The sequence below is a fragment of the Streptomyces olivoverticillatus genome (assembly GCF_014203555.1).
In the GTDB taxonomy this organism is placed as follows: Bacteria; Actinomycetota; Actinomycetes; order Streptomycetales; family Streptomycetaceae; genus Streptomyces; species Streptomyces olivoverticillatus.
In genome coordinates this window covers 544,013-600,964 of record NZ_JACHJH010000001.1, presented here as the reverse complement: position 1 = coordinate 600,964, position 56,952 = coordinate 544,013, and the positions used below count along the sequence as shown (strand labels likewise).

Genomic DNA, 56,952 nt, shown 5'->3' with positions numbered 1-56,952 from the left:
GGCGCCCAGGATGCGTGCTCTGCCGTACCCGTCGTCTCCGCTGTCTCCGCTGCCATGCGCAGATCTTAGGTGCCCGTGCCAAGGATGCGCCGTGACGTGCGCCGCAAAGGTACGGGCCAAGGTACGGTCCAAGGCGCGGGCGGAGGGGGCCGCGCAGCCTGCTTAAGGGCGGGTCATGCGCAGCACGTCGAGCGCCTCGTCGAGCTGCTCGCGGGTGAGCAGTCCGCTCTCGACGTAGCCCGATTCCAGGACCACCTCGCGGATCGTCTTCTGTTCGGCAAGGGACTTCTTGGCCACCTTCGCCGCCTCCTCGTAGCCGAGGTAGCGGTTGAGGGGCGTGACCACGGACGGGGAGGACTCCGCGTACCGGCGGGCGCGCTCGACGTTGGCGGTGATCCCGTCGATGGTGCGGTCGGCGAGCAGCCGTGAGGCGTTGGCGAGCAGGCGCACGGACTCCAGGAGGTTCTTCGCCATCACCGGGAGCATCACGTTGAGCTCGAAGTTCCCGGCGGCACCGGCCGTGGCGACGGTGAGGTCGTTGCCGGTGACCTGGGCGGCGACCATCAGGAGGGCCTCGGGGACGACGGGGTTGACCTTGCCCGGCATGATCGAGGAGCCCGGCTGGAGGTCGGGCAGGACGATCTCGGCGAGGCCGGTGCGGGGGCCGGAGCCCATCCAGCGCAGATCGTTGGCGATCTTGGTGAGGCCGACCGCGACGGTGCGCAGCTGGCCGCTGGTCTCCACCAGCCCGTCGCGGGCGCCCTGGGCCTCGAAGTGGTTGCGGGCCTCGGTCAGCGGCAGTCCGGTGGTGCGGGCGATCTCGGCGATCACGGCGCCGGCGAAGCCGGGCGGGGTGTTGATGCCGGTGCCCACGGCCGTGCCGCCCAGCGGGAGTTCGGCGAGGCGGGGCAGCGCGGCGCGCAGCCGTTCCACGCCGTAACGGACCTGGGCGGCGTAGCCGCCGAACTCCTGGCCGAGGGTGACGGGCGTGGCGTCCATCAGGTGGGTGCGGCCCGACTTGACGACGTCGGCGAACTCCTCGGCCTTGCGCTCCAGCGCCTCGGCGAGGTGCTCCAGGGCCGGCATCAGATCGCGGGTGACCGCGGCGGTGGCCGCGATGTGGATGGAGGAGGGGAAGACGTCGTTGGAGGACTGGCTTGCGTTGACGTCGTCGTTGGGGTGCACGGCGCGGCCCAGGCGCTCGCTCGCCAGGGTGGCGATGACCTCGTTGGCGTTCATGTTGGACGAGGTGCCGGAGCCGGTCTGGAAGACGTCGATGGGGAAGTGCTCGTCCCACCGCCCCTCGACGACCTCGGCCGCGGCCGCCGCGATCGCCTCGGCAACATCGCGGTCGAGCACGCCCAGCTCGGCGTTGGCCTTCGCCGCGGCGCCCTTGATCCGGGCCAGCGCCTCGATGTGCGCGCGCTCCAGACGCTGGCCGCTGACGGGGAAGTTCTCCACGGCCCGCTGGGTCTGGGCCCGCCACTTGGCGTGCGCGGGGACGCGCACCTCACCCATGGAGTCGTGCTCGATCCGGTACTGCCCGTTCTCGGTCATCGCTCTCTACCTCCTGACAAACAAAGCGTTTGTCTTGTTCACCGTGTTCCCAAACGGCACTACCGACTAGTAAATACCGCGGGTAACAACTGAAATCGGGGAGGCTTCATGACACGCAGACCCACCCTGCGATGTACGTTCGCCGGCTTCGCAGCCTTCGCCGCCGCGCTCGGCGGGATGGCCGTCACCGGACCGGCGGCCCAGGCGCAGTCCCGCGCCGCCACCGCCTCGACCCCCCTTGCGCCCGAGCTGGAGAAGGTCCGGGCCGCGGAGTCCCTCAAGCTCTACGGCGACGCCGCCGAGCGCCCGCTCGAAGCGCGCAAGACCTCACTGGTCTCACTGGGCGACAGCGAGATCTCCGGCGAGGGCGTCGGCACCTACGAGCCGGGCACCGCCGGCCCGTCCAACTGGTGCCACCGCTCGCCCGACGCCGCCATCCACCGCACGGGGATACCCGCCGACGCCACCTACAACCTGGCCTGCTCCGGCGCCTCGACGGTCAACATCCGCATCGGCGGCAGCAAGCAGTACGCCGACGAGCTCGTCCAGAGCGACAACCTCGCCGTCAAGGCCCGCAACACCCGCGTCAAGATGGTGCTGCTCGTCGCGGGAGCCAACGACGACCTGCAGTTCGGCCCGGTGATGACCGACTGCGTCACCCGCTACGTGCTGCTGCAGGGCCCCTGCGAGCAGAAGTACGCGCCCGGCTGGCAGGGGCGCATCGACTCCCTGGTGCCCAAGGTCGAGCAGACCGTACGCGACCTGCGGAAGGTCATGACGGACGCGGGCTACGCGAGCGGCGACTACAAGCTCGTCGTGATGGGCTACCCGAGCCCCATCGGCCCCGACATCGAGGACAACCCCGACTACCCCGGCAAGATCCCCGGCGGCTGCCTCGGCTACACCTCGGACGCGGCGTGGGGCCGCAACTACGCAGTGCCCGCGTTCGAGCGCGGCATGCACCGGATCGCCCGGGACACGGGCGCGGTCTACCTCGACAACTCCCGTCTCTTCCACGGGCACGAGGTGTGCATGGACAACACGTGGGCGCGCGGGCTCTACATCGACCTGACCAACCCCTTCCCGCCCGACTCCAACTCCGTCCGGCAGTCCTTCCACCCCAACTTCCGCGGGCACGGGGCGTTCGCGTCCTGCCTGACGCAGCTGTATGCGTCGAACTATCAGGAAGCGGGCTGCGCGGACCCGGCGAGCACGGGGACCCCGGTGCTCACCAAGGGAGCGTGGGACGACGCCTTCCGCCCGCTGAAGAGCGAGGCGTCGGGGACGTGCGTGGACGCCTACGGAGCGGCCTCCGCCAACGGCACGGAGGTCGGCGGCTGGGACTGCTCGGGCTCGCGCAACCAGCAGTGGTGGTACGACGCGGGGCAGAAGTCCCTGCACACGGCGCTGACGCACGACCGGTGCGTGGACGTGCCGGAGGGCAAGTACGCGGCCGGGGCGGCCGTGGTGCTGTGGGACTGTCACGGCGGGACGAACCAGCGGTTCGAGCGCAACGGCGGCACGTACCGGCCCGCGGCGGCGCAGGATCTGTGCCTGGCCCTGGCCGGGGCAAAGGACGCGGTGCGGCTTGCGAAGTGTGACGGGTCGGCGTCGCAGCGCTTCGCGTGACGTTCCCCGGGGCTCCGCCCCGGACCCCGGTCCTCAAACGCCGGACGGGCTGATTTCAGCCCGTCCGGCGAACGGCTCGCGTCAGTTGCCGCCGCGCACCGGGATCGAGGTGAAGGTCGGCGCCGGCGCCGGGTCGACGAAGAAGTCGTTGCCCTTGTCGTCCACGACGATGAACGCCGGGAAGTCCTCGACCTCGATCTTCCAGACCGCCTCCATGCCCAGCTCCTCGTACTCGAGGACCTCGACCTTCTTGATGCAGTCCTGCGCCAGGCGCGCCGCCGGGCCGCCGATCGAGCCGAGGTAGAAGCCGCCGTGCGTGCTGCACGCGTCCGTGACCTGCTTGCTGCGGTTGCCCTTGGCGAGCATCACCTTGGAGCCGCCCGCGGCCTGGAACTGCTCGACATAGGAGTCCATCCGGCCGGCCGTGGTGGGGCCGAAGGAGCCGGAGGCGAAGCCCTCGGGCGTCTTGGCCGGGCCCGCGTAGTAGACCGGGTGGTCCTTGAGGTACTGCGGCATCTCCTCGCCCGCGTCCAGCCGCTCCTTGATCTTCGCGTGTGCGATGTCACGGGCGACGACCAGCGGGCCGGTCAGCGAGAGCCGCGTCTTGACCGGGAACTTGGTCAGCTCGGCGAGGATCTCGTCCATGGGGCGGTTGAGGTCGATGCGCACCACGTCGCCGTCCGCCTCGAGGCCCGCGGCGGAGCCGCTGTTGAGTTCGGCGTCCGTCGTGTCGGGCAGGAAGCGCGCCGGGTCGGTCTCCAGCTGCTCCAGGAAGACGCCCTCCGGCGTGATCTTCGCCAGCGCCTGGCGGTCGGCGGAGCAGGAGACGGCGATGGCCACCGGGCAGGACGCGCCGTGGCGCGGCAGGCGCACCACGCGCACGTCGTGGCAGAAGTACTTGCCGCCGAACTGCGCGCCGATGCCGATCTTCTGCGTCAGCTCGAAGACCTTCTCCTCCAGCTCCTTGTCGCGGAAGCCGTGGCCCAGCGCGGAGCCCTCCTCGGGCAGCTCGTCGAGGTAGTGCGCGGAGGCGTACTTGGCCGTCTTCAGCGCGTACTCGGCGGAGGTGCCGCCGACGACGATCGCCAGGTGGTACGGCGGGCAGGCGGCTGTGCCCAGCGAGCGGATCTTCTCCTCCAGGAACTTCATCATGGAGGCCTCGTTGAGGACCGCCTTCGTCTCCTGGTAGAGGAAGGACTTGTTGGCCGAGCCGCCGCCCTTGGCCATGAAGAGGAACTTGTACGCGCCGCCGTCGGTCGCGTACAGCTCGATCTGCGCGGGCAGGTTCGAGCCGGTGTTCTTCTCGTCCCACATGGTCAGCGGGGCCATCTGCGAGTAGCGCAGGTTGAGCTGGGTGTACGCGTCGAAGATGCCGCGGGAGAGGGCCTCCTCGTCGCCGCCCTCGGTGAGCACGTTCTGGCCGCGCTTGCCCATGACGATCGCGGTGCCGGTGTCCTGGCACATCGGCAGCACGCCCGCGGCGGCGATGTTGGCGTTCTTCAGCAGGTCGAGGGCGACGAAGCGGTCGTTGGCCGAGGCCTCGGGGTCGTCGAGGATGCGGCGCAGCTGGGCGAGGTGGGCCGGGCGCAGGTAGTGCGAGATGTCGTGCATGGCCTCGGCGGCCAGCTTGCGCAGCGCCTCGGGCTCGACCTTGAGGAAGGTGCGGCCGTCGGCCTCGAAGGTGGCCACGCCCTCGGCGGTGACCAGCCGGTACGGCGTGTTGTCCTCGCCCAGGGGCAGGAGGTCGGTATAGGCAAACTCGGGCCGAGACATCGCGGCGATTCCCTCACTCTGCGGATGATGGTGCTGGCTTCCTCGACAGCGCCTTCCAGGTTAGGGGGCGCGGCGGGTGGTGGGTTTGTGAGGTAAGGCTCACTCCGTCACTACCAGGGACAAAACCGGGGGCAGAACTCCGCCCCGTCGCGGCACTATCGCGATCTATCGCGTTTGGCTACTCTGGTTGGCGTGGACGAGCCATCTCTGGAAAAGCAGCCGGAGCCCGGACAGCGGGCCGACCTCGTAAAGCGCCCCGCGCCGCCCGCGACGGAGCTGCGCGCCTCCGACGCCGACCGCGACCGGATCGCGGACATCCTGCGCGAGGCGCTGGCCGAGGGCCGGCTCACCGCGGAGGAGCACGCCGAGCGGGTGGGCGGGGTGTACACGGCGAAGACGGTCGGCGAGCTGGAGCCGCTGATCAGCGATCTCCCGGTGGACCGGCGAGCAGCGGACGCGACCGCCCCCGCGCGCCCGTACGACGCTTCCGTGCGCCCCGGGGTGGCGGAGGCCGAGAATCTGGTCGCCGTCTTCGGCGGCTCGACGCGCAAGGGCCGCTGGCGGGTGCGGTCGCGGACGAACGCGTTCGCGCTCTTCGGCGGTGTGGAGATCGATCTGACCGAGGCGGTCTTCGAGCAGCGGGAGATCGTCATCAATGCCGCCGCGGTGTTCGGCGGGATCGACATCAAGGTTCCGGAAAATGTCTCCGTGCGTTCGACGGGCACGGGCATCTTCGGCGGATTCGACGTCACGACGCGCGAGGCGACGGACCCGGATGCTCCGGTCGTCGTGGTCACGGGCTTCGCGGTGTTCGGCGGAGTGGAGGCGAAGGCGAAGCGGGGCAAGCGGCTGAAGAACCTCCGGGCGGGCTCCTGACGGCAGCGCACGGCATTCCGGTCATGGCAACGGTGTGAATAAGCTCGCGCACAGCGGGTAAAGCTTGGTGCATCGTCTCTCGTACGGCTGCGGGTGCGAATGGCCGTGCGCGTCGAGGCGGGCAAAGGTGACTCAATCGGCCCAGCAAAGCCGTCGTCAGGAGTAGACCGTGCTGCTACCGCATCAGCCCCTGCAGGAAGCCGCCGTACCGTCCCAGCGGATTTCCGCTCGGGAACAGGCCGGCCCCTGGCATTCGGAGGCGGTGTGCCGCCGGGATGAAGCCGGGCTGTTCTTCGCACCATCAAAGGAGCCCACGGCCGCCCGCCTTTCGCGCGAGGAGGCCGCCAAGCGCGTCTGCGCCCGTTGCCCGGTCATGGTCGAGTGCCGCGAGCACGCCCTGCTCCAGCCGGAGCCCTACGGGGTGTGGGGCGGGCTGACCGCCGCCGAGCGCCGGGTGGTGCTGGCCCGCCGCCGGCGGCGCGAGGCGGAGCTGCAGCGCGCCACGCGCATCGCAGCGGCGGGCTGACCGCCGCACACGGATATCCAACGGGCCGGGCCCCGCCGATCATCGGCGGGGCCCGGCCCGTTGGCGGCTGAATTCACACCCGGTGTCAGCTGGGGCGCTCGAAGTCGATGGCGCTGTAGGCGCGCAGCTTCGACAGCCGGTGCTCGGAGTCGATCTGGCGGATCGTGCCCGACTTGGAGCGCATGACGAGCGACTGCGTCGTCGCCGTCTCGCCGCGGTAGCGGACGCCGCGCAGCAGCTCGCCGTCGGTGATGCCGGTGGCGACGAAGAACACGTTCTCGCCGCTGACCAGGTCGTCGGTGTGCAGGACCCGGCCCAGGTCGTGGCCGGCGGCCAGGGCGCGCTCGCGCTCCTCGTCGTCCTTGGGCCACAGCTTCGCCTGGATGGTGCCGCCCAGGCACTTCATCGCGCAGGCCGCGATGATGCCCTCCGGCGTGCCGCCGATGCCCAGCAGCAGGTCCACGCCGGTGCCCTCGCGCGCGGCCATGATGGCGCCGGCCACGTCGCCGTCGGTGATGAACTTGATCCGGGCCCCGGCCTCGCGGATCTCCTTGACCAGCCCGTCGTGGCGGGGGCGGTCGAGGACGACGACCGTGACGTCCTCGACGGAGGAACGCTTCGCCTTGGCGATGCGGCGGATGTTGACGGCGACGGGCGCGTCGATGTCGACGAAGTCGGCCGCCTCCGGGCCGGTGACCAGCTTGTCCATGTAGAAGACGGCGGACGGGTCGAACATCGTGCCGCGCTCGGCGACGGCCAGCACGGAGACGGCGTTCGCCATGCCCTTGGCGGTCAGCGTGGTGCCGTCCACCGGGTCCACGGCGACATCGCACTCCGCGCCGGTCCCGTCGCCCACGCGCTCGCCGTTGTAGAGCATGGGGGCGTTGTCCTTCTCCCCCTCGCCGATGACCACGACACCGTTCATCGAGACGGTGTGGATCAGCGCGCGCATCGCGCGTACGGCCGCGCCGTCGGCGCCGTTCTTGTCGCCGCGGCCGACCCAGCGGCCCGAGGCCATGGCGCCCGCCTCGGTGACCCGGACGAGCTCCAGGGCGAGGTTGCGGTCGGGTGCCTCGGGGCTGACCTCGAGCTGGGACGGCAGATGGTGATCGGTCATCGGGCGGACCTTTCTGTACGGCGGCGGCCGTGGTGAGGGTGCTGATGACTTTATCGGTTCATTGCGAGAGTGAGCAGGGCACCCCACGCATGAGCGGCGTCAAGGTCCGGCCACGTCACCACGGGCCCCACCTGCGTCAAGATCGGTGCGGGCATGGGGGACCATGGGGGACGTGGCAGGTAGGAACGGTAAGACGCAGACGATTCGGAACATGCTGCTGTCGTTGGCAGTGGTGATTCCGGTGGCCGGGCTGAGCTATCTCTTCATCCCGCACGACGAGTCCAGGGATCCGGTCAAGACGGTGGACTACCGGGTGGAGCTGGACACCGTCCGGCGGACGGCGCCGTACGCGGTGGCCGCACCCGAGGGGCTGGGCGAGGGCTGGCGCGCCACCTCGGTCTCGTACGAGCCGCGTGGCAAGGACGGCTCGGTGTGGCACCTGGGCTTCCTCGACCCGACGCGGCAGTACGTCGCGGTCGAGCAGAGCGACGGCCCGGCGCGCTCGTTCATCGACAGCGCGAGCCAGAGCGCGGAGAAGACGGGCGGCACGCAGAAGGTGGGCGATGCCACCTGGCAGCGCTACGAGGGCCCCAAGTACAACGCCCTGGTGCGCGAGGAGCACGGCGTGACCACGGTGGTCACCGGCACCGCCTCCAACGAGCGGCTGACGCAAATGGCCGCCGCGCTCAAGGCCGAGAAGGCGAAGTCCTCGGGCTGAGCACGGCGGCCGGCGGCCCCGTCCGGCGGGGGGAGCCGAGCGGGGCTGGTCCGACGGGGCCGGTCAGACGGTGGTGACGGCCTGGTCGAAGGACAGGCGCGGGGAGCGCGGGTGGAAGGCGTCCGCGCCCGGCTTGCCGATGTTGACGACCATCAGCGGGGTGTGGTCGTCGTCCAGGAACTCCTTCTGCACGCCCGCGAAGTCGAAGCCGGTCATCGGGCCCGCGGCCAGGCCGGCGGCGCGGATGCCGAGGATGAAGTAGCCCGCCTGAAGGGTGGCGTTGGCGGCGGCGGCCTGCTCACGGGCGGCGCGCTCGCTGAAGAAGACGTCCTTGGCCTGCGGGAAGTGCGGGAACAGCGTGGGCAGTTCCTCGTGGAACTCGTTGTCCGCGGCGAGGATGGCGACCAGCGGCGCGGCGGCCGTCTTGGCGCGGTTGCCCTCGGCCATGTGGGAGACCAGGCGCTCGCGGGCCTCCGCGGAGCGGACCAGCACGATGCGCAGCGGCGACTGGTTGAAGGCCGTGGGGGCGAGCTTGATCAGGTCGTAGACGGCCTGGATCTGCTCCTCGGAGACGGGCTCGTCGGTGAAGGCGTTGGCCGTGTGGGCCTCGCGGAAGAGCAGGTCCTGGGCGGCGGTGTCGAGCGCGAGAGTCATGGGGGCACCTCGTAAAGCGGGATTTCCAAGCTGGCAACAGCCAATCTACGAGGAAATAGATTAACTTTCAACTAAAACGAGGGCGCGTGAGACCCACCTCACAACGTGCTTGCTGATGGCTCAGCCCCCAGGGGGCTGCTTTAGCCCTCGGGTTCCGCTTCGGCTTCCGCTTGGTCTTCCTCTGCCAGCGCCGCGTCCAGCCGCGCCCGCGCGCCCTCCAGCCAGCGGCGGCACACCTTGGCCAGCGCCTCGCCCCGCTCCCACAGGGCCAGCGACTCCTCCAGCGAGGTGCCGCCCGCCTCCAGGCGGCGCACCACGTCGATCAGCTCGTCCCGCGCCTGCTCGTAGCCCAGGGCGTCGAGATCCTCCACTGCCCCGCCTGTCGTCGTCGCCATGCGCTCCAGCCTATTCGGTAGGTGTGACAAGGGCCCGCACCGCGAACTCGCCCTCCGCGACCCGCGCCCGCAGCTCCTCCTCGGCCGCCACCTCCGCCGCCGCCCGCACCACCGAGCCGTCGGCGTGCTGCAGCACCGCATAGCCGCGGCGCAGGGTCGCCGCGGGGGAGAGGGCGACCACCCGGGCGTGGGTGTGGGTGAGCTCGGACTCCGCACGGTCCAGCAGATGCCCGAGCGTGCGGCGGGCCCGGCCCTCGAGCGCGGCGATCTGCTCCTCGCGCTCCTCCACCATCCGCTGCGGCCGCTCCATGCACGGCCGCGCCCGCGCCGCCGCGAGGCCGCGCTCCTCCCGGTCCAGGTGCGCGGTGACACAGCGCAGCGCGCGCTCGCGCAACTGCCGCACCCGCGCCAGCTCCTCGCCCACGTCCGGCACGACCCGCTTCGCCGCGTCCGTCGGCGTCGAGGCGCGCAGGTCGGCGACCAGATCGAGGAGCGGGGTGTCCGGCTCGTGCCCGATCGCCGACACCACGGGCGTACGGCAGGCGGACACCGCCCGGACGAGCTGCTCGTCGGAGAACGGCAGCAGGTCCTCCACGCTGCCGCCGCCGCGGGCCACGATGATCACGTCCACCTCGGGGGCGGCGTCCAGCTCCTTGACCGCCTCCATGACGCTCGGCACCGCGTGGACCCCCTGCACGGGGACGTTGCGCACCTCGAAGCGGACGGCGGGCCAGCGGTGCCGGGCGTTCTCCAGCACATCGCGCTCGGCGGCCGAGGCACGGCCGCACACCAGCCCGATCAGCTGCGGCAGGAACGGCAGCGGCCGCTTGCGCTCGGCGGCGAACAGCCCCTCCGCGGCCAGCGCCTTCTTCAACTGCTCGAGCCGGGCCAGCAGCTCGCCGACGCCCACCGGCCTGATCTCGGTCGCCCGCAGCGACAGCTGGCCGCGCGGCGCGTACCACTCGGGCTTGGCGAGCACGACGACCCGCGCGCCCTCCGAGACGACGTCGGCGACCCGGTCGAAGACCGCGCGGTAGCACGTCACGGACAGCGAGACGTCGTGCGAGGGGTCACGCAACGTCAGGAACACGACGCCGGCACCGGGGCGCCGGGAGAGCTGGGTGATCTGCCCCTCGACCCAGACGGCCCCGAGGCGGTCGATCCAGCCGCCGATCATGCGGGAGACCTGTCCTACGGGCAGCGGCGCATCCGGCGAGGTGTTGACAGCCATGCGCCGAGCCTAGCGGCGGCCACCGACAGCCCGGGGCGGTACGAACAGGCGCAGGCACGGCCTCGCTCAGCCTGTCGTCCGCCGCACCGCCTGTGCCCCCAGCACCCCCAGCCCCGCCGCCAGCCACAGGGCGCCCACTGCCTGGGCCGCCCCCGCGGCCGTCGCGATGACCGCGGCCACCACTGCCAGTCCGGCCAGCGGCACCATCACGTGGACCACCGGGCGCAGCGCCCCGCGCTGTCGGCGGAACCAGCCGATCACCGACAGGTGCAGCAGGGCGAAGGCCGTCAGGGCACCCACGTCCACCACCGACACCAGCCGGTCCAGGCCGTCGTCGCGCCGGGCCGCCCACACCGCCGCCACCAGCGTCACCGCCGCCGCGCCCAGGAGTGCGGCCCGCGGAGCGCCCGAACCCCGGTCCACCTTCGCCAGCAGCCCCGGCAGCCGGCGGTCGCGCGCCATCGCGAACAGCAGCCGCCCGGCCGCCGCCTGGCCCGCCAGCGCCGCGAAGGCCGCCCCGACCGCCTTGCTCGCCGCCACCACGTGGTGCAGCCAGAGCCCCGACGCGGCGTCCACCGTGTCGTAGAACGCCGCACCCTGCCTGCCCGGCGCGGCCGCGAGCTCGGCCGCGGACATCGGGGCGAGCAGCGCCACCAGATACGTCTGCACCACGAACAGCACACCGGCCGCCACCAGACACGTGACCACCGCCCGCGCCACCCGCTCCGAGCCCCCCGCGGACTCCTCCGCGAACGCGGCGATCGCATCGAAGCCCAGGAACGACAGCACCGCCACCGACACGCCCCCCAGCACCGCCGCCGCCGAGAACCCGCCCTCCCCGGCCAGCGGTGTGAGCCACCCCCGCCGCGCGCCGTCGTGCGCCAGCGCGACCACCGCCGCCACCACGAAGACGGCCAGCACCGCCAGCTCCAGCACCAGCACCCAGAACCCGGCCAGCGCCGCGGTCCGCACCCCCGCCAGGTTGAGGGCGGTCGTCACCACCACCGCGGCCGCTGTCCACACCCACTGCGCCACCGCCGGCACCAGCGCGTGCAGGGCGATGCCCGAGAAGAGGTAGGCGACCGCCGGGATCAGCAGGTAGTCGAGCATCGCCATCCACCCGGCGACGAACCCCGCAGCCTCGCCGAGCCCCACGCGCGCGTAGGTGTAGACCGAGCCCGCCCGCGGCGCGACCCGCACCATCTGCGCGTACGAACAGGCGGTGAAGGCCATGGCGCAGGTCGCCACCGCGTAGACGGGCGCGACCGCCCCGTGCGACCTGGCGTCCAGCGTGCCGAAGACGCCCACCGGTGCCATGGGCGCGATGAAGAGCAGACCGTAGACGACCAGATCGCGGAAGGAGAGCGCGCGGCGGAGCGAGCCGTCGCCCGCGGCGGGCGGTGCGGATGCGGACACGGGCTGCCCTCCTCGACCGGCCGGCCGCCCCGGCCGTCGCCAGTATTCGGCGTCGGCACGCCCCGGACGGGCGGGCCACGCCGGTGAAACGGGCCCCGTACGATGGTGGGCATGACTGCTAAGACCTCCCGCAAGGTCCTGCTCGCCGCCCCGCGTGGTTACTGCGCGGGCGTCGACCGTGCCGTGATTGCCGTCGAGAAGGCTCTGGAGCAGTACGGCGCGCCCGTCTACGTGCGTCACGAGATCGTGCACAACAAGTACGTGGTCAAGACGCTGGAGAAGAAGGGCGCCATCTTCGTCGAGGAGACGGCCGAGGTGCCCGAGGGCAACATCGTCATCTTCTCCGCGCACGGCGTCGCCCCGGTCGTCCACGAGGAGGCCGCGCGCGGCAAGCTCGCCACCATCGACGCGACCTGCCCGCTGGTCACCAAGGTCCACAAGGAAGCCGTCCGCTTCGCCAAGGACGACTACGACATCCTCCTCATCGGCCACGAGGGCCACGAAGAGGTCATCGGCACCAGCGGCGAGGCCCCCGAGCACATCACGCTCGTCGACGGCCCCGGCGCTGTGGCGAACGTGGAGGTCCGCGACCCCGACAAGGTCGTCTGGCTCTCCCAGACCACCCTGTCCGTCGACGAGACGATGGAGACGGTCGACGCCCTCAAGGGCCGCTTCCCCAACCTCCTCTCGCCGCCCAGCGACGACATCTGCTACGCCACGCAGAACCGGCAGACGGCCGTCAAGCAGATGGGCGCCGAGGCCGACCTCGTCATCGTCGTCGGCTCCAAGAACTCCTCGAACTCCGTCCGCCTGGTCGAGGTCGCCCTCGGCGCCGGCGCGCGCGACGCCCACCTGGTGGACTACGCCGAGGAGATCGACGAGGCCTGGCTGGAGGGTGTGAGCACGGTCGGCGTCACCTCCGGCGCCTCCGTCCCGGAGATCCTCGTCCAGGGCGTCCTGGAGTGGCTGGCCCACCGCGGCTTCGAGGACGTGGAGGTCGTCACGGCCGCCAAGGAGTCCATCACCTTCTCCCTCCCCAAGGAGCTGCGCCGGGACCTGCGGTCCGAGGCCGCGGAGCTGGCGTCCCCGTCCGAGGGGTAATCACGCACGTCGGCCCTTAGCGTGGTCGGCATGAACGTATTCGGCGTGGACATCGGCGGATCGGGCATCAAGGGCGCCCCGGTGGACGTGACGGCGGGCGAGCTCGCCGAGGAGCGCTTCAAGGTCCTCACCCCCCACCCGGCCACCCCGGACGCCGTCGCCGACGGCGTCCGGCAGGTGGTGGACCACTTCGGCTGGCAGGGCCCGGTGGGGGTGACCTTCCCCGGGGTGGTCGTCGGCGGTGTCACCCGGACGGCCGCCAACGTCTCCAAGAAGTGGATCGGGCAGGACGTCGCCGGGCTGCTCGGCGAGCGGCTGGAGGCGCCCGTCACCGTGCTCAACGACGCCGACGCCGCGGGGCTCGCCGAGATGGCCTTCGGCGCCGGGCGGGGTCGCGGCGGCACGGTCGTCGTGCTGACCTTCGGCACGGGCATCGGCAGCGCCGTCTTCATCGACGGCCGCCTCGTGCCCAACACCGAGCTCGGCCACCTGGAGCTCCAGGGCCACGACGCCGAGACGCGCGCCTCCACCCGGGTCAAGGAGGAGGAGGGCCTGACCTGGAGCCGCTGGGCCAAGCGGGTCGGGCGCTACCTCGCCCACGTGGAGATGCTGCTCTCGCCCGCGCTCTTCGTGATCGGCGGCGGGGTCAGCCGCAAGGCGGAGAAGTTCCTGCCGCTGATCGAGGGCGTCAGCGCCGGTATCGTGCCCGCTCGTCTGGAGAACAACGCGGGGATCGTGGGGGCTGCGATGGCCGCTTCCGCGGCCGGACCCGCCGTCGCGTCCTGATCAGCACGATCCTGCGGACGAGCGCGATCACCGCGGCCAGCAGCGTGCCGGAGTACAGCCACCCGGCATGCAGCGACAACAGGGTGACCAGGTTCATCAGCCGGCCCGCGAATCCCCCGCCGCCTCCGCTGATCGGCACCGCCCCGACCGCGAACGCGATGGGCGCGCTGACCGGCGCCGTCATCAGGTCCGCCGGCCGCACCCACAGCGCACAGGCCGCGCTGCCCAGCAGGAAGAACAGCCCGTAGACGTGCGGCGAGGAGTGCGCCCACCGTGCGTCCAGCACGCCGATGCCCAGCATCGCCAGCGCCGTGAGCAGCCCGCTGCCGAGCCCGGTCAGCCGGGCCGCGGGCAGCGGGGCGGGGCCCCGCCCGGCGCGGGCCGCGGCCGTGTTTCCGCGCTCGCCGACGGGAGCGGCCGGCCGCGGCACGGGGGACCCCCGGCGGACCTTGCGCTGATTGCGCTGGGGACTGCGTGTGCTGGGTTGCTCCACGCGACCAAACTAGGTCGCGGCACCGGAGGTTTCCGGCGTTGGACACGCCGTTTGGGCCCCCTTGGCCGTACGTTCGACGAATCGCCCGTCCGGGGCGGGTGTGGGGCGCGGACCCGTAGACTGGTTGACCGGCCCCGCCGGGGGGCGCTCTCACGGGAACTACGGGAAGACGTCACGTGTCGCTCACGATCGGAATCGTCGGTCTGCCGAATGTCGGCAAGTCGACCCTGTTCAACGCCCTGACCAAGAACGACGTGCTGGCGGCCAACTACCCGTTCGCCACCATCGAGCCCAACGTGGGCGTCGTCGGCGTCCCCGACCCGCGCCTGGACAAGCTCGCCGAGATCTTCGGCTCGCAGCGCAAGCTCCCGGCCACGGTGGACTTCGTCGACATCGCGGGCATCGTGCGCGGCGCCTCCGAGGGCGAGGGCCTGGGCAACAAGTTCCTGGCGAACATCCGTGAGTCGGATGCGATCTGCCAGGTCATCCGCGCCTTCAAGGACGAGAACGTCGTCCACGTCGACGGCAAGGTCTCGCCCAAGGACGACATCGAGACGATCAACACCGAGCTGATCCTCGCCGACCTGCAGTCGGTCGAGAAGGCCGTCCCGCGCCTGACCAAGGAGTCCCGCCTCCAGAAGGAGAAGGTCGCGGTCCTGGCCGCCGTCGAGGCCGCCAAGGAGATCCTGGAGTCCGGCCAGACGCTGTTCTCCGCGGGCATCACCAAGGGCACCGAGAAGGGCGCCCTCCTGCACGAGCTGCACCTGCTGACGACCAAGCCGTTCCTCTACGTCTTCAACGTCGACGAGGACGAGCTGGTCGACGAGGACTTCAAGAACGAGCAGCGCGCCCTGGTCGCCCCGGCCGAGGCCATCTTCCTCAACGCCAAGATCGAGTCCGAGCTGATCGAGCTGGACGACGACGAGGCGCTGGAGCTGCTGCAGTCCATGGGCCAGGAGGAGCCGGGCCTGGCCACGCTCGCCCGGGTCGGCTTCGAGACCCTGGGCCTGCAGACCTACCTGACGGCCGGTCCCAAGGAGTCCCGCGCCTGGACCATCAAGAAGGGCGCCACGGCCCCCGAGGCGGCCGGTGTGATCCACACCGACTTCCAGAAGGGCTTCATCAAGGCCGAGGTCATCTCCTTCGACGACCTGGTGGCCACCGGCTCCGTCGCCGAGGCCCGCGCGGCCGGAAAGGCGCGCATGGAGGGCAAGGAGTACGTGATGGCGGACGGTGACGTCGTCGAGTTCCGCTTCAACGTCTGAGAACGCCTGAGAACATCCGAGAACGTTCGGAAGGGCCGCTCCACCTGCGCAGACGCAGGCGGGGCGGCCCTTTTGCGTGCGAGGGGGAAGTGCCTGCGGAGAGTGCTCGCCGCATGTGCCCGCGAACTGCGGATACACGCCTCTGAACTGCAATTCACCACATCTGGTGATTCCTTGGCCTAGAGTTGCGGATCACAACCGACGGTTGCCAAGCTGTTGCGGACTGTCAACCCCTTGGGAGTGGACGTGGCCTTCGGTGACCAGCCCGCATACCTTCGCGTCGCCGGCGATCTCCGGCAGAAAATCGTCGCAGGCGAGCTGCCGCCGCACACCCGGCTCCCTTCCCAGGCCCGGATCCGTGAGCAGTACGGCGTCTCCGACACCGTCGCCCTGGAGGCCCGCAAGGTCCTGATGGCCGAGGGCCTGGTCGAAGGGCGCTCCGGCTCGGGCACCTACGTCCGCGAGCAGCCCGTGCCGCGCTCCGTGGTGCGCACGGGATATCGCGCCATCGGCGAGTCCAGCCCCTTCCGCCAGGAGCAGGCCGACGACCGGGTGAAGGGCACCTGGGAGTCGCGCAGCGAGCAGACCGTGGCCGATGCGGCCGTCGCCCGGCGGCTGCACATCACCGCGGGCGACCGCGTGATGCGCACGGACTACCTCTTCCGCTCCGGCGGCGAGCCCGCGATGCTCTCCATCTCCTGGGAGCCCCTGGCGGTCACCGGGCGCACGCCCGTGATGCTGCCCGAGGAGGGGCCGCTGGCCGGGCGCGGGGTGGTCGAGCGGATGGCCGCCATCGACCTGATCGTGGACAACGTCACCGAGGAGGTCGGGGCGCGCCCCGGGCTCGCCGAGGAGACGCTGGCGCTGGGCGGGGTGCCCGGCCACTGCGTCCTGGTCGTCTCGCGCACGTACTTCGCGGGCGGCTGCCCGGTGGAGACGGCGGATGTGATCATGCTCGCCGAGCGGTTCCGGGTGGCATACCACCTGCCGGTGAAGTAGCCGTGACGCGCATGTGAACGCCTCCGCGGCGCCCTTCGGCTTACTCCGGAGTCAGTTTCGCAACGTCTGGAATGCCTGCCCGTTGGTCCGTACCAGCGGGTAGGAAGTGATGCCTTTGCCCCGGTTCGGGTGGGTACGGAGGTGCGGGTTCCGTTGTTGCAAAACTCACATAGGGCCAGGTCAGGGCCCTTTGGCGGAATCAACTCGGCCAAATCGCTCGTACGATGGCGCGGTTTGTGTCCTGCCGTGGGGGAGTACGAAAGAAAAGGAGAGCCGGGGCGTTGAGTACCGAACAGGGTTCCCACTCCAATTACCGCCGGACCCTTGGTCCGGTGGCGCTGACGGCCGTGGGCCTCGGGTCGATCATCGGCTCCGGCTGGCTCTTCGGGGCCCAGCGGGCGGCCGGCATCGCTGGTCCCGCCGCGATCTGCGCCTGGGTCATCGGCGCAGCCGTCGCACTGACGATCGCGCTCACCTACAGCGAGCTCGGCGCGATGTTCCCGAAGGCCGGCGGCATGGTCCGCTACGGCCAGTACTCGCACGGCTCCCTGGCGGGCTATCTCGCCGCGTGGGCCAACTGGCTCGCGATCGTCTCCGTCATACCCGGCGAGGCGACCGCTTCCGTGCAGTACATGAGCTCCTGGAAGTGGGACTGGGCCAAGGGCCTGTACGACGGCAAGGAGCTGACGGGCAGCGGTGTCGCCCTCGCCAGCGTCCTGCTGGTCTTCTACTTCTTCCTCAACTGGTTCGCGATCAGCCTGTTCGCGAAGACCAACAACGCGATCACGGTCTTCAAGATCGTCGTCCCGGCCCTGACCGCCGGCGCCCTGATGTACGCGCACTTCGACACGCACAACATCCAGACGGCGGGCGGCTTCACGCCGAACGGCTGGAGCTCGGTCTTCACGGCCGTCGCCACCTCCGGCATCGTCTGGGCCTACAACGGCTTCCAGTCCCCGCTGAACATGGCCGGCGAGGCCCGTAACCCGGGCAAGTCGCTGCCCAAGGCCGTCATCGGCTCGATCCTCATCGCGCTGGTCATCTACATCGCGCTCCAGGTCGCCTTCCTGATGGCCGTCCCGTCCGCCGACCTGGCCTCCGGCTGGAAGGCCCTCACCTTCAAGTCGCCGCTCGCCGACCTGGCCATCGCCTGGGGTCTGAACTGGCTGGCGATCATCCTCTACGCGGACGCCTTCATCTCCCCTTCCGGCACCGGCATGATCTACGCGGCCACCACCTCGCGCATGATCCACGGCGTTCAGGAGAACGGCCACCTGCCGGGCGTCTTCGGCAAGGTCGACAAGAAGACGGGCGTTCCGCGCCCGGCCCTGCTGCTCAACCTCGTCGTGGCCTTCCTGTTCCTCGCCGTGTTCCGCGGCTGGGGCTCGCTCGCCGAGATCGTCTCGGTCGCGACCGTCATCTCCTACATCACCGGCCCCGTCGCCGTGATGTCGCTGCGCCGGATCGCCCCGGACATCAAGCGCCCGGTCATGCTCAAGGCCATGCCCGTCATCGCGCCGGTCGCGATGGTCTTCGGCTCGCTCGTCCTGTACTGGGCCAAGTGGCCGCTGACCGGCAAGGTCATCCTGCTCATGGCGGTCGGTCTGCCGATCTGGGCCTGGTACGAGCTGCGCAAGCCGTGGGCCGTGCTCAAGCCGCACCTGAAGGCCGGCGCCTGGATGGTCGGCTACCTCTTCGTGATGGCGGCCGTCTCCTGGGCCGGCAGCACCAAGTTCAACGGCCAGGGGTACCTCCCCGAAGGCTGGGACATGCTGCTGGTCGCGCTGATCGCGCTCGGCTTCTACGTGTGGGGCGTGCGCAGCTCGTGGCGCAACCCCACCCTTGTTCAGGCCGAGAAGGAACTGGCGGCCGAAGCCGTGGCCGAGGAGAGCGCCGAGGCGGAGCTCGCCGAGGTCAAGTGACCCGCGCACATGGCCGAATGCATACCTCTTCGTGAAAACCCGTATCCGCTGTGTAAAGGTCGGGCGTACGCTCGGGCATATGCGGACTGCGGTTTCTTCGGAAGGTATGCCGAAGGGCGTGCGCCGGTGCGCGCGGCGGCGGGAGGGCAGGAGCGATGACTGACACCGGACCGGTCCTGCCCTGGCTGGTCATCCGCCAGGATGAAAACGGCAACCGCTACCGCGTCGGGCGCTACGCCACGAGAACCGAGGCCGAGCGCGTGGTCGACCGGCTGGACGCCCGCGGGCACCAGCAGCTCTACATAGTCGAGCGGGTCGGCCGCACGGTCTCGTAAAGGCCCCTGCGGCCCGTCTGCGGCGCGGGGAGGTGCGCACTGACCCTGGCGGTGCGCCCCGCTCCCCCGTGCCGCAGACGGCGCCGTAAGCTCGGCCCCCATGACGACGGTGCGCGTGGTGGTGGGCGGAGCGGTTTTCGACCGGGGGCGGCTGCTCGCCGCGCGGCGCAGCGCCCCGCCCGAGCTGGCCGGCCGCTGGGAGCTGCCCGGCGGCAAGCTGGAGCCCGGCGAGACGCCCCGTGAGGCGCTCGTACGGGAGCTGCGCGAGGAGCTCGGCATCGAGGTCGAGCCGCTGGAGCGCATCGCCGGAGAATGGCCCCTGCGCCCCCCGTACGTCCTCCAGGTGTGGACGGCACGGCTGCTGGCGGGTGAGCCCCGCCCCCTTGAGGACCACGACGAGCTGCGCTGGCTCACCCCGGACCGGATCGGCGAGGTCGACTGGCTCGAGCAGGACCGCCCCGCGGTTGCGGAGGCCGCCCGGATGCTCGCCGCGCAGACCGGAGCGCAGACCGGAGCAGAACCCCGCTGACCCTCCGTCCGCCTTCGTGGCCGGGGACAGTCCGGCTACGCCGAATGTGTCACTCGGCGCCGACGGAGATCGCCGAAGAAGATAGTCGGGCCCCTATCCCGGGTATGTGCTGATTATTATCCCTAAAGCCGGGCATTCCGGCCGGGGGTCGCAAGCGGTACGGCAAGCGGTCTGGGAAGTGGTCGGCGTGAGCGATGGCGCAGGGACCCTGGCATCGACGCCCGGCTTCGCCGAGTGGAGCTTTCCCGCCGAGGCGGGTGCCGTACGGACCGCCCGCACGCTCGTGCGCGACACCCTGCGCGAATGGGGCCTGGAAGGCGTCATCGACGTGACCGTGCTGCTGGTCAGCGAACTGGTCACCAACTCCCTGCGCTACGCGAGCGGGCCCATCGGCGTACGGATGTACTCCCACGCCGGCCCCACCCTGCTGGTGGAGGTCTCCGATCCGCTGCCCGACCCGCCGCGCGAGCGGGCGGCCGATCCCGACGACGAGGGGGGCCGCGGACTGCAATTGGTGGCCTTGGCTTCACGCCGCTGGGGAACCCGCCCAGGTGCCACCGGCAAGACCGTGTGGTTCGAACTGAGCTTGTCCGGTTGACAACGCGGGCAGGAGACATAGCGGGTTGAGACCGTGCTGTGATCGTGAAGTCCGTGTTCCGAAGGGCCCCTGTGCTGGATACTCGGCCTTCTGATGCCGGTGCGAGCACATGAGCCGGAGGGGACGGGCACGTGAGCGAAAAGCCAGCGGGTACGGCGGGCAGGCCTGAGGAATCGGCTGCCGCATCGGCGATGATGTGGCAGAACAGCCCGCCCGGCTCCCTTTACGACCACATCCGCGTGGCGTCGTTCTCCCTCGGTACCGACGGCCGGATCGAGCAGTGGAGCACCCGGGCGGCCGAGCTCTTCGGAATAACGGCCCGGCAGGCCGTCGGCCGGGACCCCCAGGAGGTCTTCGCCCCCCTCGACGCGCGCCGCGCCCGGCACCGGGCCGAAGCCCCCTTCCTGGGCGAGGGCGGCCCCGACGGCCGCGCCTGGACGGGCCTGGTGCCCTACCAGCGCGACGGACGCCAACAGGGCCTGGCCGAGATCTACGTGATGCCCAGTGAGGACGGCAAGGGCGGCCGCGCCGCGCTCTGCGTCGCCGTGGACGTCCGGGCGCTGCGCGGAATAGAGACGGACATCGCCGCTTCGGAAGCCGTTTTCGGCCAATCTCCGCTCGGCTTCTTCTTCTTCGGCACGGACCTGACGCTGCTACGGGTCAATGAGAGTTTCGCCCAGACTTTCGGCTGCCCGGCCGAGTGGCACCGGGGGCGCACACCGCACGACTTCCTGCCCCGCCCGGAGGCCGAGCGGCTGACCGCGGCGCTGCGCCAAGTGCTCGACACCGGCAAGCCGGTGTCGGACATTCAGCTCGTCGGTCCGGTGCCCGGGCGCAGCGAGCGGCGCCGCTGGTCGGTGTCGCTCTACCGGCTGCACAGCGGCAGCGGGCGGCCGATCGGGGTGGCCGCGATCGCCACGGACGTCACCGGACGGCGCCGCGCCGAGCGGGAGGCGGCCGGGGTCCGCCGCAATCTGGCCCTGCTCAACGAGGCCGGGGCCCGGATCGGCAATTCGCTGGACCTGGAGACCACGGCCCGCGAGCTGCTGGCCGTTGCCGTCCCGCAGTTCTGCGACCTGGCCTCCGTCGACCTCTACCAAGGCCTGCTCGTCGGCGACGAGGCGCCGCCGGGGCTCGCCGACGGCAGCGCGGAGCTGCGGCGCGTGGCGTACTCCAGCGCGGTGACCGGAGCGCCGGTCGACGCCGACTACAAGCCGATCCAGGTCGGCGAGGTGCACCGCTACCCTTTCCACTCGCCGTGCGCCCAGGCGCTGCGCACCGCACACGTCCAGGTGGTGCCGGGCCGGGAGGGCGAGGACGGCGCCGAGCTCGGCGCCGTGGTGCACTCCACGCTGGCCGTGCCGATGGTGGCCCGGGACACGGTGGTGGGGCTGGCGCAGTTCTCCCGTACGAAGGGCAGCGAGCCGTTCGGCGAGCGGGACACCGCGCTGGCCGTCGAGCTCGCCGCCCGCGCCGCGGTCTGCATCGACAACGCGCGGCTCTACCGGCGCGAGCACGAGCGGGCGCTGATCCTGCAGCGCAGCATGCTGCCGCCCGGCGACCCGGAGGCCGCCGGGATCGACATCGCCTGCCGCTATCTGCCGGGCAACGCGGCGACCGAGGTCGGCGGCGACTGGTTCGACGTCATCGAGCTGCCCGGGCACCGCACGGCGCTGGTCGTCGGCGATGTGATGGGCCGCGGCCTGCGGGCCGCCGTCGCCATGGGCGAACTCCGCACGGCCGTCCGCACCCTGGCCATGCTCGACCTGGAGCCGGCCGAGGTGCTCTCCGCGCTGGACGAGATCGCGCACGGCCTGGGACGGCCCGGCGGCAAGCAGTCCGCCTCCCGCGGGGTGCGCGGCAGCGTACGGCCCGCGGATCTGTCCGAGGTGTATCTGGCCACCTGCGTCTACGCGGTGTACGACCCGGTCACCCGGCGGTGCACGGTCGCCAACGCCGGGCACCTGCCGCCGGTGCTGGTCGAGGCGGGCGAGCCCGCGATGCTGCTCGAAGTGCCGCCGGGGATGCCGCTGGGCGTGGGCGGCGAGCCCTTCGAGGAGACGGAGATCGAGCTGCCGGACGGGGCGCTGCTCGCCCTCTACACCGACGGCCTGGTCGAATCCCGCGACCACCCCCTGGACGAGGGCCTGCAGGCCTTCCGGCAGGCCCTTACGGACCCCGGGCGCCCCCTGGAGGACGTCTGCGACCACGTCCTGACCGCCTTGGACACCCACCACGGCGAGGACGACATCGCGCTGCTGATGGCCCGGCTGCGCGGCCTCAAGCCCGGCTGCGTCGGCGACTGGACGCTGCCGCCCGAGCCCCGCTCGGTGGCGCAGGCCCGCGAGCTGGCCCGCGAGCAGCTGGAGACGTGGGGCCTGACCGACCTGGTCGACACGACGGAGCTGCTGGTCAGCGAGCTGGTCACCAATGCCCTGCGGTACGGCGAGGGGGAGATCCGGCTGCGTCTGCTGCTGGACCGCACCCTGGTCTGCGAGGTGTGGGACGGCGGTCTGGTCCAGCCCCGCCGCCGCCGCGCCCGCGACACGGACGAGGGCGGCCGCGGCCTGCAGCTGGTGGGCCTGCTCAGCGCCGCCTGGGGCAGCCGCCGCACCCCGCACGGCAAGACGGTCTGGTTCGAGCTCTCCCTGCCCGACGCCGACTCCCCGGCCCCGGACGCGGTGGAGGCACTGCTGAGCCTGTACTGAGCCGCCTCACCCCGCCAGCCGCCCCCGCGTCTCCCCGCCGCCGAACGTCGCCGGGAGCAGGCCCGCCAGGATGATGCCGCCCAGCAGCGCGCCGCCCAGGGCGCGGGCCGGGTGCGTGGCGCACGGGTCGTCGAAGGGGGTGTCGTAGGCATCGACGTCCTGCTCGGCCAGGGCGCGGGCCTGGCGGGCCAGGGAGTCGGCGCGGGCCGAGGCGCGCTCCGCCCCCTCGGGGTCGGCCTCGGCCCGCGCGAGGTGCCGCTCCGCCTCGGCGAGCCGGGTGCGGGCCGGGGCGCCGACGGCCCCCCGGTGCGTGGCGAGGAAGTCCCGCGCCGCCGACACCTCGCCGCGCGCCGCGAGCACCGCCCGCGCCGGGCGGCCGCCGGGACCGTGGCCGAGCCCGGCGGCCGCCGCGTCGACGCGGCGCAGCAGGGACCGCGGGTCGTGGCGGCCGGCGGCCGTTGCGCGGCGCGTCTCGGCCAGCACCTCGGTGACGGCCCGGGCGGCGTGGTCCTCGGGGGCCGTTTGCAGCGCCGCCTCCGCCTCGGCGACGGCATCGCGAAGCCGCGCCGTCGCGCCTGTCAGCTCGTGGCTGTGGCGCAGGACGGCGTCGGCGAGGGTGCGGGCCTGGGACAGCGCGGCCTCCGCGGCGCGCAGGGATATCGCGGCCCGGTTGCCGTCCCGCTCGGCCAGCGCCGTGCGCGCCTCGGCGAGGGCCGCGCCCGCGAACGCCAGCCGGTCGCGGGCCTTGGCGGGGTGTTCGCCGACGGGCGCGAGCGCCGCGGCCGAGCGGCACTGCGCGAGGGCGGCCAGCGCGGCCTCCGCCGTGCCGATGCGGGGCTCCAGCACCCGGGCCGTGGCCTCGGCGTGGGCGAGGATCGCCTTCGCGTGGGCCCTCAGGCCCCGCAGCCGGTCGAAGGCGGAGGACTCCGCGTCCAGCCGCCGGTTGGCGCTGGTGCAGCGGGAGCAGATCTCGTCCAGGGCGTGCCGCCGGATGTCCTCGTCCTCGTGCGGCGCCTCGTCCAGCTGCTGCCGCAGCCGGAAGGCCTGGGCGAGCTCGCCCCTGGCGTAGGCGACGGCCTCCGCGAACGGGCGGGTGGCCCGCTCGCCCAACTGGGCGGTGGCGAAGAAGAGTTCCTCGGCGCTGGTGTGCACCGCGTCGTCGGTCCCGACGAGGTTCCGCGCCGCCTCCGCGTCCAGCTCCGGCAGCGGCGTGAGCGGCTGGGCCATGCGGGCGAGCCCCGGCGGTGTGGTCGCGGACAGCACCGCCCGGCGTGCCGCCCGGCGCCGCGCGGCACGCCGGGCGCCCAGGTGGAGCAGGATCAGGGCGAGCCCGGCGGAGCAGGCGATCGGCACCCACACCCGCCGGTCGCCGGGGACGAGCCCGTCTGCGCCCGGGTTGCTGTCGCCCGGCCGGATGCGGGGCGCCTTGACCGGCTTGCCCTCCAGCACCGCCCGGTAGCCGTCGGCGGCGCCGATGGCGGCCCCGGCCCAGTCGTGCTGCTCCAGGGCGGGGGCGATGGCGACGGCGGCCACACGGTCGAGCTGGTCCTGCCGGAAGCCGGAGTCCTTGTCGGCCGAGACGGCGTACTGGTGCCCGAAGGTGGCGATGGCCAGCAGCACGTCCCGCGGCCCCAGGCCGTTGCGGTCGGCGGTGGAGTCCGCCCAGGTGCGGCCCGCACGGCCGGAGAAGTTGCGTACGTAGGTCACGTACACCTGCACGTGGTGCGCCGTGTGCAGCCGGTCCAGCGCGGCCTCCACCTGGGCGCGCCGCCGCCCCAGGGCGCCGACGGTGTCGGTGATCCGCCCCGAGGAGTCCAGGTCCAGCGGCGTGTCGGCGCGCGCTCCGGTCACCGGGACCGGCAGCAGCAGGGCGCACAGCGCGAGCAGGACGCCGGCTATCGCCCAGCCCGGCGCCCTGGGCCCGTACCGCCTGGAAAGCCGCGTCACATTTGGAGCGTATGGCCGTATTGACGGTTACGCTACCGAGAGCGTCCTCTCAGTGACGCTCCGTGTCCCCACGCCGTCGGCGGATCTTGTCGCCCAGCCAGACCAGCGGGTCGTACGACCGGTCGACCACCCGCTCCTTGAGGGGGATCAGCGCGTTGTCGGTGATTTTGATGTGCTCCGGGCAGACCTCGGTGCAGCACTTGGTGATGTTGCAGTAGCCCAGCCCGTGCTGTTCCTGCGCCGCCCGCTTGCGGTCGATGCCCGCCTCGGCCGCCGCGTCCAGCGGGTGCATGTCCAGCTCGGCGACGCGCATCAGGAAGCGCGGCCCCGCGAAGACCGCCTTGTTCTCCTCGTGATCGCGGACCACATGGCAGGTGTTCTGGCACAGGAAGCACTCGATGCACTTCCTGAACTCCTGCACACGGTCGACGTCCTCCTGCCGCATCCGGTACTCCGACGGCTTGAGGCCCGGGGGCGGCACGAAGGCCGGGATGGCGCGCGCCGTCGCGTAGTTGTACGACACGTCCGTCACCAGGTCCCGCACCACCGGGAACGCCCGCATCGGCGTGACCGTGACGATCTCGGCCTGATCGAAGACCGACATCCGCGTCATGCACATCAGCCGCGGCCGCCCGTTGACCTCCGCGCTGCACGAACCGCACTTGCCCGCCTTGCAGTTCCAGCGCACGGCGAGGTCGGGCGCGGCGGTGGCCTGGAGCCGGTGGATGATGTCGAGGACGACCTCGCCCTCGTTGACCTCCACCTCGTAGTCGACGAGACGGCCGCCGTCCTTGTCACCCCGCCACACCTTGAAGTGGGCCTGGTAGGTCATGAGGTGAGCTCCTCGTCCGTCAGGTACTTCGCCAGCTCTTCCTTCTCGAAGAGCGCCAGCAGATCGGCCCGGAGCGGCGGCGTCTCCCGCCGCTCCAGCCGGACGAGGCCGAGCGCGGAGTCCGTCACGGCCGGCTCCGCGCTCTCGTCCGCCAGCCGGCACACGAGGTTGACGCGCCGCCACTGCCGGTCCATCGCCGGATGGTCGTCGCGCGTGTGCCCGCCCCGGCTCTCCGTGCGCTCCAGCGCCGCCCGCGCCACGCACTCGCTGACCAGCAGCATGTTGCGCAGGTCGAGTGCCAGGTGCCAGCCCGGGTTGAACTGCCGGTGCCCCTCGACCCCGGCCCGCCGGGCCCGCGCCCGCAGCCCCGCGAGGCCCCGCAGCGCCTGCTGCATCTCCCCTTCCTTGCGGATGATGCCGACCAGATCGCTCATGGACTGCTGGAGCTCCTGGTGGAGGGTGTACGGATTCTCGGCCGCGCCCCGGCTCTCGGCGCCGCCCTCCGCGCCGAACGGGCGCAGCGCCTCCGCCTCCGCCAGCTCGATGTCCGCGGGCGAGGCCGCGGGCCGGGCGGCGGCCTCCAGCGCGGCCGCGTACCGGGCTGCGTACAGCCCCGCCCGGCGGCCGAAGACCAGCAGGTCGGAGAGGGAGTTGCCGCCCAGCCGGTTGGAGCCGTGCATGCCGCCGGCCACCTCTCCGGCCGCGAACAGGCCGGGCACCCCGGCCGCGGCGGCGGTGTCCGGGTCGACCTCGACGCCGCCCATCACGTAGTGGCAGGTGGGGCCCACCTCCATGGGCTCGGCGGTGATGTCGACGTCCGCGAGCTCCTTGAACTGGTGGTGCATCGAGGGCAGCTTGCGCCGGATCTCCTCGGCGGGCATCCGGGTGGAGACGTCCAGGAACACCCCGCCGTGCGGGGAGCCGCGCCCGGCCTTGACCTCGGCGTTGATGGCGCGGGCCACCTCGTCGCGCGGGAGCAGCTCGGGCGGGCGGCGGTTGTGGTCGGGGTCGGTGTACCAGCGGTCGCCCTCGTCCTCGGACTCGGCGTACTTCTCCCGGAAGACGTCCGGGATGTAGTCGAACATGAACCGCTTGCCCTCGCTGTTGCGCAGCACCCCGCCGTCGCCGCGCACGGACTCGGTGACCAGGATGCCCTTGACGGACGGCGGCCAGACCATGCCCGTGGGGTGGAACTGCACGAACTCCATGTTGACCAGGCGCGCCCCGGCGAGCAGCGCCAGCGCGTGCCCGTCGCCGGTGTACTCCCAGGAGTTCGAGGTGACCTTGAAGGACTTGCCGATGCCGCCGGTGGCCAGCACCACGGCCGGCGCCTCGATGACGAAGAAGCGGCCGGACTCGCGCTCGTAGCCGAAGACGCCCGCGACGCGGTCGCCCGCGGTCTTGAGCACCCGGGTCACCGTGCACTCCTGGAAGACCTTCAGCCGCGCCTCGTGGTCCCCGTACTCCTCCTCGTCCTCCTGCTGGAGGGAGACGATCTTCTGCTGGAGGGTGCGGATCAGCTCCAGGCCCGTACGGTCGCCGACGTGCGCCAGGCGCGGGTACTCGTGGCCGCCGAAGTTGCGCTGGGAGATCAGGCCGGAGGCGGTGCGGTCGAAGACCGCCCCCCAGGCCTCCAGCTCCCAGACCCGGTCGGGGGCCTCCTGGGCGTGCAGCTCGGCCATCCGCCAGTTGTTGAGGAACTTGCCGCCCCGCATGGTGTCGCGGAAGTGGACCTGCCAGTTGTCGCGCTGGTTGACGTTGCCCATGGAGGCGGCGATACCGCCCTCCGCCATGACCGTGTGGGCCTTGCCGAACAGCGACTTGCAGATCACCGCGCAGCGCATCCCCTGCTCGCGCGCCTCGATGGCGGCCCGCAGCCCGGCGCCACCGGCGCCCACCACGACCACGTCCCAGGACTGGGTGTCGACCTGTGGCATTGGAATAGAGGACCTCTCCTAGAAGAAGCGCGGATCGTCGAAGGCGCCGCTGGCGACCAGATACACGTAGAAGTCGGCCACCGCCACGCTCACCAGCGACGCCCAGGCGAGCTGCATGTGCCGGGCGTTGAGCACGCTGACCCAGCCCCACAGGCGGTAGCGCACCGGGTGCTTGGAGAAGGTGCGCAGCCGCCCGCCGACGATGTGCCGGCAGGAGTGGCAGGAGAGGGTGTAGGCCCAGATGAGCACGATGTTGGCGAGGAGGACGAGCGTGCCCAGACCCATGTGGCCCCAGGCCCCCGTCCCGTCCCGGAAGCCCAGCACGGCGTCGTAGGTGAGGATGCCCGCGACGAGCACCGCGAAGTAGAAGAAGTAGCGGTGGACGTTCTGCAGGATCAGCGGGAAGCGGCTCTCCCCGGTGTACTTCGCGTGCGGCTCGGGCACGGCGCAGGCCGGGGGCGAGGCCCAGAACCCGCGGTAGTAGGCCTTGCGGTAGTAGTAGCAGGTCAGCCGGAAGCCCAGCGGGAAGATCAGCACCAGCAGCGCGGGCGACAGGCCCCACCACGGGCCGATCCAGTCCCAGTCCGCTCCGCCCCCCATCGGCACGCAGTTGTGCGCGATGCAGGGGGAGTAGAAGGGCGAGACGTAGGGCGCGGCGTAGTAGTCGCTGTTGGCGAAGGCGCGCCAGGTGGAGTAGACGACGAATGCCAGCAGCCCGGCGGCCGTCCCCGCGGGCGCCAGCCACCAGCGGTCACGGCGCAGGTGGCGGGCGGGGATCGCGGCGCGCGAGGGGGTGTCGACGCCGCCGCGCGCGGTGCGGGCGCCCGCGTCGGCGGTGGTTTCGGGGTCGGTGCCAGTGGCCAAGGGGGACTCCGGAAGGAGTGGGGTCGGTTTGCCGGACGCGCTTCTTCGGGCCCGCTCAGGGCGCGCGCCGGTCGCAGGCCCCCAGCCCCTCGTCCTCGGCGCCCGCCCATAGCGCGGCGTCGTACGGGGTATCGGGGACCGGCACCATCGCCGGTCGCGGCCGGTCCTGGGGGAGGGCCTCGCGCAGCAGGGCGATGCTCTCGCGCAGGTGGCCCGCGTCGGTGCGCACGCGCCGCAGCTCCAGGCCCTCGCCGGCCGGCCGCCGCTCCAGGCGGTCGAGCGAGCGCAGCAGGCCGTCCAGGCTCTGTTGAACGGCCGTCAATTCATCGTTCAAGGTCATGACTTGCCCTCACCTCCGCGGTCGGCGGTTGCGGGTGGCGACGATGATGCGACTGAGAGTGTCGCGCGTCACACCCCCCGGAGGGAAGAGAGCCGCGCGAGCGCGCCTTCGCGCGGGTGTATTCGCCAAATCGTTCGGCCAGGCGGGTGGCGTGCACCCCGGCGGCGCCGTGTCGGCACGTCTTCGCCGGGGGCGTCGCCTTCAGTGGGCGGCAGTACACGCGACCGGTGGCGCAGTGGCCGCCGTGAACGATCCCGGCCCAGTCCGGCGGAGGTAGCACCGATGTCCATCCGCACGCGGTCCCGTACGCACCGCTCCGCCGTTCTGCTCACCGCGGGAGTGCTCGCGCTGCCCGCCCTGGCCGGCTGCTCGGCCGGCGGCGACGACACCGAGGCGGCGGCCGTCCCGCAGGACATCGCGGTGGCCCCCCGGGCCAAGGTCGCCGACAAGGGCACCCTGACCTGGGCCGTGGACGCGCTGCCCACCACCTTCAACACCTTCCAGGCCGACGCGGACGCCAGTGCGCAGCGCGTCGCCGAGGCGGTGCTGCCCACCCTGTTCACCCCCGACGCGCAAGGCCGTCCGCAGCGCGACGCGGACTACCTGCTGTCCGCCGAGGTGATCCAGCGCGAGCCCCGCCAGGTCGTGCGCTACAAGCTCAACCCCGGCGCCGTCTGGAGCGACGGCAGCGCGATCACTGCCACCGACTTCGAGGCCCAGTGGAAGGCGCTGCGCGGCCAGGACAGCTCGTACTGGACGGCCCGCAACGCGGGCTACGAGCGCATCGACCGGGTCGAGCGCGGCGCGGACGCCCACGAGGTCAAGGTCACGTTCGCAAAGGCGTACGCGGACTGGACCTCGCTCTTCACCCCGCTCTACCCCCAGGCGGTCATGGGCAGCGGCAGCGCCTTCAACGACTCCGCGCGCAAGGAGCTGAAGCTGTCCGCCGGGCCGTTCAAGGTCGGGGCGCGCGACGACTCGGAGCACACGCTGACGCTGGTGCGCAATCCGCGCTGGTGGGGCGACCGGGCCAAGCTGGACAAGCTCGTGCTGAGCGCGGTGCCGCGCGAGCGGCGCCTCGACGCCCTGGCGGCCGGCAAGGCCGACCTGGGCGAGATCACGGCGGCCGCGGCCGAGCGCATCGACCGTGCGGGCCGGCCGCAGAAGGAGAAGGGCGACAAGGGCGGCGCGGCCCGGCGGCGGGCCGCCGCGGCGGCGGACGCGGCCCTGCGCGGCCTGGTCGTCCGCAAGTCCCTGGAGCCCGCCTACACCCAGCTGGCGCTCAACGGCGCCTCCGGCCCGCTCACCGACGAGCGCGTGCGGCGCGCGATCGCCCGCGCCGTCGACCGCAAGGACCTGGCCGGCTACGTCCTCAAGCCGCTCGGCCTGCCCGCCGACCCGATGGGCAGCCATGTGCTGGTGGCGGGCCAGCAGGGCTACGAGGACAACAGCGACGCCATCGGCTCCCTGGACCCCCACGCCGCCCAGGCCCTGCTCGCCGACGCGGGCTGGAAGGAGGGGCGCGGCGCGGCCCCGCAGAAGAAGGCGGAGGCGGCGCACGCCGGACACAAGGCCGACGAGAAGCCGGAGGAGAAGGGCCGCGGAGCCCGGGATTCCGGGGGCGGCAAGTCCGCCGCGGCGGCCGTACCGCCCCGCTTCAAGGACGGCAAGAAGCTGACGCTCCGCTTCGTGCTGCCGAAGGGGGCCGGGGCCGAGCCGCTGCGGGCCGTCGGCGACCGGATCGCCCACCAGCTGGAGGCCATCGGCGTCCGCACCGAGATCACCAAGGTCGACGACGCGGCCTTCTTCAAGGACCACATCGCCTCCGGCGACTTCGACCTCGCCCTCTACTCCTGGCCGACCACCGCCTACCCGGCCACCGACGCCCGCCCGATCTTCGCCAAGCCGCAGCCCGCGGCGGACGGCTCGCTGGTCGTCGAGCAGAACTACAGCCGGGTCGGCACCGACCAGATCGACAGGCTCTTCGACCAGGCCTCCACCGAGCTGGACACCGACGCCTCCCGGGATCTGGTCGCCCGCGCCGACGCCCGGATCTGGGCGGCCGCCGGCTCCATCCCGCTCTACCAGCGCCCGCAGCTGGTGGCGGCCCGCAAGAACGTCGTCAACGCCGGAGCCTTTGGGCTCGGCGCTCCCCGATACCAGGACATCGGCTTCCTGCGCTAGTTCTCACCTGGCAAAAGCACAGGTCACAGCCCATTCGAACAGCCCTGGAAGGCCAAAGCCGCGTCGGCCCCGTACCATGGAAGAGGCCGCGGCGTGATCTGCCCGGCGGGCGCGCGTGCCGGACCGTACGCGCCGCCATCCACGATTCCGGGAGAAGCGCCGCAAGTATGCCCACGCGCCACGACATTCGTAACGTCGCCATCGTCGCCCACGTCGACCACGGCAAGACGACCATCGTCGACGCCATGCTCAAGCAGGCCGGCGCCTTCGCCGCGCACCAGCTCGAGTCCGTCGACGACCGCGTCATGGACTCGAACGACCTGGAGCGTGAGAAGGGCATCACGATCCTCGCCAAGAACACGGCGGTGAAGTACCACCCCAAGGACGGCGGGGACCCGATCACGATCAACATCATCGACACCCCCGGCCACGCCGACTTCGGTGGCGAGGTCGAGCGCGGTCTGTCGATGGTGGACGCGGTCGTGCTGCTCGTCGACGCCTCCGAGGGCCCGCTGCCGCAGACCCGCTTCGTGCTGCGCAAGGCGCTCGCCAAGCGGATGCCGGTCATCCTGTGCATCAACAAGACGGACCGTCCGGACTCCCGCATCGACGAGGTCGTCAACGAGACGTACGACCTCTTCCTCGACCTGGACGCCGACGAGGACCAGATCGAGTTCCCGATCGTCTACGCCTGCGGCCGTGACGGCGTCGCCTCGCTGACCAAGCCGGAGGACGGCACCGTCCCCGCGGACAGCACCAACCTGGAGCCGTTCTTCTCCACCATCCTGGAGCACGTCCCGGCCCCGACGTTCGAGGAGGAGGCGCCGCTCCAGGCGCACGTCACCAACCTCGACGCCGACAACTTCCTCGGCCGCATCGCGCTGCTCCGCGTCGAGCAGGGCGAGCTGCGCAAGGGCCAGACCGTCGCGTGGATCAAGCGTGACGGCACGATCTCCAACGTCCGCATCACCGAGCTGATGATGACCGAGGCCCTCACCCGCAAGCCCGCCGAGATGGCCGGCCCGGGTGACATCTGCGCCGTCGCCGGTATCCCCGACATCATGATCGGCGAGACCCTGGCCGACCCGGAGAACCCGGTCGCGCTGCCCCTGATCACGGTCGACGAGCCGGCGATCTCCATGACCATCGGCACCAACACCTCGCCGCTGGTCGGCCGTGGCGGCACCGGCAAGGGCGCGGACGCCAAGTCCGCGGTCAAGGACCGCAAGGTCACCGCCCGCCAGGTCAAGGACCGTCTGGACCGCGAGCTGGTCGGTAACGTCTCGCTGCGCGTCCTGGACACCGAGCGCCCCGACGCCTGGGAGGTGCAGGGCCGCGGTGAGCTGGCGCTGGCCATCCTGGTCGAGCAGATGCGCCGCGAGGGCTTCGAGATGACCATCGGCAAGCCGCAGGTCGTCACCAAGCAGGTCGACGGCAAGACCTACGAGCCGGTCGAGCGCCTGACGGTCGACGTGCCCGAGGAGCACATGGGCGCGGTCACGCAGCTCATGGGCACCCGCAAGGGCCGCATGGACAACATGTCCAACCACGGCTCCGGCTGGGTCCGCATGGAGTTCGTCGTCCCGTCCCGCGGTCTGATCGGCTTCCGCACGGAGTTCCTGACGAACACCCGCGGCACCGGTATCGCCCACTCCATCCACGAGGGCCACGAGCCGTGGTTCGGCGAGCTCAAGACCCGTAACAACGGCTCGCTGGTCGCCGACCGCTCCGGTGCCGTCACCGCCTTCGCGATGACGAACCTCCAGGAGCGCGGCGTGCTCTTCACCGACCCGGGCACCGAGGTGTACGAGGGCATGATCGTCGGCGAGAACTCGCGCGCCGACGACATGGACGTCAACATCACCAAGGAGAAGAAGCTCACCAACATGCGCTCCTCCTCCGCCGACTCCTTCGAGGCGATCGTCCCGCCGCGCAAGCTGTCGCTGGAGCAGTCCCTGGAGTTCTGCCGCGACGACGAGTGCGTCGAGGTGACCCCGGAGGCCGTCCGCATCCGCAAGGTCGTCCTGGACCAGAAGGAGCGCGGCCGCTCCGCTTCGCGCGCGAAGCACGGCTGACGGCTATAGCTGACAGTTAGTCAAGAGGGCCCGGCATCGGTGACGATGCCGGGCCTCTTGCGTTTCTGTCCGAAAATCGGCCATCAGGGTCCGGATGTCGTGTTAACAGTCCGTTTCGTAGCTGTCTGTCTGTGCTGTCTTTGTCCGCATTTCGAACGGATCGCAATGATCGATGTGACCAAAGCGAGACCCTATAAGTGTGGTTTAAAGGGCGCTGTTACTTAATAGTTGGGTTCACTGAGCTCGGGTCAATGGGTCACGCGCTGTGGGGAGCGCCGACTCACGAGCACACTGAAGGTGCCGGTTTCGTCTCCGCTGTCAGGGGTGTCAGCGTGGGACCGGCGCCTCTCTTGTAGACATGTGGACTCCTGAGGAGGCAAGCTCATGCGCGGTGCCAAGAGTGCTGTCTGGGTCGTGGGTGCGATAACAGTGGCAATGACCGCTACCGCCTGCGGCGGTGGCGGAAGTGACAGTGGGGACAAGGCGGCCGTCAACCCCGACGGCACCTACACCTACTACGACACCGAGCCGCAGAACCCGCTGATCCCGACCAACACCAACGAGACCGGTGGCCACTACATCCTGGCCAACCTCTTCCGCGGTCTGGTCGACTACGACGCCAACGGCAAGCTGCGCAACCAGGTCGCGGAGAGCGTCGAGAGCCCCGACAACAAGGTGTTCACGGTCAAGCTCAAGAAGGGCTGGACCTTCCACAACGGCGAGCAGGTCAACGCCGCCTCCTTCGTGGACGCTTGGAACTGGGCCGCCAACGGCAAGAACGCCCAGCTGAACGCCTCTTGGTTCGCCGACATCAAGGGCTTCGAGGACGTCCACCCGGAGAAGGGCGACCCCAAGGCCGACAAGCTCGACGGCCTGAAGATCGTCAACGACAACGAGTTCACCATCGAGTTGTCGCACCCGGTCTCCTCCTTCAAGGAGCGCCTCTTCTACGACGCCTTCTTCCCGATGCCCAAGGCGTTCTTCAAGGACACCAAGGCGTTCGGCGAGCACCCGATCGGCAACGGCCCGTACCAGCAGGACGGGAACTGGGAGCACAAGGTCGAGTTCAAGGTCAAGAAGTACGCCGACTACAAGGGCGAGGACAAGCCCAAGAACGGCGGCATCGACTTCAAGTTCTACAACAAGGACGACGCGGCCTACAACGACCTCGTCTCCGACAAGCTCGACGTCATGTTCCAGGTTCCGACCTCCATGATGAGCCAGTACAAGAACGACCTGGGCAGCCGGGCCGTCGACCAGATGTACGGCGGCAACACCAACATCGCCTTCCCGCTGTACGACTCCGAGTGGGCCAAGCCGGAGAAGGCCAAGGTCCGCCAGGGTCTGTCCATGGCGATCGACCGCGAGACCATCGCCAAGACCGCGCTGAAGGGCTCGAAGGACGCGGCCGACGGCTGGACCCCGAAGGTCGTCGAGGGCTACCAGCCCAACTCCTGCGGTGAGTTCTGCAAGTTCGACCCGGCCAAGGCCAAGCAGCTCATCAAGGACGGCGGCGGCGTCCCCGGCAACAAGATGACCATCACCTACAACGCCGACGGCGGCCACAAGGAGTGGGTGGACGCGGTCTGCAACGACATCCGGCAGAACACCGGTGTCGAGTGTGTCGGTCAGCCGGAGCCCACGTTCCAGCAGGTGCGTTCGGAGATCACCGACAAGAAGATGAAGAGCGCGTTCCGGATGGCCTGGGTCCAGGACTTCCCGAACATCTCCAACTTCATCTCCGAGCAGTACCGCACGGGCGCGGGCGCCAATGACATGGCCTTCAGCGACAAGGGTCTGGACGACCTGATGAAGCAGGCCGACGAGGCCAAGACCATCGAAGAGGCCAACAAGCTCTACCACCAGGTCGAGTCCAAGCTCGGCGAGCAGATGCCCTCCATCCCGCTCTTCTTCGACCACACCAAGGCCGGCTACTCCAAGAAGGTGCAGAACGTGAAGTTCGACACCTTCCGCCAGGCCATCTGGACCGACGTCGAGGTCAAGAAGTAATCGGGAAGCTTGCAGTGACGCAGGCCCAGTGACCGCCTCGCCCGTGTGAGGCGGTCGCTGGGTCCCGTCGGCGAACGGAGGAACACCATGGGGCGTTTTGTCGCGCGGCGACTGCTCCAGATGATCCCGGTCTTCATCGGGACCACTTTGCTCATTTTCCTGATGGTGTATTCGCTTCCTGGCGACCCCATCAAGGCGCTCTTCGGGTCCAAGGCGGCCGATCCCGCCACGGTCGCGAGACTGCGCCACCAGTACGGTCTGGACAAGCCGCTGCTCACCCAGTACTGGGACTACCTGACCGGCCTGTTCAAGGGCGACTTCGGACAGAGCTTCACCGGCCGCCCGGTCGCCGACCTGATGTCCGACGCCTTCCCGGTGACGATCCGGCTGGCGCTCCTCTCGTTCGCCATCGAGGTGGTCCTGGGCGTCTCCCTCGGCATGCTCACCGGCCTCAAGCGGGGCAAGCTGGTCGACCAGCTCGTGCTCATCCTCACCCTGGTCGTGGTCTCGATCCCCGTCTTCGTGATCGGCTTCCTGACCCAGTTCACCCTGGGCATGAAGTGGAAACTCATCACGCCGACGGTCCAGGACTCCATGAACGTCGGGCAGTTGTTCGTCCCGGCGATGGTGCTCGCCGCGCTGTCCCTCGCGTACGTCACGCGACTGACGCGGACCACCGTCGTGGAGAACCTGCGGGCCGACTTCATGCGTACGGCCGTGGCCAAGGGCCTGCCGCGCCGCCGGGTGCTCGGCGTGCACCTGATGCGCAACTCCCTGATCCCCGTCGTCACCTTCCTCGGCACCGACCTGGGCATGCTGATGGGTGGCGCGATCGTCACCGAGGGCATCTTCAACGTCCAGGGCGTGGGCAACACGCTCTTCAAGTCGATTCAGACCAGTGAAGGCCCGACCGTGGTCGGCATCGTGACCGTGCTCGTTCTCGTCTACCTCGTGAGCAGCCTGGTCGTCGACCTCCTGTATGCCGTCCTGGACCCGAGGATCCGCTATGCCTGAGAAGACGCTGGCCCCCGAGGCCAACCCGGCGCCGGAGGCGGCAGCCCCGGCCCAGCCCAACAGCGGCCAGAACAAGGCACGCAGCCTCGGTCAGGACGCCTGGCGCGAGCTGCGCGCCAGTCCGCTGTTCTGGATATCCGCAGTGCTGCTGGTGCTGTTCATCCTCATGGCGATCGCCCCGTCGCTGTTCACCAGCGGCGACCCGCGCCACGCGGACCTGCGGGGGCACTACCTCGCCCCGCCGTCGTGGTCGCACGTCTTCCAGGACGACTGGTTCGGCTACAACGGCCAGGGCCAGAGCGTGTACGCCCGTACGGTCTACGGCGCCCGTGCCTCGATCATCGTCGGCGTCTGCGTGACCCTCGCGGTGACGGTCATCGGCGGCTTCTTCGGCATGCTCGCCGGCTACTTCGGCGGATGGCTCGACGCCCTCCTGTCGCGCATCACCGACATCTTCTTCGGCATCCCGCTGCTGCTCGGTGCCCTGGTGATGCTCCAGGCGTTCGCCCACCGCACCGTGTGGACGGTGGTGCTCGGCCTGACCGTGTTCGGCTGGATGCAGATCGCGCGCGTCATGCGCGGTGCGGTCATCACCCAGAAGCAGGCGGACTTCGTGACCGCGGCGCGGGCGCTCGGTGCGGGCACCGGCCGCATCCTCTTCCGGCACATCCTGCCGAACGCCATCGGCCCGGTGATCGTCGTCTCCACCATCGCGCTCGGCGGCTACATCTCCACCGAGGCCACCCTGTCCTACCTGGGCATCGGCCTCCAGGACCCGGTGATCTCCTGGGGCGTGGACATCTCGGCGGCGCAGACCACCCTGCGCGACGCCCCGCACGTCCTGCTCGTCCCGGCCACCTTCCTGAGCCTGACCGTGCTGGCGTTCATCCTGCTCGGCGACGCGGTGCGCGACGCCCTCGACCCCAAGCTGCGCTGAGGGAGGCGTACGTGACCACCATCGACAAGACCGCGGAGGTCCCCGCGCCCCGCGCGGGGGACGGCAAGGGCACTCCGCTGCTCGAAGTCCGCGACCTGCACGTGGAGTTCCACACCCGTGACGGCGTGGCCAAGGCCGTCAACGGCGTCAACTACTCGGTCGACGCCGGCGAGACGCTCGCCGTGCTCGGCGAGTCCGGTTCCGGCAAGTCCGTGACCGCACAGGCCATCATGGGCATCCTCGACATGCCGCCGGGCAAGATCCCGCAGGGTGAGATCCTCTTCCGGGGCCAGGACATGCTGAAGATGTCCGCGGAGGAGCGCCGGAAGATCCGTGGCAGCAAGATCGCCATGATCTTCCAGGACGCGCTGTCCTCGCTGAACCCGGTGCTCAGCGTCGGCTACCAGCTCGGCGAGATGTTCCGGGTGCACCAGGGCCTGTCCAAGAAGGACGCCAAGGTCAAGGCCATCGAGCTGATGGACCGGGTGCGCATCCCGGCCGCCAAGGAGCGCGTCGGGGACTACCCGCACCAGTTCTCGGGCGGTATGCGGCAGCGCATCATGATCGCGATGGCGCTGGCCCTGGAGCCGGATCTGATCATTGCGGACGAGCCGACGACGGCGCTGGACGTGACCGTCCAGGCCCAGGTGATGGACCTGCTCGCGGAGTTGCAGCGCGAGTTCAACATGGGTCTGATCCTGATCACCCACGACCTGGGTGTCGTCGCGGACGTCGCCGACAAGATCGCGGTGATGTACGCGGGCCGGATCGTGGAGACCGCCCCCGTGGGCGAGCTCTACAAGCGGCCGGCGCACCCCTACACCCGGGGTCTGCTGGACTCGATCCCGCGCCTGGACCAGAAGGGCCAGGAGCTCTACGCGATCAAGGGCCTGCCGCCCAACCTGCTGAGCATCCCCTCCGGTTGCGCCTTCAACCCGCGCTGCCCCAAGGCTCAGGACGTCTGCCGCACCGAGACCCCGGCGCTGCTGGACGTCACGGAGCGGGACGGCGCCGCGCTGCCGGGCCGCCGGAGCGCGTGCCACTTCTGGAAGGAGACGATCCATGGCTGAGAACAGCAAGAAGGACGAGGCCGTGGACGCGACTCCGAACGTCTCGGACGTCGAGGTCAGCGACGCGAGCACGACCGCCGAGGTCGAGGCCGTCCTCGACGCGCCCGTCGAGCGCGGCGAGCCGATCCTCCAGGTCCGCAATCTGGTCAAGCACTTCCCGCTGACCCAGGGCGTCCTGTTCAAGAAGCAGGTCGGCGCGGTCAAGGCGGTCGACGGGGTCTCCTTCGACCTCTACCAGGGCGAGACGCTGGGCATCGTCGGCGAGTCCGGCTGTGGCAAGTCCACGGTCGCCAAGCTGCTGATGACCCTGGAGACGGCCACTTCCGGCGAGGTCTTCTACAAGGGCCAGGACATCACCAAGCTGTCCGGGCGCGCCCTGAAGGCCGTGCGCCGCAACATCCAGATGGTGTTCCAGGACCCGTACACCTCGCTCAACCCGCGGATGACGGTCGGCGACATCATCGGCGAGCCCTTCGACATCCACCCCGAGGTGGCCCCCAAGGGCGACCGGCGGCGGAAGGTCCAGGAGCTCCTGGACGTCGTGGGCCTGAACCCGGAGTACATCAACCGCTACCCGCACCAGTTCTCGGGCGGCCAGCGCCAGCGCATCGGCATCGCGCGCGGCCTGGCGCTCAACCCCGAGATCATCATCTGTGACGAGCCGGTCTCGGCGCTGGACGTCTCGGTGCAGGCGCAGGTCGTCAACCTGATGGAGAAGCTGCAGGACGAGTTCAACCTCTCCTACGTCTTCATCGCGCACGACCTGTCCATCGTCCGTCACATCTCGGACCGCGTGGGCGTGATGTACCTCGGCAAGATGGCCGAGATCGGCACGGACGCGGAGATCTACGACCACCCGACGCACCCCTACACCCAGGCGCTGCTGTCGGCGGTCCCGGTCCCCGACCCGGAGGCCCGCGAGGGCCGCGAACGCATCATCCTCACCGGCGACGTCCCGTCCCCGGCCAACCCGCCGTCGGGCTGCCGCTTCCGCACCCGCTGCTGGAAGGCCCAGGACAAGTGCGCGGAGGAGATCCCGCTGCTCGCTGTCCCGGAGCCCTTCAAGGGCAAGAACACTCCGGCGGCACACGAGTCGGCGTGCCACTTCGCGGAGGAGAAGGACGTGGTGCACGCGGCGTAGGCGCTCGCGCGCTGCCGCAACAGCGGGGGCTCTCCCGGACTTCGGTCCGGGGGGAGCCCCCGTTCGGCGTTGGGCCGGGTCAGCCGAACCAGGAGACCTGGATGACGACGATGCGTTCGCTGCGGACGTCGGTCAGATAGGTCAGCATGAGGAGGCCACGGCTCTCCGTGCGCACCCCCGGCCCGCGTCCGGTGTAGGAGGCGCCGTCGAGGAAGACCATGGAATCGCGTATGGCGATCTCTTGGGCCAAGAGGCCGGCCTCGGCGACCGCCTCGGGAGGGAGGCCGTCGAGCAGGCCGTCCGGGTCGGCTTCCCAGTGCCAGTCAGCCACGCTCGACCTCGCGATGTGCCGCACGGACGATCTCACCGGCTTCGCGGATCGCTCCGTCCCGTACGGCCGGGTGCTCCGAGTCCAGAGCCTGTTCCGCTTCGTGCAAGCGGCGCGCGATCTGCGGATGCCGCTCGATCTCCACGATGACGCCCCAATGCCGGTAGAACATGCGGATGGGGACGACGCTGCCCTGCTCGCCGGCCTGGACGAAGGCCTTCTGCATGTCCTCGAAGAACTCGGGCAGACGGGAGGGCGCCACGGTGGCGACGGCCTGGCGGAGCGCCGGAAGCGTCAGGGCGGGTTTGGGGATCAACGGGCCGTCGTGCTCGGTGTGCTCCACGGACATGCGCCGCCCCTCTCCATCGCGAACGTTGATGGCAGCCTGCCGGTCAGGATAGCGGCGCAGGCCGGCGAATCGAGGTCGTCGAGTTTACGTTCGACAACGGGCCGGAGTGAGAGTTCGGCACCCCTCCACCCACTCCCGCATACGGGCGGTTTATCCGCCCCCCTGCCCCCGAAGCCGTCCAGAATGATGCATATTGTCACTGCATGAGGTGTTATTTGGCCTAAGTGGGTCTTGGGAGACTTGGGACTGAGGAGGCACTCCATGCGTCGAGGCACGCGTGCCGTGGCCGGGGCCGCCCTCTGGGTGCTGGTGGCCGGGTTGGCGGCCACCGGATGCAGTGGGGGTGCGGACGGCACCGGGGCAGGGGTGGTGCGGGCCTCCTGGGGAGATCCGCAGAATCCGCTGGAGCCCGCCAACACCAACGAGGTCCAGGGCGGCAAGGTGCTCGACATGATCTTCCGCGGGCTCAAGCAGTACGACCCCAGGACCGGCGCCGCCGAGGACATGCTCGCCGAGAAGATCGACAGCCCCGACCAGCAGAACTTCACCATCACCGTCAAGGGCGGCTGGACCTTCAGCAATGGCGAGAAGGTCACCGCGCGGTCCTTCGTCGACGCCTGGAACTACGCCGCGCTGATTGACAACAAACAGAAGAACGCCTCCTTCTTCCAGGACGTCGAGGGCTACGACAGAGTCCACCCGGCCGGCGGTACCGCGAGCGCCAAGACCCTCTCCGGGCTCGTCGTCAAGGATGACCGGACGTTCACCGTCAGGCTGCGCACCAAGTTCTCCACCTGGCCCGACACCCTCGGCTACGCCGCCTACGCCCCGCTGCCCCGGGCGTTCTTCACCGACCACGCCGGCTGGCTCAAACGGCCCGTCGGCAACGGCCCGTACATGATCGACTCGTACACCAGGGGCTCGCAGATGAAGCTCAGCCGGTGGGACGGCTACCCGGGCGAGGACAAGGCCAAGAACAGCGGGGTGGAGCTGCGGGTCTACACCGACAACAACACCGCCTACACCGATCTGCAGGCCGGCAACCTCGACCTCGTCGACGACATCCCCAGCACCCAGCTCAAGAACGTCAAGAACGACCTCGGCGACCGCTACATCAACCAGCCGGCCGGCATCATCCAGACCGTCGTCTTCCCGATGTACGACCCGACCTGGAACAAGCCCGGCATGGAGAAGGTCCGCCGCGGCATCTCCATGGCCATCAACCGCGCGCAGATCACCGACCAGATCTACCAGAAGACCCGCACCCCGGCCTCGGACTGGACCTCGCCCGTCCTCGGCGACAAGGGCGGCTACAAGGAAGGCCTGTGCGGTGACGCCTGTACGTACAACCCCGACGAAGCCAAGCGGCTGATCCAGGAGGGCGGCGGCCTGCCCGGCGGGCACGTCACCATCACCTCGAACGTCGACACCGGCTCGCACCGGGTGTGGATGGACGCGGTCTGCAACAGCATCAACAACGCCCTCGGCCAGGACCGGGCCTGCACGGTCAACCCCGTCGGCACCTTCGCCGACTTCCGCAACCAGGTCTCCGGGCTGCGCATGACCGGCATGTTCCGTTCCGGCTGGCAGATGGACTATCCGCTGGCGCAGAACTTCCTCCAGCCCCTCTACTACACCGACGCCTCCTCCAACTACGGCAAGTTCAGCAACCCGCAGTTCGACAAGCTGATCGACGACGCCAACGCCGAGTCCGACACCGGCAAGGCCGTCGCCACCTTCCAGGACGCGGAGAAGATCCTCGCCGACCAGATGCCCGCCGTCCCCCTCTGGTACCAGAACGGCAGCGCGGGCTACACCGCCAACCTCTCGGGCGTCGAGCTCAACCCCTTCAGCGTGCCCGTCTACGAGCGGATCCAGGTCAAGTAACGCCCGTACCAGCACCCCGGAGCCCCGATGGGACGGTATGTGATCCGGCGGCTGCTCCAGATGATCCCCGTGTTCATCGGCAGCACCTTCCTGATCTTCTTCATGGTCTACGCCCTCGGCGACCCCGTCGCCGCGCTCTTCGGCGACAAGGCGCCCGACCCCGCGACGGCGGCCCGCATCCGGCAGGAGCTCTACCTCGACCAGCCGCTCTGGAAGCAGTACCTGCACTACATGGGGCAGATCCTCACCGGCAACTTCGGCACCGCCTTCAACGGCCAGAAGGTCACCGAGCTGATGTACGACGCCTTCCCCGTGACGCTGCGCCTGACGCTCGTCGCGATCGTCTTCGAGATCGTCATCGGCATCACCCTGGGCCTGCTCAGCGGCCTGCGCCGCGGGCGCTCGGTGGACACGAGCGTCCTGCTCGTCACCCTGGTCGTGGTCTCCGTCCCCACCTTCGTCAGCGGCTATGTGCTGCAGTACCTCTTCGGGGTGAAGTGGCAGGTCGTCTCCCCGTCCGTCTCACCGGCTGCCCCCCTCGACGAACTGCTGCTGCCCGGCGTGGTGCTGGGGCTCGTCTCGCTCGCCTACGTCACCCGGCTGACCCGCACCTCCATCGTCGAGAACTCCCGCGCCGACTACCTGCGCACGGCCGTCGCCAAGGGCCTGCCGCGGCACCGCGTCGTCACCCGGCACCTGCTGCGCAACTCCCTCATCCCCGTGGCCACCTTCATCGGCACCGACGTGGGCGCGCTGATGGGCGGCGCCATCGTCACCGAGCGGATCTTCAACATCCACGGCGTCGGCTACGAGCTCTACCAGGGCATCCTGCGGCAGAACTCGCCGACCGTCGTGGGCTTCGTGACGATCCTGGTCATCGTCTTCCTGGTGGCCAATCTGCTCGTCGACCTCCTCTACGCCGTGCTCGACCCGAGGATCCGCTATGCCTGAGCCCGACCCCCACGACCCGAAGGACGCCATCCAGTCCGGGGGCGGCGGCGCCATGAGCCTGGCCACCGGCGACGCGGAAGCGCTCGGGACCGGGCCCGTGCCCGGCGGCCCCGCCAGCGGCAAGGCCCGCTCCCTGTGGTCCGACGCCTGGCACGACCTGCGCCGCAACCCCGTCTTCGTCGTCTCTGCGCTCGTCATCGCCTTCCTCGTCCTGATCGCCCTGTGGCCCGGCCTCATCGCGAGCGGCAACCCCCTCCAGTGCGACCTGGCCAAGGCCCAGGAAGGCTCCCAGCCCGGCCACCCCTTCGGCTTCGACGCCCAGGGCTGCGACGTCTACACCCGTACGGTCTACGGGGCGCGGGCCTCGATCACCGTCGGCGTCTGCGCAACCGCCGGCGCCGCGCTGCTGGGCGGTGTGCTGGGCGGGCTGGCCGGCTTCTTCGGCGGCTGGTGGGACGGGCTGCTCTCCCGGCTCGCCGACATCTTCTTCGGCATCCCCATCATCCTCGGCGGCCTGGTCTTCCTCTCCGTGGTCACCGGCGGCTCGGTCTGGCCGGTGGTCGGCTTCATCGTGCTGCTCGGCTGGCCGCAGATCTCCCGCATCGCGCGCGGCTCGGTGGTCGGCGCCAAGCAGCACGACTACGTCCAGGCGGCGCGCTCGCTCGGCGCGGGCAACGGGCGGCTGCTGCTGCGGCACATCGGGCCCAACGCGGTGGCGCCCGTCATCGTCGTGGCCACCATCGCCCTCGGCACGTACATCGCCCTGGAGGCCACCCTCTCCTTCGTGGGCGTCGGGCTCAAACCGCCCACGGTCTCCTGGGGGATCGACATCTCCAACGCCTCCGGCCAGATCCGCAACGCCCCGCACATGCTGCTGTGGCCGGCGGGGGCGCTGAGCGTCACGGTGCTCGCGTTCATCATGCTCGGCGACGCGGTGCGCGACGCCCTCGACCCCAAGTTGCGCTGAGGAGCGGCCCGATGACGGCGGACGAGCAGCCGGCGACCCTGCTGGACGTACGCGACCTGCACGTGGAGTTCCGCACCCGGGACGGGGTGGCCAAGGCCGTGGGCGGCGTCAGCTACACCGTCGAGGCCGGGCAGACGCTGGCCGTGCTCGGCGAGTCCGGGTCGGGCAAGTCGGTGACCGCGCAGGCGGTGATGGGCATCCTCGACTCGCCGCCCGGCTTCGTCACCGGCGGCGAGGTCCTCTTCCGCGGCCGGGACCTGCTGCGCATGGGCGAGGAGCAGCGGCGCAGGGTGCGCGGCGCCGAACTGGCGATGATCTTCCAGGACGCGCTGTCCTCGCTCAACCCCGTGATGACCGTGGGCGCCCAGCTCGGCGAGATGTTCGAGGTGCACCAGGGCATGTCCCGCAAGGACGCCCGCGCCCGAGCCGTACAGCTGATGGAGCGCGTCCGCATCCCCGCCGCCGCGGACCGGGTGCGCGACTATCCGCACCAGTTCTCGGGCGGTATGCGGCAGCGCATCATGATTGCGATGGCGCTGGCCCTGGAGCCGGACCTGATCATCGCGGACGAGCCGACGACGGCGCTGGATGTGACCGTCCAGGCGCAGGTGATGGATCTGCTCGCGGAGTTGCAGCGCGAGTTCAACATGGGTCTGATCCTGATCACCCACGACCTGGGTGTCGTCGCGGACGTCGCCGACAAGATCGCGGTGATGTACGCGGGCCGCATCGTGGAGACCGCCCCCGTCCACGACCTGTACGCCGCACCCGCCCACCCCTACACCCGCGGCCTGCTGGCCTCCATCCCGCGCCTGGACCGCAAGGGCCGCGAGCTCTACGCCATCAAGGGCCTGCCGCCCAACCTCACCGACATCCCCTCCGGCTGCCCGTTCAACCCGCGCTGCCCCCGCGCCCGGGACATCTGCCGCACGGACCGGCCCCCGCTGTTCACCGTGGCCCCGGGCCGCGCCAGCGCCTGCCACTTCTGGAAGGAGACCCTCGATGAGGGCTGACGGCGAGGCGCTCCTGGAGGTCCGGGACCTGGTCAAGCACTACCCGCTCACCCGGGGCATCCTCTTCAAGAAGCAGACCGGCGCCGTCCACGCCGTCGACGGCGTCTCCTTCGAGCTCCGGCGCGGCGAGACACTGGGCATCGTGGGGGAGTCGGGCTGCGGCAAGTCGACGGTCGCGAAGATGCTGGTCCACCTGGAGCGGCCCACCGCCGGGCACATCCGCTACAAGGGCGAGGACATCACCAGGCTGTCCGGGCGCGCCCTGAAGGCGGTGCGTCGCAACATCCAGATGGTCTTCCAGGACCCGTACACCTCGCTCAACCCGCGGATGACGGTCGGCGACATCATCGGCGAGCCCTTCGACATCCACCCGGAGGTGGCCCCCAAGGGCGACCGGCGGCGGAAGGTGCGCGAACTGCTGGACGTGGTGGGCCTGAACCCCGAATACATCAACCGCTATCCGCACCAGTTCTCGGGCGGTCAGCGGCAGCGCATCGGCATCGCGCGCGGCCTGGCGCTCAACCCCGAGATCATCATCTGTGACGAGCCGGTCTCGGCGCTGGACGTCTCGGTGCAGGCCCAGGTCGTCAACCTGCTGGCACGGCTGCAGCAGCAGTTCGAGCTGTCGTACGTCTTCATCGCGCACGACCTGTCGGTGGTACGGCACATCTCGGACCGGGTGGCGGTGATGTACCTGGGCAAGCTCGCGGAGGTCGGCACGGACGTCCAGATCTACGACCACCCGACGCACCCCTACACCCAGGCGCTGCTGTCGGCGGTCCCCGTCCCGGACCCGCGCGCCCGGAGCGAACGGATTTTGTTGGCGGGGGACGTGCCGTCGCCGGCACATCCGCCGTCGGGCTGCCGCTTCCGCACCCGCTGCTGGAAGGCCCAGCCGAAGTGCACGGCGGAGGTCCCGCCACTGGAGATCCCGGAGTGGTTCCGCGAGCCGGGGGGCCCAGCGGCGCACGTATCGGCGTGCCACTTCGCGGAGGAACGCAGCGTGGTCCCGAACGAAACGGGGGCGTAGGGCAGCCGAGATCCGGCTACCCTCCAGCGCCGTCCGCGTCCTCCGCCGCCCGCAGGGCCGGGTCCAGGATGACCTCCGTGTTTCGGGCCACCGTCGGCGGCTCCGGGAAGTGGCAAGCCGACAAGTGGCCCTCCGTGTTTCCGTCCGCGCGCGTCAGGGGTGGTTCCTCCGTGGCGCAGCGGGCCTGGGCCTTCCAGCAGCGGGTGCGGAAGCGGCAGCCGGACGGTGGCATGACGGGCGAGGGCACGTCGCCCGCCAGGCGGATCCTCCCCCGGCTACCGCCGGGAGGTGCCCCCACCCTGCGCGTACCGTCCGCATCGTGGGTTTCCGGCACCGCCGAGAGCAGGGCGTGGGTGTACGGATGGCGGGGGCGCCCGTAGATGTCCTCGCGGGTGCCCACTTCCACGATCTTGCCGAGGTACATCACCGCGACCCGCTGCGAGAAGTGCCGTACGACGGCCAGGTCGTGCGCGATGAAGAGGAAGGCGATGCCCATCTCCCTGCGCAACCGGCCCAGCAGGTTGACCACTTGCGCCTGAATGGAGACATCGAGCGCCGAGACCGGTTCGTCGGCGATGATGACCTTCGGTTCCAGGGCCAGCGCCCGTGCGACGCCGATGCGCTGGCGCTGGCCTCCGGAGAATTCGTGCGGGAACCGGTTGTAGTGCTCGGGGTTCAGGCCCACGACGTCCAGGAGCTCCCGGACCCGGGCCTCGCGCCCGCCCGCCGGATTGATGCCGTTGATTTCCATCGGGCCGGAGACGATCTTTCCGACCGTCTGCCGGGGGTTCAGCGAGGAATACGGATCCTGGAAGATCATTTGGATTTCGGAGCGGATCGGAGCGAGCTGTCTGCGCCCGGCGCGGGTGATGTCCTCGCCCCGGTAGCTGATGCGCCCGGCGGTCGGCTCCAGCAGCCGGGTCAGCAGCCGGCCGGTGGTGGACTTGCCGCAGCCCGACTCGCCGACCAGGCCGAAGCTCTCGCCCGCCCGTACGGTCAGGTCGACGCCGTCCACGGCCTGCACCGCCCCGATCCGCCGCTTCACGGGGAACCCGCCCATGATGGGGAAGTGCTTGGTCAGCCCCTCGGCCACCAGCAGTGGTTCGCCCGGCGAGCCGTCGCGCGGCGCGGGCAGGGACACCTTGTCGGTCATGGCTCGCTCCTCAGCCCAGCCGGGGCTTGATCTGCTCGTTGAAGACGGTCCGCTTCCGCTCCGCGCTCAGATGGCAGGCGGCGCCCCGCCCCGGAGGGAGCACGGGCCGCTCGGTGCGGCAGACCTCGCCCCCCGCCTCGGCGGTGTACGCGCAGCGCGGATGGAAGGGGCAGCCGGGCGGCGGCGCCAGCAGGCTCGGCGGGGTGCCCGGGATCGGGGTGAGCGGCTCGTTCACGTCGGACGTCAGCCGCGGCATCGACCCCAGCAGCCCCCAGGTGTACGGGTGCTGCGGCGCCCGCAGCACCTCCCGCACCGACCCGCGCTCGACGGCCCGCCCCGCGTACATCACCAGCAGCTCGTCCACCGTGTTGGCGACGACCCCCAGGTCGTGGGTGATCAGCACGATCGCCGAACCGGTCTGCTGCTGCAGGTCCTTGAGCAGATCCAGGATCTGCGCCTGGACGGTCACGTCGAGCGCGGTCGTCGGCTCGTCGGCGATCAGCAGCTCCGGGTCGCAGACCAGTGCCATCGCGATCATCGCGCGCTGGCGCATCCCGCCGGAGAACTGGTGGGGGTAGTCGTCGACGCGCAGCGAGGGGTTGGGGATGCCCACCTTCTCCAGCATCTCGACCGCCCGCTGCCGCGCCTCGCGCTTGGAGGCGCCGGTGTGCTTGCGGTACGGCTCGGCGATCTGGCGGCCGACGGTGTAGTACGGCGAGAGGGCGGTCAGCGAGTCCTGGAAGATCATCGCCATCTTGTCGCCGCGCAGCTTCTCCAGCACGGACTCCGGCGCGCCGGTCAGCTCCTGCCCGTCGAGCAGGATCTCGCCGCGGATCTCGGTGGAGCGGGCGTCGTGCAGCCCGAGCACGGAGAGGCTGGTGACGGACTTGCCGGAGCCGGACTCGCCGACGATGCCGAGGGTGCGGCCGCGCTCCAGATCGAAGGAGAGACCGTCGACGGCCTTGACGGTGCCGTCCTCGGTGGAGAACCGGACGAAGAGATCCTTGACGGAGAGGAACGCGGTCACGGTGTGAACTCCTGGGGCTGAGTGCCCCGTAAGGGGCGCGGGACAGCTTCCACATGCGGCTCCGCCGCGTGGGCGCGACCAGCCACGAACGACCCGCAGCCGACTACGCAAGCCGCACCCGCGGATCGATAAAGGCATAGGCGGCATCGACGACAATGTTTGCCACCACGATCGCCGCGCAGCTGATCAGCATCACCGCCATCAGCGTCGGCAGATCGGTCTGGCCGACGGAGTCCACCGCGAGCCGCCCGAGCCCGTGCAGGCTAAACGTGAACTCGGTGATGATGGCGCCGCCGAAGAGCGAGCCGAGGTCGATGCCGAAGATGGTGACGATGGGGGCGAGCGCACCCCGCCACGCGTAGCGGAAGAAGACCGTGCGGTGGCCGAGCCCCTTGGCGCGGGCGGTGCACACATGGTCCTCGGAGAGCTGCTCGACCATCTGGGAGCGGGTCATCCGGGTGTAGTTGGCGACGAAGATGATGGACAGCACCAGCCAGGGGATGAGCATCCCGGTGAACCATTTCGCGGGGTTCTCGGTGATCGGGTAGTAGGCGGGGTTGTCCATCCAGTGCAGTCCGGTGACGAACACGGCGAGGGCGATGATGCCGACGAAGTAGATCTGCAGCGAGTTGGCGATCAGCGACAGCGAGCTGAAGAACTTGTCGGGCCACCGGCCCTGGAACGCCGCGGCGATCATGCCGAAGCCGACGCCGACGGTCAGGAAGACGACGGCGCTGCCCAGGGTGAGCGACAGGGTGGTGGGGAAGCGGTCCACGATGGTGCCCCACACCGGCTGCTGGTTGGAGAAGGAGTAGCCGAAGCAGGGGGCCGAGCAGTGGCCGACGGAGAAGTCGCGGCCGGTGAAGATGCCCGCCATGTAGTGCCAGTACTGGACGGGCACCGGCTGGTCGAGGCCCAGGTTCTTGTGGATGACCGCGAGCGCGTCGGCGGTGCAGTTCTTGCCGCAGGACATCCGTGCCGGGTCGGAGGGCAGCGCGAAGAACAGGAAGAACGTGATCGCGCTGATCAGCAGGATGATGACGAGCGCACCGGCGGTGCGGCGGGCGAGGAATCTCAGCATGGCTGCGCTGCCTCACGGGTCGGGCGGGCTGGCGGGGTCGTTCGGCGGGCGGCCGGGCCTGCGCGGCCCGGCCGCCCCCGCGGCTACTTCACGAAGACGCTGGACGGGTCCGGGTAGCCGTACACCGGGTGGTACTTGACGCCGCCCAGCCCCGATCCCCACAGGGAGAACTGGAGGTTGGCGTAGGTGGGCACGGCGGGGACGTCATCGGTGAGGATCTTGTCGGCGAGCTTCTGCCACTCGGGCGCCGCCGTCTTCACGTCGGGGATCGCGTTGACGCGGTCGATCTCCTTGGTGACGGCCGGGTCGTTGAGGTGGGAGTAGTTCTGGGCGCCGTCGGCGATCACCCGGCCGTCGTAGAGCGGCGGGACGACGGTCGAGGCGACCGGCCAGTCCGCACCCCAGCCGGTGCGGAAGATATCGAAGCCGTTCTTCACCTCGCCGATCGAGTTGTCCCAGACGTTGGAGTCGACCTCCTTCTTCTGCACCTTGAACCCCGCCCGCTCCAGGGCCTGGGTGACGACCACCGCGACCTTCTGCTGGACGTCGGTGTTGGCGTAGGCGTAGACGATCTCCTGGCCCTCCTTGCCGGCCTCCTTCAGCAGGGCCCTGGCCTTGTCCGGGTCGCCGTTCGGCTTGGCCTTCTTGCCGAACGGGTCGGTGGGCTTGTAGCCGTCGATGGAGGGGGAGAGGAGGTTGGTGGCCAGCTGCCCGGCCGTCGCCCCGCCGATCTGCTGGATGATCTGGCCGCTGGGCACGGCGTAGGCGAGGGCCTTGCGGACCCTGACGTCCTTGAGGCGGTCCATGTTGAAGTTGATGACGTCGAGGTAGGGCTGGATCTCGACGAAGCGGCGGTTCTTGGTGCCGGCGTCGTTCAGCACCTTCTGGACCATCTCCGGTGCGACGGCGTTGGTGTACGACATGCCGTACTTGTCGGGGCCCTGGTCGGCCAGCAGGCGCCGGGTGGAGTCCGTGGCCTGGTGGCCGAAGCTGATCTCGAACTTGTCGGGGTACTGGTGGCGGATGGGGTCCGTCTTCGGGTTCCAGTTCGTGTTGCGCACCAAGGTAAGCGACTTGCCGGTCTTGTAGTCGGCGACCTGGTAGGGGCCGGACGAGAAGGGCTCGTTGTCGTACTTCTGCTTGCCGTCCTTGTCGGCCTTGACCGCGCCGATGTTGGGCATCGCCGTGGCGAACGGGGCGTCCGCGTGCGGCTTGAGGAAGTGGAAGACGATGGTCTTGTCGTCAGGGGTGTCCAGCACCGAGGACGGCAGGTGCTTGCCGTCGTACGGGCCGTCCGGCAGCGCCTTGCGGTAGGACGTGCCGTCACCCGAGAGCCACTGCTGGATGTACTGCGGGCCGTCCGTCTCGAACGAGGCGTAGAGCCGCTCGATGCCCCAGCGCACGTCCTGGGAGGTGATGGGCGAGCCGTCCTGCCACTTCAGCCCGTCCTTGAGCGTGAACTTCCAGGTCTTCCCGCCGTCGGCGGAGGTGCCGGTGTCGGTGGCGAGGTCGCCGACGACCTTGACCTTGCCGTTTTCGTCGACCTTGTAGCCGGTGAGCGAACGGTTGTAGAGCAACTGGCTGATCAGCATGTCGCCGAAGTAGATCTGCCCCGGGTCGAGGTGGTGGAAGGCGTCGCGCTGCAGGACGGTGACCGTTCCTCCCTTCTTGGCCTCCTTGGCCCCCGCGGGCTCGGGCGCCGGACCGGCCGAGTCGGACGCGCTGCCGAGGGAGTAGTTGGAGGAGACGTTCTTGTCCTGGCCGGGGCCCGCGCTGCTGTCGTCCCCGCCGCCTCCGCCGCCCCCGCTGCTGCACGCGGAGAGCACCAGGGCGCCGGCGGCCAGCACCGCCGCGTGCCGTGCTCTTCGGTTGACTGTCGTCCTCATGAGCTGCACCTGCCTGTCGGTTGACGGTGGAGTGCCGGTTCGGGCCGCCGGGTCGGTCAGCGCCGGGTGCGGGGGTCGAAGGCGTCCCGGACGGAGTCCCCGAGCAGGTTGAAGGCGACCACAAAGATGATCATCGCGAGCCCGGGAAAGAAGATGTAGGTGACGTCGCTCTCGTAGTACTTGGCGCCGTTGGCGAACATCCGCCCCCAGTCGGGGGTGGGCTCGACGACGCCGACGCCGATGAACGACAGCCCCGCCTCGGCCGTCACCAGGGTGGGCAGCATCAGGGTCGACTGCACCAGGATCGGCGTCCACAGGTTGGGCAGCAGCTCACGGGTGATGATCCGCCAGGGCGAGGCGCCGGTCACCTTGGCCGCCTCGACGAACTCCCGCTCCCGCAGGCTCAGCACCTGGCCGCGCAGCAGCCGCGCCAGCCCCATCCAGCCCAGCGCCCACAGCACCAGGATGAGGGTGAGCACCCGCAGATAGGTCGGGGTCTCCTTCTCCGGGCTGACGAACAGCGCGTAGACGACCGGCGTGAAGGCGACGAACGACAGCTGTTGCGGGAAGGCGAGCAGCAGATCGATGAAGCGGCCCAGGAAGTAGTCCGTCCTGCCGCCGAGATAGCCGGCCGTCACCCCGACCAGCACGCCCGTCACCACGCACAGCGCCGTGGCCGCGGCGGCGATCAGCAGCGAGGTGCGGATGCCGTAGGCGAGCTGCGTGAGCACGTCCCGGCCCAGGGTCGGCTCCAGGCCGAACCAGAAGCGGCCGGAGATGCCGCCGTTGGGCTGGACGGGATAGCCGAACTGGTTGAGCAGGCCGGTCTCGTTGAGGCCGTACGTGGTGGTGGGGTCCTTGCCGTAGACCATGGAGATCAGCGGCGCGCCGACCGCGACGAGGAAGAAGAAGACGACGACGAAGGCGGAGACGACCCCCGCCCGGTCGCGTCTGAAGCGCCGCCGCATCAGCTGGCCTGGCGACCGGCCGATCAGCTCGGCGGGGGCGGTGCCGGGCTCCGTCGCGGGCGCGGCCGGGGAAGGGCTCGTCATCGGTGCACATCCTCCGCCAAGTCATCGGGGAACCCAGCAAGTTGTGGCACTCGAACGCAGTGGGTTGAGCCGGACTCTGGCAATGGATTCACCGTGCGGTCAAGGGCCCTGCACCGCGGTAAGCGGGGCTCCGCCGCTTCTTGAGCGAAGGTTGTGCAGATCGAGGTGGCGGCGTGCTTGACAGCTTGGTCAAGCACGCCGCCACCCGGGTCACTCCAAGGGGGTCAGCCGAGTCCCAAGCTCCGCTTGAGGAAGTCGACTTGGAGCAGCAGGAGGTTCTCCGCGACTTGCTCCTGCGGGGTCATGTGCGTCACCCCCGACAGCGGCAGCACCTCGTGCGGGCGGCCCGCCGCGAGCAGCGCGGAGGAGAGCCGCAGGGTGTGCGCGGCGACCACGTTGTCGTCCGCCAGGCCGTGAATGATCATCAGCGGCCGGGCCTGCTCCGCGGCCTGCGACAGACCGTCGTCGGTCACCAGGGAGTTGCGGTCGTAGACCTCCGGGCGCTCTTCGGGCAGGCCCAGATAGCGCTCGGTGTAGTGGGTGTCGTACAGCCGCCAGTCGGTGACCGGGGCGCCCGCGATGGCCGCGTGGAAGACGTCGGGCCGCCGCAGCACGGCGAGGGCCGCCAGGTACCCGCCGTACGACCAGCCGCGGACGGCCACCCGGCCCAGGTCCAGCGGGTAGCTGCCCGCCAGCGCCCGGACGGCCTCCACCTGGTCGTCGAGGGTCGCGCCCGCGAAGTCCTCGTGGACGGCCTTCTCCCAGTCCGGAGAGGTGTGCGGGGTGCCGCGGCCGTCCGCGACGACCACGGCGAAGCCCTGGTCGGCGAACCATTGCGAGGTCAGGTGCGCGTTGTGCGCGGCGACCACGCGCGGGCCGTGCGGACCGCCGTAGGGGTCCATCAGGACGGGCAGCGGCCCGTCGCCGTCCCGGTAGCCGGTGGGAAGGAGCACCGCGCACGGAATGCGCCGCGCGCCGGCCCGGGTGAGGCGTACGCGGGCGGTCAGTACGGGCGTGTCGGCGCACGAGCCCACGACGGCGGTCTGCTTGCCGTCGCGCAGCACCCGGACCTCCGTCCCCGGACGGTCCAGGGAGGCGGACGCCAGCACGGTGACCGCGCCCGAACGCACCGCCGAATGCCGCCCGAGACCCTCCGAAATCCGCTCGATGCCCAGCTCGCTCACGCGGTAGACATGGATTTCACCCGTTTCGGGCTCCTCGGCCTCCGGGCCGGCGGACGCCGCGACCAGCAGCTCGCCCTCGGCGACGTCCAGCAGCGCCTGCACATGCAACTGCGGACCGGTCAGCGCCCGGTCGCCGACGACCACCACGCGGGCCCCGCCCTCGTCCGCGATCCGTACGAGCCTGCCGTCGGGCGTCCATGCCGGGACTCCGGCGAACAGTTCAAGCCACTTCGGATCCTCGTCCGCGTGCAGCACGCTTGTGGCCCCGGAGGCGGTGTCCACCGTCAGATACACCTGCGACCGCTGGTCGCGGGCCTGGACCAGCAGCAGCGGCGGGCCGCCCGCCGACCAGTGGACGCGCGCGAGATAGGGGTACCGCTCGCGGTCCCACGCGATGTCGGTCCGCGAGCCGTCGAGCCGCAGCAGCGCAAGCGACACCTCGGCGTTGGGCGTGCCCGCCGCCGGGTAGGCCACCTCGGCGGGCGCGTCGGCGGGGTTGGCCGGGTCGGCGATCCACCATCGGCTCACCGGGGCGTCGTCCACCCGGGCGGCCAGCAGTGCGTCGCCCTCGGGCGACCACCAGAAGCCGCGCGAGCGGTCCATCTCCTCGGCGGCCACGAACTCGGCGAGCCCCCAGGTGGTGGTGGCGTTCTCCGGGCCTGCGAGCACCCGGTCGCCGCTGCCGTCCGCCTCCACCACCCGCAGCGCACCGTCCGTCACATACGCCACGCGCAGCCCGTCGGGGGAGGGCCGGGGATCGGCGACCGGGCCGGGCACGTCCAGCTCACGGGTGGTGCCGCTGCGCAGCTCGGAGACGTACAGCCGCCCGGAGAGGGCGAAGGCCGCCCATTCCGCAGCGCCGTCCACGGCGTAGCCCACCACGCCGGCCGAGCCCTCGCGGCTGCGCTCGCGGCGCGCCCGCTCCTCGGGCGACAGCTCCTCCGTGGCGCCGCCCAGCAGCACGGCCGGGTCGGCGGCCGGGTACTCCCGCCCGGTGTCGAGGTCGAGCACCCACAGGACATTGGCCCGGTCGGTGCCGCCGCGCGAGCGCAGGAAGACGACCCGCGAGCCGTCCGGGGAAACGGTGAACCCACGCGGCGCGCCCAGGGTGAAGCGCTGGGTACGGGCGTGCTGTCGGGGAAACGAGAGCTGTCCGGTCATGCGGGCGAGACTACGGCGCAGCCGTGTCCGTCAACCACGGTCCGGCGGAACGTCAACCGCGCTCCTGTCGGCCCGTCAGCAAAGAGCGGCGGAAACTCGCCGTGCGCCCCGTGTTTGCTCCTGTGCACCGAGTCATGCATGCGCACGGAAAGTTATGATCGCTCGCGCATAGTGGGTAATGACTCCCGGCGTGCGGGTGCCCCTCCGGGCATTCGTATGTCTTCCGTCCGACCGCGCGTCCTTGGAGGTGAGCCGCCCGTGGCACTCTCGATTTCGGCGGTGCTGCTGCTGGCGATCATCGTCTTCCTGCTGGTCCGGAAATCCGGCCTGAAGGCGGGCCACGCCGCGGTCTGCATGCTGCTGGGCTTCTATCTGGCGAGCTCCTCCGTGGGGCCGACGGTGCACCAGCTGACGTCGAACGTCGCAGGCATGATCAGCAGCTTCAAGTTCTGACGGCACGCACTGCGGGCCCGTACCCCCGGGCGGCACCCCGGCGGGCCCGTACGACTCGTAGGCTGTTCCCATGACCGACCTTCCCGGCCGCCGGCTGCTCCTGGTGCACGCGCACCCGGACGACGAATCGATCAACAACGGCGCGACCATGGCCAAGTACGCCGCCGAGGGCGTGCACGTCACGCTGGTGACGTGCACGCTGGGCGAGGAGGGCGAGGTCATCCCGCCCGAACTGGCGCATCTCGCGGCGGACCGGGACAACGCCCTCGGTGCGCACCGCATGGGTGAACTGGCGGCCGCGATGCGGGAGCTGGGCGTCGAAGACCACCGCTTCCTCGGCGGCCCCGGGTGCTACCGCGACTCCGGCATGATGGGCGCCCCGCAGAACGACCGGCCCGAGTCCTTCTGGCGCGCCGACCTCGACGAGGCGGCCGCCCACCTCGTCGAGGTGATCCGCGCCGTCCGCCCGCAGGTGCTGGTCACCTACGACCCGGACGGCGGCTACGGTCACCCCGACCACATCCAGGCGCACCGCGTCGCCATGCGCGCCGCCGACCTCGCGGCCGAGCCCGCCTTCCGCCGCGACCTCGGCGATCCGCACGAGATCGCGAAGATCTACTGGAACTGTGTGCCGCTCTCCGTCGTCGAGGCCGGTTTCGCACGGCTGCGCGCGGCGGGCCGTGAGATCCCCTTCCCCGGCATCGCCACCGCGGCCGACGTGCCCGGCGTGCTGCCGGACGAGGAGGTCACGGCGGCCGTCGACACCACCGCCCACGCAGCCGCCAAGGCGGCCGCGATGCGGGCCCACGCCACGCAGATCGCCGTGGACGGCCCCTTCTTCGCGCTCTCCAACGACCTGGGCCAGCCGCTCTTCCCGACCGAGTACTACCGGCTCGTCCGGGGGTGGCCCGGAGTGTCCGAAGGGCTCGAAAGCGACCTTTTCGCGGGGGTTGAGGCATGAACGGCGGCCTGATGACGTTTCCGACCCCCGGACGCCTGGCCGGCTATCTGGGCCTGGCCGTCCTCGGCTTCCTCGCCGGGACGGCCGGGGCGCTGGTGCAAGGCGGCTGGTTCCCCGGCGGGTTGCTGCTCGCGCTGCTCGGTATCGCCGGGCTCTGCTGGGGCGGCGTCACCCTCATGCGCTCCAGAGCCGGCGGCGCGGCGCCGGGCGCCGGATGGCTGGCTTCGGTGCTCGTCCTGGCCGCGAGCCGCCCGGAGGGAGACTTCCTTTTCGGTGCAGGAATCGGCTCATATGTCTTTTTGTTGGGTGGGATGGTCGTCGCTGTGATCTGTGCCACGGTGGCGAAAGTGCCGCAACCGGACGGGGCTACGGCCCGACTTGGCAAGTGACGTGACGTTTTCTACCCGACTGTCGGCCGACCGGGCACGTGGGTGATCGAGCGGTCGTCAAGTGGGTACCCGTGGTGCCCAGTATGGTGGTGCGCGCCGCCGAGCCTCCCCTGGCCTCCGGCAAATGGGCGACCCATAGCGAGGTCAAACGAGGGCGGCGAAGAGTAACCGGGAGAACCTGCTTTGAGCCGTGAATCTGACAGTTCGTCCTCCGGCCCCCAGGGGCGCGGTGGCGCCGCCTATCCTTCGGGCACCCCGCCGTACGGCAACGCCTCCGGCGCGGACGCGGTGACCGGGGCTGCCGCTTCCGGCGGCAAGCCCGGTGAGCCGAAGACCGAGACCACGCTGACGACGCGGATCCGTATCAACATCCCGGGCTCGCGGCCCATTCCGCCGGTCGTCATGCGGACGCCCGTCGAGGAGGCGGACGCGCAGACCCCGGCCGCGCCCGCGGCGCAGCCGCCCGCCGAGCCGGCGGCCCCGCGCAAGGAGCGCAAGGAGGGCCTGCCCACCCGCCCCAAGCCGACGCCCCAAGCGGCCCCGGCGGCACAGGACTCCCGCGCGTCGTCGGACAAGACCAGCGACTGGTTCGCGCCCCGCAAGTCCTCGCCCGCGCGCGGCGCCGACCGGCCCGGGGGCGACCCCGGTGCAACGGGCGCCGTGCCGCCGCTGCCGGTGCGGGGCGCCCGCCCCAAGGGCGGCGGCGCTCGCGGCGGTGCGCGCGGCGCAGACCGGCCCGCCGGTGCTCCCGGCGGTGCACCGTGGCAGGGCGGTGGCCCCGCCACGGGTGCGATGCCGCAGGCCCCCCTGCCGGGTGACCCGTCGACGACGGCTGCCACGCCGTGGCCGGGGGATCCCTCGACCACCGGTGCGATGCCCCGGCCTCCGATGCCGGGTGATCCTTCGACGACGGCCGCGACCCCGTGGCCGGGCGACGCCGGCGCCGGTGCCATGGCCGGTGACCCGTCGACGACGGCTGCCACGCCGTGGCCGGGCGACCCCTCCACCACCGGTGCGATGCCCCGGCCTCCGATGCCGGGTGATCCTTCGACGACGGCCGCGACCCCGTGGCCGGGCGACGCCGGCGCCGGTGCCATGGCC

Annotated in this window: 50 protein-coding genes and 1 pseudogene (1 of these 51 running past the window's edge); 29 read left to right on the top strand and 22 right to left on the bottom strand. The window is 70.6% G+C overall.

All coding sequences use genetic code 11. The annotated features are described in order from the left end of the window. Positions 1–56 carry the beginning of a cytidylyl-2-hydroxypropylphosphonate hydrolase gene (fomD, locus tag FHS39_RS02740; RefSeq protein WP_184346106.1) on the bottom strand. 631 nt of this gene lie to the left of the window's left edge, so the window shows 56 of its 687 coding nt (coding positions 1–56); its start codon is at positions 54–56; its stop codon lies off the left edge, out of view. Between the two features lie 106 nt (positions 57–162). Beyond that, entirely contained in the window at positions 163–1,557 is a 1,395-nt protein-coding gene (locus FHS39_RS02735; RefSeq protein ID WP_184346105.1) for a class II fumarate hydratase, read from the bottom strand. A gap of 108 nt (positions 1,558–1,665) precedes the next feature. On the opposite strand from FHS39_RS02735, the gene FHS39_RS02730 reads away from it, so the two are divergent. Then, the gene (locus FHS39_RS02730) at positions 1,666–3,186 is read left to right on the top strand and encodes a ricin-type beta-trefoil lectin domain protein (protein ID WP_184346104.1); all 1,521 of its coding nucleotides are present in this window, start codon (positions 1,666–1,668) and stop codon (positions 3,184–3,186) included. An 81-nt stretch (positions 3,187–3,267) separates the two neighbouring features. On the opposite strand, the gene FHS39_RS02725 is transcribed toward FHS39_RS02730, so the two are convergent. Continuing rightward, positions 3,268–4,959, bottom strand: a complete 1,692-nt coding sequence (locus FHS39_RS02725; RefSeq protein WP_184346103.1) for a fumarate hydratase — start codon at positions 4,957–4,959, stop codon at positions 3,268–3,270. Between the two features lie 183 nt (positions 4,960–5,142). Here FHS39_RS02725 and FHS39_RS02720 point away from each other — a divergent pair, with 183 nt between their 5' ends. Together FHS39_RS02720 and FHS39_RS02715 are read left to right on the top strand one after the other, a co-directional pair. Continuing rightward, positions 5,143–5,835, top strand: a complete 693-nt coding sequence (locus FHS39_RS02720) for a DUF1707 SHOCT-like domain-containing protein (protein WP_425507733.1) — start codon at positions 5,143–5,145, stop codon at positions 5,833–5,835. A 169-nt stretch (positions 5,836–6,004) separates the two neighbouring features. After that, a complete protein-coding gene (locus FHS39_RS02715; RefSeq protein WP_045932326.1) occupies positions 6,005–6,361 on the top strand; it encodes a WhiB family transcriptional regulator in 357 nt (118 codons plus the stop codon). Between the two features lie 85 nt (positions 6,362–6,446). Here FHS39_RS02715 and glpX read toward each other — a convergent pair whose 3' ends face one another. After that, positions 6,447–7,478, bottom strand: coding sequence for a class II fructose-bisphosphatase (gene glpX, locus FHS39_RS02710; RefSeq protein WP_045932325.1), 1,032 nt, complete (start codon positions 7,476–7,478; stop codon positions 6,447–6,449). A 163-nt stretch (positions 7,479–7,641) separates the two neighbouring features. Between glpX and FHS39_RS02705 the strand changes: the two genes are divergently transcribed. Beyond that, complete coding sequence (locus FHS39_RS02705) at positions 7,642–8,196, top strand: DUF4245 domain-containing protein (RefSeq protein WP_221462273.1); 555 nt, start codon at positions 7,642–7,644, stop codon at positions 8,194–8,196. A gap of 63 nt (positions 8,197–8,259) precedes the next feature. Here FHS39_RS02705 and FHS39_RS02700 read toward each other — a convergent pair whose 3' ends face one another. The 4 genes from FHS39_RS02700 to FHS39_RS02685 all read right to left on the bottom strand — a co-directional run bounded on the left by FHS39_RS02700 (position 8,260) and on the right by FHS39_RS02685 (position 11,892). After that, the gene (locus FHS39_RS02700) at positions 8,260–8,850 is read right to left on the bottom strand and encodes a malonic semialdehyde reductase (protein ID WP_184346101.1); all 591 of its coding nucleotides are present in this window, start codon (positions 8,848–8,850) and stop codon (positions 8,260–8,262) included. Between the two features lie 140 nt (positions 8,851–8,990). After that, positions 8,991–9,245 carry an exodeoxyribonuclease VII small subunit gene (locus FHS39_RS02695; RefSeq protein WP_184346100.1) on the bottom strand — a complete coding sequence of 85 codons (255 nt, stop codon included), beginning with the start codon at positions 9,243–9,245 and terminating at the stop codon, positions 8,991–8,993. Positions 9,246–9,255: 10 nt separating this feature from the next. Beyond that, positions 9,256–10,476, bottom strand: a complete 1,221-nt coding sequence (gene xseA / locus FHS39_RS02690; RefSeq protein WP_184346099.1) for an exodeoxyribonuclease VII large subunit — start codon at positions 10,474–10,476, stop codon at positions 9,256–9,258. Between the two features lie 66 nt (positions 10,477–10,542). After that, positions 10,543–11,892: an APC family permease gene (locus tag FHS39_RS02685; protein WP_343069322.1), complete on the bottom strand. Its 1,350-nt coding sequence runs from the start codon at positions 11,890–11,892 to the stop codon at positions 10,543–10,545. Positions 11,893–12,003: 111 nt separating this feature from the next. On the opposite strand from FHS39_RS02685, the gene FHS39_RS02680 reads away from it, so the two are divergent. Next, positions 12,004–12,993 (top strand): 4-hydroxy-3-methylbut-2-enyl diphosphate reductase, encoded by a 990-nt coding sequence (locus FHS39_RS02680; RefSeq protein WP_184346098.1) that lies wholly within the window; start codon positions 12,004–12,006, stop codon positions 12,991–12,993. A 30-nt stretch (positions 12,994–13,023) separates the two neighbouring features. Beyond that, positions 13,024–13,779: a polyphosphate--glucose phosphotransferase gene (gene ppgK / locus FHS39_RS02675; RefSeq protein WP_184346097.1), complete on the top strand. Its 756-nt coding sequence runs from the start codon at positions 13,024–13,026 to the stop codon at positions 13,777–13,779. Here ppgK and FHS39_RS02670 read toward each other — a convergent pair. Further along, positions 13,682–14,272 carry a DUF6542 domain-containing protein gene (locus FHS39_RS02670; RefSeq protein WP_184346096.1) on the bottom strand — a complete coding sequence of 197 codons (591 nt, stop codon included), beginning with the start codon at positions 14,270–14,272 and terminating at the stop codon, positions 13,682–13,684. The two genes, ppgK and FHS39_RS02670, sit on opposite strands and share 98 nt — an antisense overlap. 176 nt (positions 14,273–14,448) lie before the next feature. Between FHS39_RS02670 and ychF the strand changes: the two genes are divergently transcribed. The 7 genes from ychF (at position 14,449) to FHS39_RS02635 (ending at position 22,628) form a co-directional block, all read left to right on the top strand. Then, positions 14,449–15,537 (top strand): redox-regulated ATPase YchF, encoded by a 1,089-nt coding sequence (ychF, locus tag FHS39_RS02665; RefSeq protein WP_045932319.1) that lies wholly within the window; start codon positions 14,449–14,451, stop codon positions 15,535–15,537. A 246-nt stretch (positions 15,538–15,783) separates the two neighbouring features. Further along, entirely contained in the window at positions 15,784–16,536 is a 753-nt protein-coding gene (locus tag FHS39_RS02660; RefSeq protein ID WP_184346691.1) for a GntR family transcriptional regulator, read from the top strand. Between the two features lie 281 nt (positions 16,537–16,817). Next, a complete protein-coding gene (locus FHS39_RS02655) occupies positions 16,818–18,458 on the top strand; it encodes an APC family permease (protein ID WP_246469762.1) in 1,641 nt (546 codons plus the stop codon). Between the two features lie 155 nt (positions 18,459–18,613). Next, positions 18,614–18,793 carry an SPOR domain-containing protein gene (locus FHS39_RS02650; RefSeq protein WP_184346094.1) on the top strand — a complete coding sequence of 60 codons (180 nt, stop codon included), beginning with the start codon at positions 18,614–18,616 and terminating at the stop codon, positions 18,791–18,793. 100 nt (positions 18,794–18,893) lie between these two features. Beyond that, a complete protein-coding gene (locus tag FHS39_RS02645; RefSeq protein WP_184346093.1) occupies positions 18,894–19,322 on the top strand; it encodes a (deoxy)nucleoside triphosphate pyrophosphohydrolase in 429 nt (142 codons plus the stop codon). A 178-nt stretch (positions 19,323–19,500) separates the two neighbouring features. Continuing rightward, positions 19,501–19,920, top strand: a complete 420-nt coding sequence (locus tag FHS39_RS02640; RefSeq protein WP_184346689.1) for an ATP-binding protein — start codon at positions 19,501–19,503, stop codon at positions 19,918–19,920. 194 nt (positions 19,921–20,114) lie between these two features. After that, entirely contained in the window at positions 20,115–22,628 is a 2,514-nt protein-coding gene (locus FHS39_RS02635) for a SpoIIE family protein phosphatase (RefSeq protein ID WP_184346687.1), read from the top strand. 6 nt (positions 22,629–22,634) lie between these two features. Here FHS39_RS02635 and FHS39_RS02630 read toward each other — a convergent pair whose 3' ends face one another. The 5 genes from FHS39_RS02630 to FHS39_RS02610 are packed head-to-tail and all read right to left on the bottom strand — an operon-like array spanning position 22,635 to position 28,548. Next, positions 22,635–24,575: a TPM domain-containing protein gene (locus FHS39_RS02630; protein ID WP_343069321.1), complete on the bottom strand. Its 1,941-nt coding sequence runs from the start codon at positions 24,573–24,575 to the stop codon at positions 22,635–22,637. 49 nt (positions 24,576–24,624) lie between these two features. After that, the gene (locus FHS39_RS02625) at positions 24,625–25,407 is read right to left on the bottom strand and encodes a succinate dehydrogenase/fumarate reductase iron-sulfur subunit (RefSeq protein ID WP_184346092.1); all 783 of its coding nucleotides are present in this window, start codon (positions 25,405–25,407) and stop codon (positions 24,625–24,627) included. After that, entirely contained in the window at positions 25,404–27,344 is a 1,941-nt protein-coding gene (locus FHS39_RS02620) for a fumarate reductase/succinate dehydrogenase flavoprotein subunit (RefSeq protein WP_184346091.1), read from the bottom strand. Before FHS39_RS02620 ends, FHS39_RS02625 begins: the two co-directional genes overlap by 4 nt. Before the next feature lie 18 nt (positions 27,345–27,362). Further along, positions 27,363–28,208, bottom strand: coding sequence for a hypothetical protein (locus FHS39_RS02615; RefSeq protein WP_184346090.1), 846 nt, complete (start codon positions 28,206–28,208; stop codon positions 27,363–27,365). A gap of 55 nt (positions 28,209–28,263) precedes the next feature. Then, positions 28,264–28,548: a hypothetical protein gene (locus tag FHS39_RS02610; RefSeq protein WP_045932310.1), complete on the bottom strand. Its 285-nt coding sequence runs from the start codon at positions 28,546–28,548 to the stop codon at positions 28,264–28,266. A 282-nt stretch (positions 28,549–28,830) separates the two neighbouring features. On the opposite strand from FHS39_RS02610, the gene FHS39_RS02605 reads away from it, so the two are divergent. The 7 genes from FHS39_RS02605 to FHS39_RS02575 all read left to right on the top strand — a co-directional run bounded on the left by FHS39_RS02605 (position 28,831) and on the right by FHS39_RS02575 (position 38,979). Further along, positions 28,831–30,732 carry an ABC transporter family substrate-binding protein gene (locus FHS39_RS02605; protein WP_184346089.1) on the top strand — a complete coding sequence of 634 codons (1,902 nt, stop codon included), beginning with the start codon at positions 28,831–28,833 and terminating at the stop codon, positions 30,730–30,732. Positions 30,733–30,899: 167 nt separating this feature from the next. After that, the gene (gene typA / locus FHS39_RS02600; protein WP_184346088.1) at positions 30,900–32,807 is read left to right on the top strand and encodes a translational GTPase TypA; all 1,908 of its coding nucleotides are present in this window, start codon (positions 30,900–30,902) and stop codon (positions 32,805–32,807) included. A 384-nt stretch (positions 32,808–33,191) separates the two neighbouring features. Beyond that, positions 33,192–34,817 carry a peptide ABC transporter substrate-binding protein gene (locus FHS39_RS02595; protein ID WP_184346087.1) on the top strand — a complete coding sequence of 542 codons (1,626 nt, stop codon included), beginning with the start codon at positions 33,192–33,194 and terminating at the stop codon, positions 34,815–34,817. A gap of 87 nt (positions 34,818–34,904) precedes the next feature. Next, positions 34,905–35,831: an ABC transporter permease gene (locus tag FHS39_RS02590; RefSeq protein WP_184346086.1), complete on the top strand. Its 927-nt coding sequence runs from the start codon at positions 34,905–34,907 to the stop codon at positions 35,829–35,831. Next, positions 35,824–36,768, top strand: a complete 945-nt coding sequence (locus FHS39_RS02585; RefSeq protein WP_184346085.1) for an ABC transporter permease — start codon at positions 35,824–35,826, stop codon at positions 36,766–36,768. Before FHS39_RS02590 ends, FHS39_RS02585 begins: the two co-directional genes overlap by 8 nt. 11 nt (positions 36,769–36,779) lie before the next feature. Then, positions 36,780–37,838 (top strand): oligopeptide/dipeptide ABC transporter ATP-binding protein, encoded by a 1,059-nt coding sequence (locus FHS39_RS02580; RefSeq protein ID WP_184346084.1) that lies wholly within the window; start codon positions 36,780–36,782, stop codon positions 37,836–37,838. Further along, positions 37,831–38,979 carry an ABC transporter ATP-binding protein gene (locus tag FHS39_RS02575; protein ID WP_184346083.1) on the top strand — a complete coding sequence of 383 codons (1,149 nt, stop codon included), beginning with the start codon at positions 37,831–37,833 and terminating at the stop codon, positions 38,977–38,979. Before FHS39_RS02580 ends, FHS39_RS02575 begins: the two co-directional genes overlap by 8 nt. A gap of 79 nt (positions 38,980–39,058) precedes the next feature. Here FHS39_RS02575 and FHS39_RS02570 read toward each other — a convergent pair whose 3' ends face one another. Continuing rightward, positions 39,059–39,310 (bottom strand): hypothetical protein, encoded by a 252-nt coding sequence (locus FHS39_RS02570; protein WP_184346082.1) that lies wholly within the window; start codon positions 39,308–39,310, stop codon positions 39,059–39,061. Beyond that, the gene (locus FHS39_RS02565) at positions 39,303–39,656 is read right to left on the bottom strand and encodes an ATP synthase subunit B family protein (RefSeq protein WP_184346081.1); all 354 of its coding nucleotides are present in this window, start codon (positions 39,654–39,656) and stop codon (positions 39,303–39,305) included. Before FHS39_RS02565 ends, FHS39_RS02570 begins: the two co-directional genes overlap by 8 nt. A 261-nt stretch (positions 39,657–39,917) precedes the next feature. Between FHS39_RS02565 and FHS39_RS02560 the strand changes: the two genes are divergently transcribed. Genes FHS39_RS02560 through FHS39_RS02540 form a run of 5 tightly spaced genes read left to right on the top strand, consistent with a single transcriptional unit; the run spans position 39,918 to position 45,504 of the window. Continuing rightward, positions 39,918–41,543, top strand: coding sequence for a peptide ABC transporter substrate-binding protein (locus tag FHS39_RS02560; RefSeq protein WP_184346080.1), 1,626 nt, complete (start codon positions 39,918–39,920; stop codon positions 41,541–41,543). 27 nt (positions 41,544–41,570) lie between these two features. Next, positions 41,571–42,494: an ABC transporter permease gene (locus tag FHS39_RS02555; protein WP_184346079.1), complete on the top strand. Its 924-nt coding sequence runs from the start codon at positions 41,571–41,573 to the stop codon at positions 42,492–42,494. Continuing rightward, positions 42,487–43,461: an ABC transporter permease gene (locus tag FHS39_RS02550; RefSeq protein WP_184346078.1), complete on the top strand. Its 975-nt coding sequence runs from the start codon at positions 42,487–42,489 to the stop codon at positions 43,459–43,461. The genes FHS39_RS02555 and FHS39_RS02550 overlap by 8 nt, the downstream gene beginning before the upstream one ends. Positions 43,462–43,472: 11 nt before the next feature. Next, positions 43,473–44,474: an ABC transporter ATP-binding protein gene (locus FHS39_RS02545; protein WP_184346077.1), complete on the top strand. Its 1,002-nt coding sequence runs from the start codon at positions 43,473–43,475 to the stop codon at positions 44,472–44,474. Then, positions 44,464–45,504: an ABC transporter ATP-binding protein gene (locus FHS39_RS02540; protein WP_184346076.1), complete on the top strand. Its 1,041-nt coding sequence runs from the start codon at positions 44,464–44,466 to the stop codon at positions 45,502–45,504. Before FHS39_RS02545 ends, FHS39_RS02540 begins: the two co-directional genes overlap by 11 nt. Before the next feature lie 16 nt (positions 45,505–45,520). Here FHS39_RS02540 and FHS39_RS02535 read toward each other — a convergent pair whose 3' ends face one another. The 6 genes from FHS39_RS02535 to FHS39_RS02510 all read right to left on the bottom strand — a co-directional run bounded on the left by FHS39_RS02535 (position 45,521) and on the right by FHS39_RS02510 (position 54,048). Next, positions 45,521–46,657 (bottom strand): ABC transporter ATP-binding protein, encoded by a 1,137-nt coding sequence (locus FHS39_RS02535; protein WP_184346075.1) that lies wholly within the window; start codon positions 46,655–46,657, stop codon positions 45,521–45,523. 10 nt (positions 46,658–46,667) lie between these two features. After that, entirely contained in the window at positions 46,668–47,684 is a 1,017-nt protein-coding gene (locus FHS39_RS02530; RefSeq protein WP_343069320.1) for an ABC transporter ATP-binding protein, read from the bottom strand. 103 nt (positions 47,685–47,787) lie between these two features. After that, complete coding sequence (locus FHS39_RS02525; protein WP_184346073.1) at positions 47,788–48,765, bottom strand: ABC transporter permease; 978 nt, start codon at positions 48,763–48,765, stop codon at positions 47,788–47,790. An 83-nt stretch (positions 48,766–48,848) separates the two neighbouring features. After that, positions 48,849–50,651, bottom strand: a complete 1,803-nt coding sequence (locus tag FHS39_RS02520; protein WP_184346072.1) for an ABC transporter substrate-binding protein — start codon at positions 50,649–50,651, stop codon at positions 48,849–48,851. 56 nt (positions 50,652–50,707) lie between these two features. Further along, complete coding sequence (locus FHS39_RS02515; protein WP_184346071.1) at positions 50,708–51,703, bottom strand: ABC transporter permease; 996 nt, start codon at positions 51,701–51,703, stop codon at positions 50,708–50,710. A 224-nt stretch (positions 51,704–51,927) separates the two neighbouring features. Further along, positions 51,928–54,048, bottom strand: a complete 2,121-nt coding sequence (locus tag FHS39_RS02510; protein WP_184346070.1) for a S9 family peptidase — start codon at positions 54,046–54,048, stop codon at positions 51,928–51,930. A gap of 258 nt (positions 54,049–54,306) precedes the next feature. Here FHS39_RS02510 and FHS39_RS02505 point away from each other — a divergent pair, with 258 nt between their 5' ends. The 4 genes and pseudogenes from FHS39_RS02505 to FHS39_RS25220 all read left to right on the top strand — a co-directional run. Further along, positions 54,307–54,501: a hypothetical protein gene (locus FHS39_RS02505; RefSeq protein ID WP_184346069.1), complete on the top strand. Its 195-nt coding sequence runs from the start codon at positions 54,307–54,309 to the stop codon at positions 54,499–54,501. 70 nt (positions 54,502–54,571) lie between these two features. Further along, positions 54,572–55,462, top strand: a complete 891-nt coding sequence (gene mshB, locus FHS39_RS02500) for an N-acetyl-1-D-myo-inositol-2-amino-2-deoxy-alpha-D-glucopyranoside deacetylase (RefSeq protein ID WP_184346068.1) — start codon at positions 54,572–54,574, stop codon at positions 55,460–55,462. Beyond that, the gene (locus FHS39_RS02495; RefSeq protein WP_246469760.1) at positions 55,459–55,851 is read left to right on the top strand and encodes a DUF6113 family protein; all 393 of its coding nucleotides are present in this window, start codon (positions 55,459–55,461) and stop codon (positions 55,849–55,851) included. Before mshB ends, FHS39_RS02495 begins: the two co-directional genes overlap by 4 nt. Before the next feature lie 183 nt (positions 55,852–56,034). Further along, positions 56,035–56,952, top strand: a pseudogene (locus FHS39_RS25220) (hypothetical protein); the annotation flags it as partial.

Bases quoted from the DNA above. Each gene is read 5' to 3' on its own strand.
- FHS39_RS02735 (WP_184346105.1), bottom strand. From the start codon at position 1,557: ATGACCGAGAACGGGCAGTACCGGATCGAGCACGACTCCATGGGTGAG.
- FHS39_RS02730 (WP_184346104.1), top strand. From the start codon at position 1,666: ATGACACGCAGACCCACCCTGCGATGTACGTTCGCCGGCTTCGCAGCC.
- FHS39_RS02725 (WP_184346103.1), bottom strand. From the start codon at position 4,959: ATGTCTCGGCCCGAGTTTGCCTATACCGACCTCCTGCCCCTGGGCGAG.
- glpX (WP_045932325.1), bottom strand. From the start codon at position 7,478: ATGACCGATCACCATCTGCCGTCCCAGCTCGAGGTCAGCCCCGAGGCA.
- FHS39_RS02705 (WP_221462273.1), top strand. From the start codon at position 7,642: ATGGGGGACGTGGCAGGTAGGAACGGTAAGACGCAGACGATTCGGAAC.
- FHS39_RS02700 (WP_184346101.1), bottom strand. From the start codon at position 8,850: ATGACTCTCGCGCTCGACACCGCCGCCCAGGACCTGCTCTTCCGCGAG.
- FHS39_RS02695 (WP_184346100.1), bottom strand. From the start codon at position 9,245: ATGGCGACGACGACAGGCGGGGCAGTGGAGGATCTCGACGCCCTGGGC.
- xseA (WP_184346099.1), bottom strand. From the start codon at position 10,476: ATGGCTGTCAACACCTCGCCGGATGCGCCGCTGCCCGTAGGACAGGTC.
- FHS39_RS02680 (WP_184346098.1), top strand. From the start codon at position 12,004: ATGACTGCTAAGACCTCCCGCAAGGTCCTGCTCGCCGCCCCGCGTGGT.
- ppgK (WP_184346097.1), top strand. From the start codon at position 13,024: ATGAACGTATTCGGCGTGGACATCGGCGGATCGGGCATCAAGGGCGCC.
- FHS39_RS02650 (WP_184346094.1), top strand. From the start codon at position 18,614: ATGACTGACACCGGACCGGTCCTGCCCTGGCTGGTCATCCGCCAGGAT.
- FHS39_RS02645 (WP_184346093.1), top strand. From the start codon at position 18,894: ATGACGACGGTGCGCGTGGTGGTGGGCGGAGCGGTTTTCGACCGGGGG.
- FHS39_RS02635 (WP_184346687.1), top strand. From the start codon at position 20,115: ATGTGGCAGAACAGCCCGCCCGGCTCCCTTTACGACCACATCCGCGTG.
- FHS39_RS02625 (WP_184346092.1), bottom strand. From the start codon at position 25,407: ATGACCTACCAGGCCCACTTCAAGGTGTGGCGGGGTGACAAGGACGGC.
- FHS39_RS02620 (WP_184346091.1), bottom strand. From the start codon at position 27,344: ATGCCACAGGTCGACACCCAGTCCTGGGACGTGGTCGTGGTGGGCGCC.
- FHS39_RS02610 (WP_045932310.1), bottom strand. From the start codon at position 28,548: ATGACCTTGAACGATGAATTGACGGCCGTTCAACAGAGCCTGGACGGC.
- FHS39_RS02605 (WP_184346089.1), top strand. From the start codon at position 28,831: ATGTCCATCCGCACGCGGTCCCGTACGCACCGCTCCGCCGTTCTGCTC.
- typA (WP_184346088.1), top strand. From the start codon at position 30,900: ATGCCCACGCGCCACGACATTCGTAACGTCGCCATCGTCGCCCACGTC.
- FHS39_RS02595 (WP_184346087.1), top strand. From the start codon at position 33,192: ATGCGCGGTGCCAAGAGTGCTGTCTGGGTCGTGGGTGCGATAACAGTG.
- FHS39_RS02590 (WP_184346086.1), top strand. From the start codon at position 34,905: ATGGGGCGTTTTGTCGCGCGGCGACTGCTCCAGATGATCCCGGTCTTC.
- FHS39_RS02585 (WP_184346085.1), top strand. From the start codon at position 35,824: ATGCCTGAGAAGACGCTGGCCCCCGAGGCCAACCCGGCGCCGGAGGCG.
- FHS39_RS02575 (WP_184346083.1), top strand. From the start codon at position 37,831: ATGGCTGAGAACAGCAAGAAGGACGAGGCCGTGGACGCGACTCCGAAC.
- FHS39_RS02565 (WP_184346081.1), bottom strand. From the start codon at position 39,656: ATGTCCGTGGAGCACACCGAGCACGACGGCCCGTTGATCCCCAAACCC.
- FHS39_RS02560 (WP_184346080.1), top strand. From the start codon at position 39,918: ATGCGTCGAGGCACGCGTGCCGTGGCCGGGGCCGCCCTCTGGGTGCTG.
- FHS39_RS02555 (WP_184346079.1), top strand. From the start codon at position 41,571: ATGGGACGGTATGTGATCCGGCGGCTGCTCCAGATGATCCCCGTGTTC.
- FHS39_RS02550 (WP_184346078.1), top strand. From the start codon at position 42,487: ATGCCTGAGCCCGACCCCCACGACCCGAAGGACGCCATCCAGTCCGGG.
- FHS39_RS02545 (WP_184346077.1), top strand. From the start codon at position 43,473: ATGACGGCGGACGAGCAGCCGGCGACCCTGCTGGACGTACGCGACCTG.
- FHS39_RS02540 (WP_184346076.1), top strand. From the start codon at position 44,464: ATGAGGGCTGACGGCGAGGCGCTCCTGGAGGTCCGGGACCTGGTCAAG.
- FHS39_RS02535 (WP_184346075.1), bottom strand. From the start codon at position 46,657: ATGACCGACAAGGTGTCCCTGCCCGCGCCGCGCGACGGCTCGCCGGGC.
- FHS39_RS02525 (WP_184346073.1), bottom strand. From the start codon at position 48,765: ATGCTGAGATTCCTCGCCCGCCGCACCGCCGGTGCGCTCGTCATCATC.
- FHS39_RS02520 (WP_184346072.1), bottom strand. From the start codon at position 50,651: ATGAGGACGACAGTCAACCGAAGAGCACGGCACGCGGCGGTGCTGGCC.
- FHS39_RS02515 (WP_184346071.1), bottom strand. From the start codon at position 51,703: ATGACGAGCCCTTCCCCGGCCGCGCCCGCGACGGAGCCCGGCACCGCC.
- FHS39_RS02510 (WP_184346070.1), bottom strand. From the start codon at position 54,048: ATGACCGGACAGCTCTCGTTTCCCCGACAGCACGCCCGTACCCAGCGC.
- mshB (WP_184346068.1), top strand. From the start codon at position 54,572: ATGACCGACCTTCCCGGCCGCCGGCTGCTCCTGGTGCACGCGCACCCG.
- FHS39_RS02495 (WP_246469760.1), top strand. From the start codon at position 55,459: ATGAACGGCGGCCTGATGACGTTTCCGACCCCCGGACGCCTGGCCGGC.